General features: G+C 61.3%; 66 protein-coding genes, 4 tRNA genes and 1 pseudogene. 5 read left to right on the top strand and 66 right to left on the bottom strand.

Annotated elements, in window-relative coordinates:
• Positions 1 to 416: 416 nt before the first annotated feature.
• The 3 genes from NUW12_11895 (at position 417) to NUW12_11885 (ending at position 2049) form a co-directional block, all read left to right on the top strand.
• Positions 417 to 1328, top strand: a complete 912-nt coding sequence (locus tag NUW12_11895) for a hypothetical protein (protein MCR4403450.1) — start codon at positions 417 to 419, stop codon at positions 1326 to 1328.
• A gap of 177 nt (positions 1329 to 1505) precedes the next feature.
• Complete coding sequence (locus tag NUW12_11890; protein MCR4403449.1) at positions 1506 to 1694, top strand: ferredoxin; 189 nt, start codon at positions 1506 to 1508, stop codon at positions 1692 to 1694.
• 232 nt (positions 1695 to 1926) lie between these two features.
• The gene (locus tag NUW12_11885; protein MCR4403448.1) at positions 1927 to 2049 is read left to right on the top strand and encodes a hypothetical protein; all 123 of its coding nucleotides are present in this window, start codon (positions 1927 to 1929) and stop codon (positions 2047 to 2049) included.
• On the opposite strand, the gene amrS is transcribed toward NUW12_11885, so the two are convergent.
• The 64 genes and pseudogenes from amrS to NUW12_11565 all read right to left on the bottom strand — a co-directional run bounded on the left by amrS (position 2031) and on the right by NUW12_11565 (position 49953).
• Entirely contained in the window at positions 2031 to 3098 is a 1068-nt protein-coding gene (gene amrS / locus NUW12_11880) for an AmmeMemoRadiSam system radical SAM enzyme (protein ID MCR4403447.1), read from the bottom strand. The two genes, NUW12_11885 and amrS, sit on opposite strands and share 19 nt — an antisense overlap.
• Positions 3098 to 4519: an AmmeMemoRadiSam system protein A gene (gene amrA, locus NUW12_11875; GenBank protein ID MCR4403446.1), complete on the bottom strand. Its 1422-nt coding sequence runs from the start codon at positions 4517 to 4519 to the stop codon at positions 3098 to 3100. Before amrA ends, amrS begins: the two co-directional genes overlap by 1 nt.
• A 45-nt stretch (positions 4520 to 4564) precedes the next feature.
• The gene (locus NUW12_11870; GenBank protein ID MCR4403445.1) at positions 4565 to 5656 is read right to left on the bottom strand and encodes an alanine/ornithine racemase family PLP-dependent enzyme; all 1092 of its coding nucleotides are present in this window, start codon (positions 5654 to 5656) and stop codon (positions 4565 to 4567) included.
• 72 nt (positions 5657 to 5728) lie between these two features.
• On the bottom strand, positions 5729 to 6469 hold the full coding sequence (locus NUW12_11865) for an SIS domain-containing protein (protein MCR4403444.1): 741 nt from the start codon (positions 6467 to 6469) through the stop codon (positions 5729 to 5731).
• 243 nt (positions 6470 to 6712) lie between these two features.
• Positions 6713 to 7996: an N-acetylmuramoyl-L-alanine amidase gene (locus NUW12_11860; protein ID MCR4403443.1), complete on the bottom strand. Its 1284-nt coding sequence runs from the start codon at positions 7994 to 7996 to the stop codon at positions 6713 to 6715.
• 121 nt (positions 7997 to 8117) lie between these two features.
• Positions 8118 to 8684: a class I SAM-dependent methyltransferase gene (locus tag NUW12_11855; GenBank protein MCR4403442.1), complete on the bottom strand. Its 567-nt coding sequence runs from the start codon at positions 8682 to 8684 to the stop codon at positions 8118 to 8120.
• A 2-nt stretch (positions 8685 to 8686) separates the two neighbouring features.
• On the bottom strand, positions 8687 to 9580 hold the full coding sequence (locus tag NUW12_11850; GenBank protein ID MCR4403441.1) for an NAD+ synthase: 894 nt from the start codon (positions 9578 to 9580) through the stop codon (positions 8687 to 8689).
• Between the two features lie 210 nt (positions 9581 to 9790).
• A complete protein-coding gene (locus NUW12_11845) occupies positions 9791 to 10579 on the bottom strand; it encodes an enoyl-CoA hydratase-related protein (protein MCR4403440.1) in 789 nt (262 codons plus the stop codon).
• Positions 10580 to 10631: 52 nt separating this feature from the next.
• Positions 10632 to 11156 carry a DUF4352 domain-containing protein gene (locus NUW12_11840; GenBank protein ID MCR4403439.1) on the bottom strand — a complete coding sequence of 175 codons (525 nt, stop codon included), beginning with the start codon at positions 11154 to 11156 and terminating at the stop codon, positions 10632 to 10634.
• Positions 11157 to 11450: 294 nt separating this feature from the next.
• Positions 11451 to 11861 carry a 30S ribosomal protein S9 gene (gene rpsI, locus NUW12_11835; GenBank protein MCR4403438.1) on the bottom strand — a complete coding sequence of 137 codons (411 nt, stop codon included), beginning with the start codon at positions 11859 to 11861 and terminating at the stop codon, positions 11451 to 11453.
• Positions 11862 to 11902: 41 nt separating this feature from the next.
• Positions 11903 to 12337 (bottom strand): 50S ribosomal protein L13, encoded by a 435-nt coding sequence (rplM, locus tag NUW12_11830; GenBank protein MCR4403437.1) that lies wholly within the window; start codon positions 12335 to 12337, stop codon positions 11903 to 11905.
• 139 nt (positions 12338 to 12476) lie between these two features.
• Entirely contained in the window at positions 12477 to 13292 is an 816-nt protein-coding gene (truA, locus tag NUW12_11825) for a tRNA pseudouridine(38-40) synthase TruA (GenBank protein MCR4403436.1), read from the bottom strand.
• A 22-nt stretch (positions 13293 to 13314) separates the two neighbouring features.
• Complete coding sequence (locus tag NUW12_11820; GenBank protein ID MCR4403435.1) at positions 13315 to 14106, bottom strand: energy-coupling factor transporter transmembrane protein EcfT; 792 nt, start codon at positions 14104 to 14106, stop codon at positions 13315 to 13317.
• The gene (locus NUW12_11815; GenBank protein ID MCR4403434.1) at positions 14096 to 14962 is read right to left on the bottom strand and encodes an energy-coupling factor transporter ATPase; all 867 of its coding nucleotides are present in this window, start codon (positions 14960 to 14962) and stop codon (positions 14096 to 14098) included. The genes NUW12_11820 and NUW12_11815 overlap by 11 nt, the downstream gene beginning before the upstream one ends.
• 177 nt (positions 14963 to 15139) lie before the next feature.
• Positions 15140 to 15964, bottom strand: a pseudogene (locus NUW12_11810) (energy-coupling factor transporter ATPase).
• Positions 15965 to 16112: 148 nt separating this feature from the next.
• Positions 16113 to 16451: a 50S ribosomal protein L17 gene (rplQ, locus tag NUW12_11805; protein ID MCR4403433.1), complete on the bottom strand. Its 339-nt coding sequence runs from the start codon at positions 16449 to 16451 to the stop codon at positions 16113 to 16115.
• A 67-nt stretch (positions 16452 to 16518) separates the two neighbouring features.
• Complete coding sequence (locus NUW12_11800; protein ID MCR4403432.1) at positions 16519 to 17466, bottom strand: DNA-directed RNA polymerase subunit alpha; 948 nt, start codon at positions 17464 to 17466, stop codon at positions 16519 to 16521.
• Positions 17467 to 17562: 96 nt separating this feature from the next.
• Entirely contained in the window at positions 17563 to 18189 is a 627-nt protein-coding gene (gene rpsD / locus NUW12_11795) for a 30S ribosomal protein S4 (protein MCR4403431.1), read from the bottom strand.
• Between the two features lie 45 nt (positions 18190 to 18234).
• On the bottom strand, positions 18235 to 18624 hold the full coding sequence (gene rpsK / locus NUW12_11790; GenBank protein MCR4403430.1) for a 30S ribosomal protein S11: 390 nt from the start codon (positions 18622 to 18624) through the stop codon (positions 18235 to 18237).
• An 18-nt stretch (positions 18625 to 18642) separates the two neighbouring features.
• Entirely contained in the window at positions 18643 to 19014 is a 372-nt protein-coding gene (gene rpsM / locus NUW12_11785; GenBank protein MCR4403429.1) for a 30S ribosomal protein S13, read from the bottom strand.
• Positions 19015 to 19034: 20 nt separating this feature from the next.
• Positions 19035 to 19148, bottom strand: a complete 114-nt coding sequence (gene rpmJ / locus NUW12_11780; GenBank protein MCR4403428.1) for a 50S ribosomal protein L36 — start codon at positions 19146 to 19148, stop codon at positions 19035 to 19037.
• Positions 19149 to 19231: 83 nt separating this feature from the next.
• Complete coding sequence (infA, locus tag NUW12_11775) at positions 19232 to 19450, bottom strand: translation initiation factor IF-1 (GenBank protein ID MCR4403427.1); 219 nt, start codon at positions 19448 to 19450, stop codon at positions 19232 to 19234.
• Positions 19443 to 19733 (bottom strand): KOW domain-containing RNA-binding protein, encoded by a 291-nt coding sequence (locus tag NUW12_11770; protein ID MCR4403426.1) that lies wholly within the window; start codon positions 19731 to 19733, stop codon positions 19443 to 19445. The genes infA and NUW12_11770 overlap by 8 nt, the downstream gene beginning before the upstream one ends.
• Before the next feature lie 29 nt (positions 19734 to 19762).
• Positions 19763 to 20512, bottom strand: coding sequence for a type I methionyl aminopeptidase (gene map / locus NUW12_11765; GenBank protein MCR4403425.1), 750 nt, complete (start codon positions 20510 to 20512; stop codon positions 19763 to 19765).
• A complete protein-coding gene (locus NUW12_11760; protein MCR4403424.1) occupies positions 20499 to 21182 on the bottom strand; it encodes an adenylate kinase in 684 nt (227 codons plus the stop codon). Before NUW12_11760 ends, map begins: the two co-directional genes overlap by 14 nt.
• A gap of 29 nt (positions 21183 to 21211) precedes the next feature.
• Complete coding sequence (secY, locus tag NUW12_11755; GenBank protein MCR4403423.1) at positions 21212 to 22462, bottom strand: preprotein translocase subunit SecY; 1251 nt, start codon at positions 22460 to 22462, stop codon at positions 21212 to 21214.
• Position 22463: 1 nt separating this feature from the next.
• The gene (rplO, locus tag NUW12_11750; protein MCR4403422.1) at positions 22464 to 22904 is read right to left on the bottom strand and encodes a 50S ribosomal protein L15; all 441 of its coding nucleotides are present in this window, start codon (positions 22902 to 22904) and stop codon (positions 22464 to 22466) included.
• Between the two features lie 13 nt (positions 22905 to 22917).
• Positions 22918 to 23097 carry a 50S ribosomal protein L30 gene (rpmD, locus tag NUW12_11745; protein MCR4403421.1) on the bottom strand — a complete coding sequence of 60 codons (180 nt, stop codon included), beginning with the start codon at positions 23095 to 23097 and terminating at the stop codon, positions 22918 to 22920.
• A gap of 61 nt (positions 23098 to 23158) precedes the next feature.
• Positions 23159 to 23650, bottom strand: a complete 492-nt coding sequence (gene rpsE, locus NUW12_11740) for a 30S ribosomal protein S5 (GenBank protein MCR4403420.1) — start codon at positions 23648 to 23650, stop codon at positions 23159 to 23161.
• A gap of 25 nt (positions 23651 to 23675) precedes the next feature.
• Complete coding sequence (gene rplR / locus NUW12_11735) at positions 23676 to 24044, bottom strand: 50S ribosomal protein L18 (GenBank protein ID MCR4403419.1); 369 nt, start codon at positions 24042 to 24044, stop codon at positions 23676 to 23678.
• A gap of 29 nt (positions 24045 to 24073) precedes the next feature.
• Entirely contained in the window at positions 24074 to 24631 is a 558-nt protein-coding gene (rplF, locus tag NUW12_11730; GenBank protein MCR4403418.1) for a 50S ribosomal protein L6, read from the bottom strand.
• 100 nt (positions 24632 to 24731) lie between these two features.
• Positions 24732 to 25130: a 30S ribosomal protein S8 gene (gene rpsH, locus NUW12_11725; protein MCR4403417.1), complete on the bottom strand. Its 399-nt coding sequence runs from the start codon at positions 25128 to 25130 to the stop codon at positions 24732 to 24734.
• Positions 25131 to 25173: 43 nt separating this feature from the next.
• A complete protein-coding gene (locus NUW12_11720) occupies positions 25174 to 25359 on the bottom strand; it encodes a type Z 30S ribosomal protein S14 (protein ID MCR4403416.1) in 186 nt (61 codons plus the stop codon).
• Positions 25360 to 25494: 135 nt separating this feature from the next.
• Positions 25495 to 26037, bottom strand: a complete 543-nt coding sequence (gene rplE, locus NUW12_11715; protein MCR4403415.1) for a 50S ribosomal protein L5 — start codon at positions 26035 to 26037, stop codon at positions 25495 to 25497.
• A 20-nt stretch (positions 26038 to 26057) separates the two neighbouring features.
• Positions 26058 to 26378: a 50S ribosomal protein L24 gene (gene rplX / locus NUW12_11710; protein MCR4403414.1), complete on the bottom strand. Its 321-nt coding sequence runs from the start codon at positions 26376 to 26378 to the stop codon at positions 26058 to 26060.
• A 30-nt stretch (positions 26379 to 26408) separates the two neighbouring features.
• Positions 26409 to 26777: a 50S ribosomal protein L14 gene (gene rplN, locus NUW12_11705; GenBank protein ID MCR4403413.1), complete on the bottom strand. Its 369-nt coding sequence runs from the start codon at positions 26775 to 26777 to the stop codon at positions 26409 to 26411.
• Positions 26778 to 26844: 67 nt separating this feature from the next.
• The gene (rpsQ, locus tag NUW12_11700; GenBank protein ID MCR4403412.1) at positions 26845 to 27087 is read right to left on the bottom strand and encodes a 30S ribosomal protein S17; all 243 of its coding nucleotides are present in this window, start codon (positions 27085 to 27087) and stop codon (positions 26845 to 26847) included.
• Positions 27088 to 27115: 28 nt separating this feature from the next.
• The gene (rpmC, locus tag NUW12_11695) at positions 27116 to 27319 is read right to left on the bottom strand and encodes a 50S ribosomal protein L29 (protein ID MCR4403411.1); all 204 of its coding nucleotides are present in this window, start codon (positions 27317 to 27319) and stop codon (positions 27116 to 27118) included.
• On the bottom strand, positions 27309 to 27743 hold the full coding sequence (gene rplP, locus NUW12_11690) for a 50S ribosomal protein L16 (protein MCR4403410.1): 435 nt from the start codon (positions 27741 to 27743) through the stop codon (positions 27309 to 27311). Before rplP ends, rpmC begins: the two co-directional genes overlap by 11 nt.
• A gap of 2 nt (positions 27744 to 27745) precedes the next feature.
• The gene (gene rpsC, locus NUW12_11685) at positions 27746 to 28405 is read right to left on the bottom strand and encodes a 30S ribosomal protein S3 (protein ID MCR4403409.1); all 660 of its coding nucleotides are present in this window, start codon (positions 28403 to 28405) and stop codon (positions 27746 to 27748) included.
• Positions 28406 to 28408: 3 nt separating this feature from the next.
• Entirely contained in the window at positions 28409 to 28747 is a 339-nt protein-coding gene (gene rplV / locus NUW12_11680; protein MCR4403408.1) for a 50S ribosomal protein L22, read from the bottom strand.
• Between the two features lie 33 nt (positions 28748 to 28780).
• On the bottom strand, positions 28781 to 29065 hold the full coding sequence (rpsS, locus tag NUW12_11675) for a 30S ribosomal protein S19 (protein ID MCR4403407.1): 285 nt from the start codon (positions 29063 to 29065) through the stop codon (positions 28781 to 28783).
• A 21-nt stretch (positions 29066 to 29086) separates the two neighbouring features.
• Positions 29087 to 29911: a 50S ribosomal protein L2 gene (rplB, locus tag NUW12_11670; GenBank protein MCR4403406.1), complete on the bottom strand. Its 825-nt coding sequence runs from the start codon at positions 29909 to 29911 to the stop codon at positions 29087 to 29089.
• 71 nt (positions 29912 to 29982) lie between these two features.
• The gene (rplW, locus tag NUW12_11665; protein ID MCR4403405.1) at positions 29983 to 30270 is read right to left on the bottom strand and encodes a 50S ribosomal protein L23; all 288 of its coding nucleotides are present in this window, start codon (positions 30268 to 30270) and stop codon (positions 29983 to 29985) included.
• Entirely contained in the window at positions 30267 to 30893 is a 627-nt protein-coding gene (gene rplD, locus NUW12_11660) for a 50S ribosomal protein L4 (GenBank protein MCR4403404.1), read from the bottom strand. Before rplD ends, rplW begins: the two co-directional genes overlap by 4 nt.
• 15 nt (positions 30894 to 30908) lie before the next feature.
• Positions 30909 to 31556: a 50S ribosomal protein L3 gene (rplC, locus tag NUW12_11655; GenBank protein ID MCR4403403.1), complete on the bottom strand. Its 648-nt coding sequence runs from the start codon at positions 31554 to 31556 to the stop codon at positions 30909 to 30911.
• 81 nt (positions 31557 to 31637) lie between these two features.
• On the bottom strand, positions 31638 to 31946 hold the full coding sequence (rpsJ, locus tag NUW12_11650; protein ID MCR4403402.1) for a 30S ribosomal protein S10: 309 nt from the start codon (positions 31944 to 31946) through the stop codon (positions 31638 to 31640).
• A 201-nt stretch (positions 31947 to 32147) separates the two neighbouring features.
• The gene (gene tuf / locus NUW12_11645) at positions 32148 to 33353 is read right to left on the bottom strand and encodes an elongation factor Tu (protein ID MCR4403401.1); all 1206 of its coding nucleotides are present in this window, start codon (positions 33351 to 33353) and stop codon (positions 32148 to 32150) included.
• Positions 33354 to 33391: 38 nt separating this feature from the next.
• Complete coding sequence (fusA, locus tag NUW12_11640; protein ID MCR4403400.1) at positions 33392 to 35470, bottom strand: elongation factor G; 2079 nt, start codon at positions 35468 to 35470, stop codon at positions 33392 to 33394.
• Positions 35471 to 35554: 84 nt separating this feature from the next.
• Positions 35555 to 36025, bottom strand: a complete 471-nt coding sequence (gene rpsG / locus NUW12_11635) for a 30S ribosomal protein S7 (GenBank protein MCR4403399.1) — start codon at positions 36023 to 36025, stop codon at positions 35555 to 35557.
• 129 nt (positions 36026 to 36154) lie between these two features.
• Positions 36155 to 36574 (bottom strand): 30S ribosomal protein S12, encoded by a 420-nt coding sequence (gene rpsL / locus NUW12_11630; protein MCR4403398.1) that lies wholly within the window; start codon positions 36572 to 36574, stop codon positions 36155 to 36157.
• 109 nt (positions 36575 to 36683) lie between these two features.
• Complete coding sequence (locus NUW12_11625) at positions 36684 to 36935, bottom strand: ribosomal L7Ae/L30e/S12e/Gadd45 family protein (protein MCR4403397.1); 252 nt, start codon at positions 36933 to 36935, stop codon at positions 36684 to 36686.
• A gap of 130 nt (positions 36936 to 37065) precedes the next feature.
• On the bottom strand, positions 37066 to 40950 hold the full coding sequence (rpoC, locus tag NUW12_11620; protein ID MCR4403396.1) for a DNA-directed RNA polymerase subunit beta': 3885 nt from the start codon (positions 40948 to 40950) through the stop codon (positions 37066 to 37068).
• Between the two features lie 24 nt (positions 40951 to 40974).
• Positions 40975 to 44871, bottom strand: coding sequence for a DNA-directed RNA polymerase subunit beta (rpoB, locus tag NUW12_11615; GenBank protein ID MCR4403395.1), 3897 nt, complete (start codon positions 44869 to 44871; stop codon positions 40975 to 40977).
• A gap of 275 nt (positions 44872 to 45146) precedes the next feature.
• Entirely contained in the window at positions 45147 to 45524 is a 378-nt protein-coding gene (rplL, locus tag NUW12_11610) for a 50S ribosomal protein L7/L12 (GenBank protein MCR4403394.1), read from the bottom strand.
• 147 nt (positions 45525 to 45671) lie between these two features.
• Positions 45672 to 46208, bottom strand: coding sequence for a 50S ribosomal protein L10 (rplJ, locus tag NUW12_11605; protein MCR4403393.1), 537 nt, complete (start codon positions 46206 to 46208; stop codon positions 45672 to 45674).
• Positions 46209 to 46755: 547 nt separating this feature from the next.
• Positions 46756 to 47466 carry a 50S ribosomal protein L1 gene (gene rplA / locus NUW12_11600; protein MCR4403392.1) on the bottom strand — a complete coding sequence of 237 codons (711 nt, stop codon included), beginning with the start codon at positions 47464 to 47466 and terminating at the stop codon, positions 46756 to 46758.
• A gap of 173 nt (positions 47467 to 47639) precedes the next feature.
• Positions 47640 to 48071 carry a 50S ribosomal protein L11 gene (rplK, locus tag NUW12_11595; protein MCR4403391.1) on the bottom strand — a complete coding sequence of 144 codons (432 nt, stop codon included), beginning with the start codon at positions 48069 to 48071 and terminating at the stop codon, positions 47640 to 47642.
• A gap of 102 nt (positions 48072 to 48173) precedes the next feature.
• Positions 48174 to 48728 (bottom strand): transcription termination/antitermination protein NusG, encoded by a 555-nt coding sequence (nusG, locus tag NUW12_11590; protein ID MCR4403390.1) that lies wholly within the window; start codon positions 48726 to 48728, stop codon positions 48174 to 48176.
• 209 nt (positions 48729 to 48937) lie between these two features.
• On the bottom strand, positions 48938 to 49138 hold the full coding sequence (gene secE, locus NUW12_11585) for a preprotein translocase subunit SecE (protein ID MCR4403389.1): 201 nt from the start codon (positions 49136 to 49138) through the stop codon (positions 48938 to 48940).
• A 154-nt stretch (positions 49139 to 49292) separates the two neighbouring features.
• On the bottom strand, positions 49293 to 49442 hold the full coding sequence (gene rpmG / locus NUW12_11580; GenBank protein ID MCR4403388.1) for a 50S ribosomal protein L33: 150 nt from the start codon (positions 49440 to 49442) through the stop codon (positions 49293 to 49295).
• A 243-nt stretch (positions 49443 to 49685) separates the two neighbouring features.
• Positions 49686 to 49761 (bottom strand) — tRNA-Thr (locus NUW12_11575).
• A 14-nt stretch (positions 49762 to 49775) separates the two neighbouring features.
• Positions 49776 to 49852, bottom strand: a tRNA-Gly gene (locus tag NUW12_11570).
• A 15-nt stretch (positions 49853 to 49867) separates the two neighbouring features.
• Positions 49868 to 49953: transfer RNA gene (locus tag NUW12_11565), tRNA-Tyr, on the bottom strand.
• A 449-nt stretch (positions 49954 to 50402) separates the two neighbouring features.
• On the opposite strand from NUW12_11565, the gene NUW12_11560 reads away from it, so the two are divergent.
• Positions 50403 to 51722, top strand: coding sequence for a cysteine desulfurase-like protein (locus NUW12_11560; GenBank protein ID MCR4403387.1), 1320 nt, complete (start codon positions 50403 to 50405; stop codon positions 51720 to 51722).
• Positions 51723 to 51917: 195 nt separating this feature from the next.
• Here NUW12_11560 and NUW12_11555 read toward each other — a convergent pair whose 3' ends face one another.
• On the bottom strand, positions 51918 to 52049 hold the full coding sequence (locus tag NUW12_11555; protein MCR4403386.1) for a hypothetical protein: 132 nt from the start codon (positions 52047 to 52049) through the stop codon (positions 51918 to 51920).
• Positions 52050 to 52131: 82 nt separating this feature from the next.
• Here NUW12_11555 and NUW12_11550 point away from each other — a divergent pair, with 82 nt between their 5' ends.
• Positions 52132 to 53154, top strand: a complete 1023-nt coding sequence (locus NUW12_11550) for a hypothetical protein (GenBank protein MCR4403385.1) — start codon at positions 52132 to 52134, stop codon at positions 53152 to 53154.
• 266 nt (positions 53155 to 53420) lie between these two features.
• Here NUW12_11550 and NUW12_11545 read toward each other — a convergent pair.
• Positions 53421 to 53495 (bottom strand) — tRNA-Thr (locus tag NUW12_11545).
• Between the last annotated feature and the right edge of the window lie 146 nt (positions 53496 to 53641).

The following is a 53641-nucleotide window of genomic DNA, read 5'->3' as shown; positions in this document are numbered from 1 at the left end:
GGGTGACATTTTCTCAGACCGCTTACAGGGTGACATTATCACAGGCCGACGACACATTCTTATGCATTCGTTGACAATTGATCATCTGTGTCGTACAATATGTGCGGAAATGTGGACACTTGTCCTGCTCGTGGTCGGTTGGGACCGTAGATTCCAAAGAAGATTCCAAAGACCTTGCGCGTCATGTCGACCGACATGGCTCATTCTGCGAAGGTCTTTCGGCGGTTCCCGGGCTGACCGCGGTCCAGACGCTGAAAGGGGCCACAAACATTAGAGTCGGCAATCCCAGGCCGGCCCCGCATCGCTGACCGCTGGACAAGCAGCGGTCGTTTTCAGTCATCCGCTCTCGACACTTCCCGAATTCCGACTTGCCAGGTTTCAAGGCAAGCATGCGCAAGGCAAGAGGGGGCATCAACATGAAGTGCCGGCAGGCACTCAAGGGCATGATGGAGATACTTCAGCGGAGCCAACCTGGCTCGACGGGCAGCGGAGTTTGCTCCATTGTCAGCAAGCTCCTCAACGGGGTCCGAGTCTTATTTGTGGACACCAACGGGCGCGTCGCCGGCGATTCAGTCGTGGTCGGCCGTGAAGGATCAGGAGGGTCAGATGGACAGTCCGCTGGGGCGCATGACGATGACTGGCGCTTGGGAGACGTCCTCGCCCCCCGCACATTGGCGTCGCTCTGGGCGGCGGTCGCAGGGAAGCAAGCTGCAGCGATCACCGTGAACGGCAGAACGAACGCGGTCGCACCGATGACAGCGCTCCAGGAAACCGTCGGTTTGCTGGTCGCCCTGCCCAGTGTCGAGAGCTCTCGGGATTGCCTGGACATGCTCGGTCCGCTGGCCGTGGCCGCTGGAGCGGTACTCGCCGTCACGCACCGGCGGGAGGAGGATCAGCGCGCAAGGGACCGACGAGCCGCAAGATCGGCCGTCCAAAACCTGTCGTACTCAGAGCTGGTGGCTGTTCGCGCGATCGTCGACGCCCTCGATGGCGATCAAGGTTTCCTGGTGGCGAGCAGGATCGCAGACAGCACTAGCATGACACGTTCGGTGGTGGTCAACGCCCTTCGAAAGCTCTCTTCCGCCGACCTAGTCAAGACGAAGTCCCTGGGAATGAAGGGCACCTTCGTCAGGATCCTCAACCCAGAGCTCCGAGCGGAGCTCGATAACACAGGCCTCGGACGAGAGGCCTTGCGGGGACTCAACGCCGGCGCCTCGGCTACCACAGCTTCAGGGAAGGCGCACCATCCAGCCGAGGGCGGCAAACGGAGAGGGAGGGTCGCGAGAGGAAGGAGCTTGGTTCTTGGGCACCAGGCGGCTCGTGTATAGTAGCAAGGCGAGTGTAGGAAGATACATGACAGGCGACGACGGGCGGCTGACTCGCCTCCATGTTCATCGAGGCTGCCAGGAACATGACCGCGAAACACCGACCACGAGAGGAGGGAAGCGGCCGTCCCGACACTGATCCTGAGTCCTGGTGTAGTCCTGGGATGGCGCGCAAGTCGAGTGGCTCAAGTTACCGTGGACGAGAACCTGTGCATCGGCTGTGGACTGTGTGTGGAGATATGCCCTGACGTGTTCGAGATGGGAGACGATGGCCAGGCGCATGCGGTGCACCCCGAGAAATGCCCAGGTCTCCCTTGTTGTGCCGATGCGGCGGAATCGTGCCCCGTGGAAGCCATAAAGATCGAGTAGAGTGGCCCGATGACGCAAGTCAAGGGCGAAGGGAAGGCGGCCGTGAGCCGGCCACCGGACTCTGCGACCATACTCTTCTGAGCAACTCAATTCATGCGATTCATGCGAAGGAGGTAGGGCTTCCCTCGGACGGAGCGGCCTGGCGAGGCCCGTGGCCGTGACGCGGTGACAGGCCGAGAGAAGCGGCCACTGCCGCGCGGCAGTGGAGAGGGCGCTCCTTGGCGTGCCCGGTGTGAGGCGAGCGCAAGTGAACCTTGAGGCAGGGACGGCGAAAGTCACGTTCGACCCCGCCAGGACCAGTCGTGCAGAGATGGCGAAAGCCATTGAGGAAGAAGGTTACCGGGTTTCCTCCTGAGGCGGAAGCCATGTGTCTTCACCCCGACGCGCATCTGACGGAGGTGCGCCGACGACGTGGATCTTCGCTCCGCACGTCGGGCACTTGCCGTCCTCCAGCCTATACACGAGAACGTTGAACCCGTCACGTTTGATGAGCGTGTCACCGCACTCGTAGCATCGCGTGTCGTTTCCCTGACCTCCCGGCACATTCCCCATGTAAACGTACTTGAGCACTCTACGGGCTGTCTCGACAGCCGATTGCAGCGTGGCGACGGGAGTCGGGGGCTCCTTGAACTCGTACGCCGGAAAGTACCTGGAGAAGTGCAAGGGCGTATCGTCTCCTAGCGATGACGCCACCCAACGCGCCAGCCTCTCTATCTCGCCCGGATCGTCGTTGTGGCGCGGAATGATGAGGTTCGTGATCTCGACGTGACACCCGGCGGCTTTCGCGAGCTCCGCAGTGCGGAGGACTGGAGCCAGCTTGCCGTGGCATATCTTTGCGTAAAACGACTCGGTGAACGCCTTCACGTCAATGTTCATGGCATCGATGTGCGGTAACAGCTCTTCCAGTGGGTCTTCATTGATCTCTCCGTTCGTGACGAGGACGTTCTTGAGCCCGCGTTCGCGCACGAGCTTCGCCGCGTCAATCACGAACTCGTACCAAATCAGCGGCTCAGAGTAAGTGTACGCCACGCCCACGCATGGCCTTCGACGCGTCTGTTCCGTCGCCGCCGAAGCGAGCCCTTGGGGTGTGATGGCTTGGGTGGGAGCGTCCACCTGAGAGATATGCCAATTCTGACAGAACCCACACGCAAGGTTGCAGCCCCTCGTGCCCACAGAGAGGATCTCCCACCCGGGATAGAAGTGGTAGAGCGGCTTCTTCTCGATCGGGTCGAGCCCGAAGGACGTGATCTCGCCGTACACGAGAGAGTAGAGCCTTCCCTCTATGTTCTTGCGGGCACGGCACACTCCGACGCGGCCCGGCCTGATCCTGCAGTACTGAGGACAGAGCAGGCACTTGACCGCGCCCGTCTCTCCTTCCGCTTGCCAATATGACGCCTCTCGCATCACGTGTACCTCTTGACCCTGAACCTGAAGAGCTCAACGTCATCGTCGTCACGCGGTATACCGGCCTTCCGTTTCGCTATCTCCACCTGCTCGCGGGCGTCTTCGATCCCTTCGAGATCCGGAAGGAGAAGCCCGCTCCTCGGTCCTTTCTTGACGATGACCCCGTAGATTCGGGGATCCAGCTGGTCGATGCCAGCGATTCGCTCAGCCGGCGTAAGAACGTCCACGGAGTACACGAGATCGTCCAATTCGTCCGGCCCCACCGGCACGAACCTAGGATCGTCGGTAGCGGCCGCGATGGCGTTCCTTATTACCTCTTCAGCAATGGAGCGCGTCGTGGGGCGGATCGTCCCGATGCACCCCCGAAGCTGCCCCGCTTTCTTGATGGAGCAGAACACCCCCGCCCTTCCACGCATCTCCTCGGGCAGGTCCTTGGGCGGCTCGATCACTCGCCCGCTCCTCGTGTACTCCTCAACCGCCCTTCGCGCGAGACGAACCAGGGAGCTCTCCCCCTCTCTCGCCCTCGACATCGCCTCCCTGCGCCCTGCGATCAGCTTGTCGAGGAGTCTCCTCTGCTCCACCTCTTCGCCTGGACGCAGAACGGCGACTGCGTACCCGACACCGAACGGCCCCTCGTACGACAACACCTCCGGCTCGAAGACACGACCCTCGAGCGTTCCGAGGGCAATGATGAGTGACCTGTACCCGCACTCCCCGGCTCGGTCCACAAGCGATTCGTCGAGAGACAGTATCCCGTCAACGTCGCCTCCCCGGAGGAGGTCTACTATTCGAGCATCGAACTCCGCGCCCCGAGGATCGTACCCCGCGGGCGCACCGCGCGTAAGCCGGTGCGACAAGTCCCCGCTCGCTACGACCACCGCCCTTCGCCCCAGTGTCCTGACGGCTTGGGACACCGCCGCCCCGAACGCGTAGAGCTTCTCACGAGGCAGGAGCGCCATGCCCATGACGACGAGCGGGACACTCACCCCTGCTCCTGCGATGAAATGCATGGGAACCAAAACCCCGTGATCCAGACGGCCTTGCACACGGTAGGTTTGTCGCCCCCGCTCATCGAGCAGGAGCGCGGACACGCCCATGGCGCGGGCGCGACTTACCACCTCCCGCGCTAGCGCAAGGTCGTTTTCGAACGAGAGGCTCACCTCGCCCGCCGCGAACATGGAGAAGTCTCCCTCAAGAGGGTTCGCAGCGTGGATGGCCACCGCATCCTCGAAGAGGGGCGAGTGCGGGCTTATTACGACCACGACTTCCGGCCGAGCGTCCCTAACGATGGCTGCCAGCCTTTTCATGGCGCTCATCGTCTGCCTCACGGCGTCGAGATCGCGCCTGGAACCGATCTCCGGAATGAGAAGAGGCGGATGCGGCGCAAGCGCACACAGAACCACCTGGCCTTCCCCTGTCACTCTCAATCCCTCCTGCGAGGAGCGTAAGCCCTGCGTCAGGCCGCATCAGCTTCCAACGAAAACCTTGTGGACATAAGGCGATGTCATGGCGGCCAAGAGGCAGCCGTAGCTCAACGTGAACCTTACCTCGTCGCCGACCTTGATCTCGCGGTCCGCATCCTCAACGTCCAGGATCAGGTGGTCACTGGAGGCTCCGAGCACCTCGATGCCCGCTTCGAGCGGTGCCAGACCCTCTGGGTCGACATCCTGCCTGCCGCATGCCAGGATAGCTCTCCGCCTGATGCCTCTATCCCTGAACACGCGCACTCTACCGAAAGCGTCCTGCCCGACCTGTCCCTGGGGAACGGAAGGCTTCCTCGCCACCTCTATTGCCTCCGCGACAAACACGAACGCGTCGAGATGCATGCCCGGAAGAGGACGACGATGCGTCACGTCCCTGCCCAGAAGCATGGACTCTCCTATGCGAAGCTGGTTTACGCCTTGTGGCACCTGACCCGCGGCGACTAGAGGAAGGACGCTGGAGTTGCCGCCGGATATCACTTCGAGGTCGAGCCCGAGGTCCGCGCGGATCCGGTCCCTCAGGTGAAGGAGCACGCTCATGTTCTCGCGCGTCGGGACCACCCCGCCATAGCATGCTACATTCGTCCCGATGCCATGCAGCCCGATTCCCTCCACGCGCGACACGCGGGCCGCGGCGTCGACCGCCACGTCGGGCAACACCCCTTCGCGCAGGTCTCCCACGTCGACCATGAGTATGACCTTGTGCTCCACGCCGCGAGCGCGGGCCGCCTCGCCGAGTGCCCTTGCAGTCTCGATGGAGGATATGAGGCTCATGTCCGCCAGTTCGACAGCCTTTGTGGCTTCGCAGAGCATGGGTGCGCGCAAGAGAACGGTTTCACAGCCAACGGCGGCGTCCCTGAGACGCGCGAGGTTCGCCAGGCGCGAGTCGGCTATCCATCTCACGCCGCCCCTCAGCATGGCCTTCGCCACGTCAGGATCGCCGCAGGTCACTTTGCTGACCCCGGCCACCTCGATGCCGTGCCTGCGGCACATTTCCACGACGGTTCTGGCGTTTTCCTCCACTTTGTCCAGGGATATCTCCACCCTGGGTGCTGCCCCAGGAACAGAGACCGACACCTCCACAGCACCCCCGTCGTTCCTGCTTCTCCCGCGTTCCCCGAGTCGCCTGCGAACGCCCTACTCCTCCAATTAGAAGCTCTTCACCTGCCTTCTATAGTGCGACACCAGCCAGGCGTTCCTCTCGGCGCTGCCCGGCACGTTGGCGCTGGTGAACACGGGAGGCTCTTGGCCCCCGGCGGCCAACTTCTCCACCGCCCTCACGATGACGTTGTTCAAGATGTATGCCCCAAGTATGGTCGACACAGGCCCCGTTCTGAGTCCTGGGTAGCCGGGCACGTCGACGAGCGCGTCCCCAGGAGGCGCGTGGTTGTCCAACACTATGTCTGCAAGCTCGTAAAGCCGGTATCCCGAGGGATGCCTTGGTCTCGACGCGGCCGACGCCTGCACGGACGTGAGGGCAACGAGCACAAGGCTCCTCGCCCGCGCCTCCAAAGCCATCTCTATGGGTACGGGGTTGATTCCGGAATAGGAGACGATTATGATCGGCTCGCCCGCCGAGGTTTCGTGATCCCCCATGATTGCCACAGCGTAACCTGGGAGCCGTTCCAGTATCGTGCTCTTTGCGGCCCCGCCATGCACCATGAGCCCTGCGTCGAACATCGCGTTCACCGGCACGAGGCCACCCGCGCGGTAGAATATCTCCTCCGCGAGCATGTGGGAGTGTCCTGCACCGAAGACGTGGAGCACTCCACCCGCTGCCACCGTGGTCGCGATAGCCTCGGCAGTCTTCTCAATACCTTCCTGTTCGGCGGAGTCGATCTCGTCCATGAGGCGCCTTATCATGGTGGAATACTCGTCCCTCAGGTTCACACCGCTCTCCTCCCATTGCCCGGTCTCCTGCGAGAACCACGACCGCCGGTCGCCCCTCGCCGCGTCCACCCACGGCCACGAGCGTCGGCCCGGTTCTCTTGGGTATTCTACACAGCGCGACCATATCCTTTCACGGTCTTCGCGTTCCTCGCGAATTCGGCACGAACCCATCGGGAGAAGTCAATTGAGGTCGAAGGAGGGACCGGACCGCCAAAAAGGGGGAGCATCCTCATCACCGCTCCGCTAGTTGGTGAACCTCACGAGTCCGTAATCGGGCTCGAGCGGAGCGTCCAGGACGACGTGTCCCGCGATTGTCACGGGCCACGCGCCCTCAATCGTAATCTGGACTCGCTCCACCTCTGGCAGTTCAGCCAGGGTGTTGACGATCGAGTACACCGTGAGTTCCTCTGCCCTGCTACCCCCCCAGTGGCTTGATGCTAGTTCATGGCTGAAATCCAAGTAAGCCACTCCGTCTTCGATGCGAAGGGACCTAAGCTGCGTTCCCCTTGGGACGGTCGGGCACAGCACGCTCCCGTTGGCCGGCCCCTTGATCAGTTCCTCCACAATCATCGACGCACGTTCAGAGGGCGAGGAGTCCTTCTTGATTCCGGGAACCCTCCGTACCTCGGGCATGAGGTCGTCGTCGAAATTCGTAGGACCGGCGAAGTACAGTATGACCTCATCATCGGCGTGATTGACATGGGACGCCTTCACCTGAGTACCGGTTTCGGACACCGGCTTTGCCCCGTCGGCATGCCCGCGTTGGTCTGGCGCGCGCGCGTCGCGAGTCCTGCTCTTGAGATGGGATTCCACCAGGTAGGCCACGACTCCGCGGAAAACAGCTTCCGCGACTCGCCTCCTATAGTCCTGCTGAGCCAAGAGCGATTCCTCACGGGGGTTCGAAAGGAAGCCCACCTCTACAATGACAGCGGGCATAGTGGTCTTCCTGAGCACGAAGTAGTCGTCACCGGGCTTGGCCTTCCGCAAGTTCGGACCCAGGCGTGCCACGAGTTCCTTCTGAATGGCTTGAGCGAGCGCCTTGCTTTCGTCGGACCGGCTGTGGTAGAAGGTCTGAGCTCCCGACCACACCGGCTCCGGGAAGCTGTTGGCGTGGACGCTTATGTACAGGTCAGCCCTGCTGCGGACCGCAAGGTCCACCCTGCTTTCGAGATCCAGGGGTTCGCGCCGCCCAGAACCCGAGTTGGCCCCTCCCGCGGGGCTTTCGCCGTCGGTTCTCGTCATGACCGTGTATACCGCGGCGCGATTGAGGAGGCTGGCCAGGTGGCGCCCGATGTCAAGCACCACGTCCTTCTCGGCGAGTCCTGATCTGCCGCGCGCCCCGCAGTCGTCTCCGCCGTGCCCTGGATCGATGACCACGACCTTTCCGCACACCGCCTCTGACAGCGGGGCATTCACCCTCACAGCCGTTCGCGCGAGCACAAGCAGCACGATGACCACCGCCGCAACCGCCGCGGTGGTCACCAACCATGCCTTGGGTGTCCACATGATGACGACGGGCTTCTTCAACAGGGTTTCACCCCCCTGCTGCGCGCGTCCGGAAGCCCAGCCCGCCCGCTCGCGCCAGCTTGGCCCGCGCTCCTTGCGCGGGACGCGCGGCGACGAGCGCGGGGCCCGCTCGATACCACAGTTATGCGCGTTCGCCCGGGAAAATGCTCCTCTCAACGGCTCCTTCCATGACGCGATACCCTCCGCCTTTCTCCACCTCGCGCGCGGTCGGGAACACCTCGGCCAGCTTGCGTAGGAGGGTTTTCGCTCCTTGCCTCGTCCTTGCCACGAGGACGAGTCTTCCCCCAGGCTTGAGATGCTTTGTGGCTTCCTCGATGATCCCGAACAGCACTTGCTTCCCCGTTCTGATGGGCGGGTTGGAGAGGACGAGGTCGAACTTCATCCCCGCTACAGGCTGAAAGCCTGGCCCTCGACGGACCTGTACGTTGGGGACTCCGTTTCGTAGGGCGTTTCTATGGGCAAGTTCACACGCGCGCTCGTTCACGTCAGTCATGTACACCCGGCACGTCGGGCACATGACAGCCACGGCGATCCCGATGGGCCCGTAGCCGCAGCCCAGGTCGAGCACGTCGCTTCCCTCCGGCACGTCCACGGCATCGATGAGGAGCCGCGTGCCCCGGTCCAGCTTGCCTCTGGCGAAAACCCCGGCATCCGTCACGAAACTGAGGCGCCGCCCTCTTATCTCCACTTCTATCTCCTTCTCGGCATGGGCCGCCTTTGGCGCCTCCGTGAAGTAGTGCTCTCCCAGTATCGAAAGTCACCTCCCACTCCGTGGTGCATGACCCGAGCGAGGACGGGCATGCGCGCCTTGAAGCGCATCGCTTTGACGCGCCTTTCTACGGCATCGATGAACTCTGGGCTGAACCCCTGGGCAACAAGATCCGGCTTCTTCCGCCGTTCATCGATCATGAGGTACAGCAGCTTGTCGACATCGTCATAGGTGAAGCCGAGTTCACCCTCGTCGGTCTGTCCGACCCAGAGATCGGCGCTGGGCGGCTTGGCGATGATCCCCGCAGGCACACCGAGGTGACGCGCGAGTGCGCGCACTTGCGTCTTGTAAAGGTCGCCTATGGGGTCGAAGGCAAACGCGAGGTCGCCGTGAAGGGTGCCGTAGCCGAGAAGGAGTTCTGTCTTATTGCTCGTTCCCGCAACTATCCCACGTTTCGCCGCGGAAAGGTCGTAGATGGCGGCCATCCTCTCACGCGCTATCCTGTTGCCCCGTCTGAGCCTGTCCACGCACGGATCTGCCTCGGGTGGCAAAGCCGCGAAGTAGGCATCCACTGGCCCGGAGATGTCCATGACGCAGTAATCTATTCCCAGGATGGCTGCTACCTGCTTCGCGTCGGCCAGGCTCGCAGGGTCCGACGTACGATAAGGCAACATCGCACCGAACACGTTCTCCGGCCCGATGGCCTGAACACACAGGTACAGGACTACGGAGGAATCCAACCCCCCGGACAGGTTGATGACCACCTTCTTGTACCCTGTGAGAGCCACTTGGACCTGCACAAACTCAACTAGGGCAGCTTGGACTTCCTCGAGATCCAGTTCAAGCCCTGGGACATTGATCGACCCGTACTGCATCGCCCATCTTCTGCCTCCCTCGAGAAGGACGTTCCCTATGGTCACGTCCCACACTGAACACCCGGCGAGCCACCACCCGCGCCCCCTGCCGCCAGCTCTCGCGCGTGCGCTTGGAGCCGCCCGGGCTCGTCAGCGCTCCAGATCGGCGGATCCACTTGCCACTTGCCATTCGCCGTTAGTGTGCGCCGCTAGTGTGCCCGCCGTGCGCGCCTATCTGCCCGCGAACTTCGGCTTGCGCTTCTCGAGGAACGCTTGCACCCCCTCCCGCATGTCTTCCGTGGCGCATGCGTCCCCGAACAGCCTAGCTTCCATGTCCAGGCTGTCCTCTAAGCGGGCGTCAGCCCCTTCGTTCACCATGGTCTTCGCCAGCCTTACGGCAATCGGAGCCTTCGAAGCCATGGTGCGCGCAAGCTCGATGCAGACTTGCATGAGATCGGAGTGAGGCACTACCCTGTTGACGAGGCCGATGGCGAGCGCCCTGTGAGCGTCTATTGTCCCCCCGGTGAAGAGGAGTTCCTTCGCGGCGGCCGGCCCCACCAATCTCGGGAGGCGTATCGTGCCTCCATAACCCGGAATGAGCCCCAGGTTGACCTCAGGCTGGCCGAACGTCGCGGCATCCGACGCTATCCGCACATCGCACGCCATTGCGAGCTCGCACCCGCCGCCGAGGCACGCGCCGTTCACCGCGGCGATGACCGGACGGGGGAAGGACGAGATGCGATTCATCACTGCATGGCCTCTCCGGGACATCTCGATCGCCGCCTCACGCGTAAGCCCGGGAAACTCTCGAACGTCCGCCCCTGCGGCGAAGGCGCGGTCGCCCGCGCCCGTGACTATGACGACTTTCAAAGCTTCGTCGAGTGTGAGCCGCGAAAACATCCGGTCAAGTTCATCCACCGTCCGAAGGTCCAACGCGTTCACGGGAGGCCGGTCGATGGTAACGATCGCTATACCCTCTTCCCTGCCGGACCGGGTCAACTTGACGCACTCTCCCTCCACAGCCGCCACCTCCTGGCGCAAGCGTCTCCGCAGCCTCAGCATCGGATCTCGTTTACCCCTTCCGTCTCGCGATCTCCCGAATGGGCGCCAGCCAGACCAAGCCCACCTCGGTCTCGACGGCACACGCGAGTGCGAAGGTCCCGTCAGGCACGACGAAGGCGAATTTCCCCGACACGGTCCGGCCGGGGTTTATCTGTCGCATCCACAGGGATTCCTGCCGGTTCACATAATAAACGCTCGTGCTGCTGGGCTGGAACACCCGTCCCCATCTGTCGACGAGCCGCAGGTCCTGACAGAGGATGAAGACTCGAGAGTGGTTCACGATCTCCATGTCTACCACGAGGAGATCCGGCCCCCAGAACTCAGCGCTCCTCACGGTCACCTGCAAAGTGCGCCGAAGGCACAGGAGATCGAGGACGACCCTGGCACGCTCCAGAAGCTCGCGTGCCCCCGGAAGCAGCGCGGGGTTTCGGGCCACGACGAGCCCCGCCGCTGCGCACGCGGCGATGAGCCAAATCGCGATCGTGACGAGAGCTCTCCGTCGCTGTCTGGCCTTCCGAGGCACGTACCTTCGCAACCCGTTCCCTCCAGAGCCGTCAGCCTGCACTTTGTGTATAGTTCGGGGCATGGCCCGCATTTCCTTCATCTCACTGACATCTCGCCGACTCCGCGAGGACGTCGCCGGCTTGCCAGCAAGGTCCCGCCTCGCCAGGCGACTTTCTCCCCCAGCCCTGCCTAGCCCTGCCATCACTCGTGGCCAGCGAAACTCCATAGAGCCAGAGGACCGGTCTCCTCCCGCCGTTGGCGTGGAGGGACCGGTCCTCATCTGCAACCCAATGTCACTGAGTCTCGTCGCGGGAGCGACGGCGTCCTATCTCTTGGAGTACTGCGGTGCCTTACGCGCTTTCTTGAGGCCGTACTTGCGCCGCTCTTTCATGCGCGGGTCTCGGGTGAGAAGCCCGGCCACTTTCAGAGTCGAGCGCAGATCAGGGTTCACCGACAGGAGCGCCCTGGCGATACCGTGCGTGACTGCTCCCGCCTGTCCTGTAGGGCCTCCGCCCTCGACCTTGGCTACCACGTCGTACTTTCCGGCGGTTTCAGTAACCGCGAACGGCCGCCTCACGAGTATCTCTAGGATCTTGCGGCCAAAGTACTCGGAAACGGGTTTTCCGTTGACAACGATCTCCCCGCGGCCCGGTCTCAACTGGACCCTCGCCACGGAACACTTGCGCCTGCCGGTCGCGAGCACGGCCGATGAGTTTCCGATCTCCGCTAGTGCCATGCCTTACCCCCCTTTCGTGCCTACGCCATGGCCCCTCATCACTATTCCTCGATGTCAAGGGGTTTCGGCTTCTGCGCGGCGTGCGGGTGCTCAGCGCCGCGGTACACCTTGAGCTTCCTTCGAAGCGAACGGCCGAGCCGGTTGTGCGGAAGCATCCCCATCACGGCATGTTCTATGACGACCTCGGGTTTCTTCGAGATCATCACTTCGTACGGAACGGCCCGAAGCCCCCCAGGATAGCCGCTGTGCGTGTAGTAGATCTTGTCTTGCGCCTTGCTGCCGGTGACCTTGACCTTCTCAGCGTTGATGACGATCACGTGATCGCCTGTGTCGAGGCTCGGAGTGTATGTGGGCTTGTGTTTGCCCCGTAGGATCTCTGCAACCTGGCTCGCGAGCCTGCCGAGGGTCTTCCCCTCAGCGTCGACCACGTACCACTCTCCGCCCTGTGCGTCGGGCCTGGGCCCAGTGCCAGCCATAAGAAACCCACCTCACAACCCTTTGACCTGATACTCCTATACTACGAACGAGCCTTGTCACGCGTAGCGAAAACGGCCAGATAAGCCAAATGCGGGCCTCAAGCCCCAAAGCGTATTCTAATATAGCCTCGTCAGCGTGTCAAGAACGAACCCCCGCCGAGTCGAACCCCGCCGATCCGCCGACCGCCTGCACGCTATGCCCGCGACGCCATCCGTCGCCCCCGTAGTCCACCTGAACCAAGCACAAACCCTTTGCGGGAGCGGTAGGTCCGGCGAGGCGCCTATCACGCGCGTCCCGGATCCGCTCCACGTCGGCGGGAGACAGCTTCCCCGCGCCCACCAGCAGCAGAGTCCCCACGATTATCCGCACCATGTTGTAGAGAAACCCGTCGGCCTCGACCGTAAGCCTGACAAGGCCCCCCTCGGACTCGAGCGAGCACCGTCTTACCTCCCGCGTGAACGTCTTCGCCCCTCCGCCGGAGGCCGCGAACGATCGGAAGTCGTGCCGTCCCACTATGTGCCGGCTCGCTTCGCTCATCGCCTCGAGGTCAAGGTCAAGCGGGACGTGGTAAGCGTAGTTCCGGAGGAATACCGAAGGGACCGCCCTTGTGTCAAGGGTGTACTCATACGTTTTCCCGCGCGCGTCGTAACGCGCGTGGAACTCCCAAGGTACCTCCTCCGCGCTGAGCACCCTGATGTCGGCCGGGAGCACACTGTTGAGCGCTGGGACAAACCTCTCCACGGGCATCCTCGCGCCCGTTCTGAAGTTCACTACTTGGCCGCGAGCGTGCACCCCCGCGTCGGTTCGTCCCGCCCCAACGACGCTCACGGGCGCCTTGATGATGACGGCAGCCGCCCTTTCCAGCTCAGCCTGGATGGTCCGAAGGCCGTCCTGGCGCTGGAAGCCGCAGTACGCGGTGCCGTCATACTCGAGAATGAGCTTGACATTCCTCATGGCTGCGCTCTCCGCCTCTGTGCTAGAGGTACACCGCCACCGCAACCAGGACGGCCGACGATCCTACGGCCGCCAGCACGTCCTTCATCCCGATGTGAAGCTGCTTCATTCTCGTGCGTCCTTGGCCTCCCTTGTAGCATCTGGCTTCCATAGCCATGGCGAGCTCATCCGCCCGTCGGAACGCGCTCACGAAAAGGGGCACGAGGAGCGGCACCAGGTTCTTCGCTCTCTGCAGGACGTTGCCGGTCTCGAAGTCGGCTCCCCTCGCCATCTGGGCCTTCATGATCTTGTCCGTCTCCTCGAGAAGAGTGGGGATGAACCTCAACGCGATCGTCATCATCATAGCGAGCTCGTGCGCAGGTATTCCCAACACCCTTGCCGGCGAGAGGAGGCTCTCGATGCCGTCCGTGAGCTGAATTGGCGACGTGCTGAGAGTCAGGATGGACGTGGCTAGGACGAGCAGCACCAGTCTCATGGACATAGCGAACCCTCTGAACGCTCCCTCATACGTCGCCACGAGAGGCCCCATCCTGAAGAGAACGCGGCCTTCGTTCATGAAGAGGTGCAGACCGAACGTGAGCACGAGGATGAAGGCTAGCGGCCTCACACCCCGCAGTACGTACCTCACCGGAAGTCGGGCGAGGAGCACCGTGCCAAGAATGAGGAGGAGCATCAGACCGTAGCCCTCCATGGTCTGCACCATGAACAGGGCGGTGATGGCGACCAGTGTGATTAGTATCTTCACCCTGGGATCGACGTTGTGTACCGGCGAATCGCCAGGTATGTACTGCCCGATGGTCACGTTACCGAGCACGACCTTCACCCCTCAGCAGCCTCAGGAGCTCCTCCTTGGCCTCTCCCACCGTCAGGACGTCTGTCTTCACGTCCTTGCCGCGCCTCACGAGCTCATGCATGAGTTCCGTCACTTGCGGAACCCCGAGACCGACATCTGTCAGGAGATTCTTCATTCGGAAGACCTCTCGTACGGACCCGTCGGCCGCCACCCTCCCCTTGTGCATCACTACAAGCCTCTTGGCGAGTCTCGCAACGTCCTCCATGCTATGGGACACCAGCACGACTGTGTATTCGAATTCCTCGTGCAACCTCGCGAGTTCCCTAAGCAACTCGTCCCTGCCCCGTGGATCCAGCCCTGACACGGGCTCGTCCAGAACGAGCACGGATGGCTCCATGGCCAGTACTCCCGCTATCGCGACGCGCCTCATTTCACCGCCCGAGAGCTCGAATGGTGACCGGTCCTTGACAGCCTGGAAGTCAAGGCCCACCATCTCCAAAGCCCGTCTCACACGCTCTGCGACCTCGTCATCGCCCAGGCCCATGTTCCTGGGGCCGAAGGCGACATCGGCAAACACGCTCTCCTCGAACAGCTGGTGCTCAGGGTACTGGAACACCAAACCAACCCGCTGGCGAATGTCCCTGAGACGTACGTCCTTCCCCCATATGTCCACGCCGTCGACCAGCACGCGTCCGCGTGAGGGTCTAAGCAGCCCGTTGAAATGCTGGATCAGCGTCGACTTTCCCGAACCCGTCTCCCCAATTATGCCGATGAACTCCCCGTCGCCGATTTCCAGGTTTACGTCCTCGAGAGCCGGCCGGGCGAAAGGCGTGCCCGGATTGTACGTGAAGCAAAGGTTTTCCACTCTTATGGCCACGGCGCTACTTCACCCGCCCCCGGACCGTGTCGCGGCGACACGACCCTCGCGGCCGCTCGTGCGACCTTCTCCGGTTCGTCGGCTCGCGGTGCAACCCCCCGCACGTGCCACTCGTGTCCCAGGCGAGCACCTCTCCTCAGATTCTTGACGCGGGTCGCCCTCACCGTCAGCACCCGTGATTGCGTCGGCGAACTCCTCCACGGTGAGGATGTCAGGGGCAAGGCCCGCTCCTTCCTTGTTCAGCTCGTACGCGAGTTCCGTCACCTGCGGCACGTCCAAGTGCAACGCCCTCAGAGTCTCAACCTGGGCGAACACCCGGCGTGGGCTGCCTTCGAGGACGATCCGCCCGGCTTCCATCACTATCACGCGGTCAGCCTGAACAGCCTCGTTCATGAAGTGGGTAATGAGGACGATGGTGATACCCTCTTCCCTGTTCAGTCTGGTGATGGTTCCCAGGACCTCTCGCCTTCCCGACGGATCGAGCATGGCAGTAGGCTCGTCAAGCACGATGCACTCAGGCCTCATTGCGACCACGCCGGCGATGGCGACGCGCTGCTTCTGCCCCCCGGACAGGAGATGCGGAGGGTGCCGCGTGTAGTCAACCATGTCGACGCACTCAAGCGCCTCCCGGACGCGACGCCGGATCTCCGCTGGAGGTACACCCAGGTTCTCAGGGCCGAAAGCCACGTCTTCCTCGACAGTGGTGGCCACTATCTGGTTGTCGGGGTTCTGGAACACCATGCCCACGGTCTGACGGATCCTCCAGAGGTTACGCGGATCGCTCGTTCTCATTCCTTTGACAGTCACAACCCCTGAGGTCGGCAGAAGAAGGGCGTTGAAGTGCTTCGCAAGAGTCGACTTGCCGGACCCGTTGTGGCCGATTATGGCCACGAACTCCCCTGGCGATATGGCAAGGTTTACGCCCCCAAGCGCAGGGTTCCTCCTGTCTTCGGTAGGTCCGTATTCGTACACTAGGTTCTCAGCGGTGATCATCTCCATCAAGGAGACGCCCCCTAAAACCCACAAAAAGTGCGCAATCGCGCACTCTTGCAGGAAGAGATGGCTCGTTTGCCCCGCCCCTCAACGACAACCGCTCGGCACAGCCCGGCGCGGGTCCGCCCGCGCGCGGGGTTCGACCGCAACGGCCGGACTACACGAGCTCGACTATGACCTCCGGCGCGGCGTCTCCTCGACGCTCTCCGAGCTTCACAGTTCGAACGTAGCCACCCTGACGATCCCTGTAACGCGGCGCAATCGTATCAAACAGCTTCTTCGTCACGGTGTCGCTCCTTACGTACCCCGCCACCAGCCTTCGGGCGTGAAGATCGCCTCTCTTGGCCAGTGTGATCAGCTTCTCGGCGACGGGCTCGAGCTGCCTCGCCTTGCCCTCGGTCGTCCGAATGCGCTCATGCTCAAACAGTGATGTAATGATGCTGCGAAGCATCGCCTTCCTATGGGCGCTCGTGCGCCCAAGTTTCGCCTGGTTCATGACGAGATCCCTCCCGGACCAGAGCGCCAATACGCTCTTAGGGTCTTGTTCCGTTCGACTCTGGGTTTCAGTCCTCCTGGTCTTCCGATGGACGGAGGGAAAGACCGAGGTTCGCTAGCTTGCCCTTGACTTCCTCGAGCGACTTCTTTCCGAGGTTCCTGACCTTCATCATGTCTTCCTCGGTCTTTCTGATGAGTTCCTGCACGGTATTTATGCCGGCCCTCTTCAGGCAGTTGTATGAGCGCACCGAGAGGTCCAGCTCCTCGATTGGCATGTCCAGGATCTTGTCCTTCTCATCCTCAGCCTTCTCCACCATCATCTCTACCCGATCGGCAGTCTCCGTGAGACTCGTGAAGAGCGCCAAATGGCTCGAGATGATCCTCGCTGCGAGACTCGTGGCCTCCTTGGGCGATATGCTTCCGTCCGTCCAGACCTCGAGGATGAGCCTATCGTAGTCCGTGACCTGACCGACTCGCGTGTTCTCCACCTGGTAGTTTACCTTGCGGACAGGAGTGAAGATGGAGTCCATGGGGATAACGCCGATCACCGGCTCAGTCCTGCGCTTTTCAGCCGGGACGTATCCTCTGCCTTTCTCGATGGTTATCTCGGCGAAAAGCCGGCCGTCCTTGTCGAGCGTTGCGATGTGGAGTTCCGGGTTTAGGATCTCCACGTCAGGATCGGCAATGATGTCCGCTGCCCTGACCTCCCCTTCGCCCTGAGCTTCGATCCTCACGATCTTCGGTCCGTCTGAATGCAGCTTGACCAGAAGTCCCTTGAGATTCAGAAGTATGTCTATGGTGTCCTCCACCACCCCCGGTATCACGGAGAACTCGTGGAGGACGCCCTCTATCTTCACAGAAGTGACCGCGGCCCCCGGGAGGGACGATAGGAGAACCCTCCGAAGGGCATTCCCCAGGGTTATGCCGTAGCCCCTTTCGAGGGGCTCGACCACGAACTTGCCGTACTCTTCGGTGGCCTCCTGACACTCGATTCTGGGCTTCTCAATCTCGATCATCCGCAACTCTCCCTTCTGGCTTGTGCGGACCGCGCACCGTTTGCCACTAGCCTTCTGTCATGCGGCACACCGTCGTAGGTCGACGCACGACCACCTTCATCTGGAGTAGAGCTCGACGATCATGTGTTCCTGTACCGGAACGTCGATCTGATCTCTTGTGGGCAGGCTGAGAACGGTTGCGCTCAAGCCGTCTGCGTGGAGGGACAGCCACGCGGGCACTGTGCGCTCCCCGGCCGACTCCGCAGCCATCTTGAACCGCGTGAGCTCGCGGCTCCCTTCGCGAACGGACACGACATCGTGCGGCTTGACGAGATACGACGGAATGTTGACTTTCTCGCCGTTCACAGCCATGTGGCCGTGCCTCACCATCTGCCGCGCCTCCGCCCTTGAGGCCGCCAGCCCCATCCGGTACACGATGTTATCGAGCCGGGACTCGAGTATCTGGAGGAGCGCCTCGCCCGTGACGCCCCGTTTCCTGGAGGCCATCTCGAAGTAGCGTTCGAACTGCCTCTCGAGAACCCCGTATATGCGACGCAGTTTCTGCTTCTCGCGTAGCTGAACCGCGTACTCCGACATCTTCTTTCGGCCCTGCCCGTGCTCCCCGGGCGCGTACGGCCTCTTGTCAACTGCGCACTTATCGCTATAGCACCTGTCACCTTTCAGGTATAGCTTCAACCCTTCACGCCGGCACAGCCTGCACACGGACTCTGTGTACCTGGCCATTCAGCCCTCACCTCCTGAAATTGTCCGCCCATCCGTTCAGTCCTATCATACCCTTCTGCGCTTCGGCGGCCGGCACCCGTTGTGAGGAATCGGAGTCACGTCGCGGATCATGCTCACCTCAAGGCCGGTGGCCTGTAGCGACCTGATGGCCGCCTCCCTGCCGGATCCTGGCCCCTTCACCAGCACCTCCACCTGGCGCATGCCGTGATCCATGGCCGCCCGAGCGGCCGCCTCGGCCGCCATCTGCGCGGCGAAGGGGGTCCCTTTCCTGGAGCCTTTGAAGCCCTGCTTGCCGGCGCTCGACCATGAGATCACTCCGCCCTGCGGGTCCGTTATCGTGACGATGGTATTGTTAAACGTCGATCGGATGTGCGCAACTCCGCTTTCGACGTTCTTGCGCTCACGCCGTTTCACTCTCGTGGTTTTCCTGGGCACGCCTCATGCCCTCCTTTCTCACTTGGATCTCCTCACGCCCACGGTCTTCCTGGGACCTTTCCGTGTCCTGGCGTTGGTCCTGGTACGCTGACCTCTGACGGGTAAGCCCCTGCGGTGCCGCAGGCCTCTGTACGTGCCGATATCTATGAGCCTCTTGATGTTCCCCGCTTGCTCCGAGCGCAGCTCACCTTCGACCTTGTACTCTTTGTCTATGACCTCGCGTAGACGCGTGATCTCTTCCTCTGTGAGGTCACGGACCCTCGTATCGGGATTTACACCGGTCTTCTCCAGAATCTGCTGAGAAGTCGTAAGACCCAGCCCGTATATATAAGTCAGGGCTATCTCGATCCTCTTGTCCCGTGGAAGGTCCACACCCGCAATCCTAGCCATTCTCTCATCTCACCTCCAGCCTAGCCCTGCCGCTGCTTGTGCTTGGGATTCTCGCAAATGATCCGAAGGACGCCCTTGCGTCTCACTATCTTGCACTTGTCGCATATCTTCTTGACCGATGGCCGGACTTTCATGCAAACTCCCCCTTGACGTTCCCGGTTCGCGGCGCGCGATTTCCCGCTTCCACGCCCCGCCTCCAGGAGATGGCCCACACGCCTCATTTGAACCTGTATGTGATCCTGCCCCGGGTGAGATCGTAGGGCGACAGCTCAACGCTCACCCTGTCTCCGGGCAGGATGCGAATGAAGTTCATACGCATCTTGCCTGAGACGTGAGCAAGTACCCTGTGCCCATTCTCGAGTTCGACCCGGAACATCGCGTTGGGCAGCGCCTCGATGACGGTTCCCTCGACCTCGATGGCATCCTTCTTACTCATGAGACCAGTCCGCCTTCCCGCAGGAATCATCTTCAGCTGACCTCAAAGCTTCCCGGACCTCCTCGTCGGTGACGCGCGCGCCCACCAGGACCTTCGCCCCGACGCCACTATCCACCTTGCGGGTCCACATGAGATGGCGCACGTTCTTCTTCTTGGGATTGGACACCCTCCGATAGGTCCCGTCAACGACGGCAACGAACGTATCGTCGATGACGCGCACCACGATGTACCGTCTTCCTCTGTCCCTTCCGGCGATCGACACGACAACCTGACCCGGTCGCATCTCCACTTTCGCACCGACCTCCCACACACCTAGAGAGCGGTCAATATCTCAGGCCCGTCTGACGTCACCGCCACGGTGTGCTCGAAGTGGGCTGACAGCGATCCATCGCGCGTAACCACCGTCCAGTTGTCGTCAAGCGTCAAGACATCATGGCTTCCCGCGTTGACCATGGGCTCTATCGCAAGCGTGGCCCCGGGCCTGAGCTCAGGTCCCGGATCGTTCCGCACCACGAAATTGGGGATCCTGGGCTCCTCGTGAACGCTACGTCCGATACCGTGGCCAGCGAGCGCCCTGACGACGGAAAAGCCGTTCGCCTCCACATGCTCCTGGATCGCCCTGGATATGTCGACCACGCGTTTCCCCGGGCAGGCTTGCTGGATACCTTGGTAAAGCGACTCCTCAGTGACACGGAGGAGGCGCACAGTCTCGTCAGGAACCTCTCCCACCGCAAACGTTGCGGCACAGTCCCCGTGTAGGCCGTCCACCATGGCCCCAACGTCTACGCTGACGATATCTCCCTCGCGCAGTCGCCGGCCTCCCGGGATGCCGTGCACGACTTCGTCGTTCACTGAGACGCACGCGCTTGCAGGAAAACCATACAAGCCCTTGAAGGATGGCACCGCCCCGCAACCCCTGATGTAAGCCTCGGCAAACCTATCGATCTCGCCGGTTGTGAGGCCGGGCTTGATCAGGCCGGCCAGCTCCTTGAGGAGCCTTGCGAGCACCCGCCCTGCCTTCCTCATGCTGGCTATCTCTACGGGTGTCTTACGAATCACCATCGGAGACACTTTCTTCAACAGCATTGCCTTCTTCAATTGCCGATATGATCGACTGGGTGACCTCGTCGATGCCTCGCTCGCCATCAACCGACACGAGAACGCCCTTGTCCCGATAGAAATCCTTCACCGGCGCGGTCTCAGCTGCAAACACCTTGAGCCGTTCCCTCACCGTCTCCTCACGGTCATCATCTCGCTGGTATAGCTCCCCGCCACACTTGGGACACTTCCCCGGCTCAGATGGCGGATTGAACTGCATGTGGTACACGGCCCCACATCGCTTGCACTGCCTACGCCCGGATAGCCTGCGCACAAGCGTTTCCGTTCCAGCCTCGATGCTTACGGCGGCGTCAAGCCTCGCTCCGAGGTCCCGCAACACGCCCTCGAGCGCCCGAGCCTGCACGAGGTTCCTCGGAAACCCGTCCAGGATGAAGCCTGACGAAACGTCCGAGCGGCTGAGCCTCTCCCTCACGAGCTCGATGGTGACCTCGTCCGGGACCAGCTTGCCGGCGTCCATGTATTTCCGGGCCTCCAAGCCAAGGGGCGTCTTTTGTGAGAGCGCCTCCCGGAACATCTCGCCTGTGGAGACCTGGAGGACCCGGAATCGCGACCCGAGCCGAGCCGCCTGCGTTCCTTTGCCGACCCCAGGCGGCCCCAGTAACACAAGGCGCATAGCAAACTGCCTCCTCCAGCTCCTCCGGCCTACTTCATGAACCCCTCGTACTGTCTCATGAGCAGGTTCGCTTCGATCTGCTTCATCGTGTCGAGCGCTACGCCCACCACTATGAGCAGGGCCGTGCCCCCGAAAGAGATGGTGCTGAGACGCGTGATGCTCGTCATGACGTTCGGCAGGACGGCGATCACCGCGAGGAACAGCCCGCCGACCAAAGTTATCCTCGTCAGCACCCGGTCGAGGTACTCAGCCGTAGGCCTTCCCGGCCGAAGTCCGGGAATGAATCCTCCATACTTCTTCATGTTGTTCGCGACTTCAGTCACGTTGAAGGTTATCGCCGTGTAGAAGTAAGTGAACACCACCACTAGCACCGCATAGATCGCCATGTACGACACGCTGTCGCCTCGGAGCCAATCCACCAGGAACGCGAGCCTCGGAACGAACTGGGCAATGGTGAGAGGGAACGTCAACAGCGACGAAGCAAGGATGACCGGTATCACCCCAGCCTGGTTCACGCGCAGGGGAATGTGGGTTGTCTGCCCGCCGTAAACCCGCCTTCCGACGACCCTCTTCGCGTACTGAACGGGAATCCTCCTAGCACCCAGCGTGATCCAGATGACGCCGACAACCGAGGCGAGCCCGAGCACTAGGAACAGCACAACGTTGAGCGGGCTGATACCGCCCCTGCCGATGCTGATCGCCGTAGTATGCGCGCCGGCCGGAAGCCTCGCTATGATGCCGGTGAAGATTATGAGCGAAATCCCGTTTCCGAGGCCATGCTCGGAGATCTTCTCGCCAAGCCACATCAGGAACGAAGTGCCAGCTGTCAAAGTGACCACGATGAGAAGCACGGGGAGGATGCCGGGATCCTCAACCGCACCCCGTATTCCTACGGTGATGCCAAGTGCCTGTATGACACCCAGCACAACCGTGCCGTAGCGGGTCCACTGAGCGATCTTGCGCCTTCCCTCGACGCCTTCCTTCGACAGCTCCTCCAGACTCGGAATGACGAGCGCAAGGAGCTGCAGTATTATGGAGGCTGTGATGTACGGGTTCACGCCCATCGCGAACACCGTGAACCTCTGCAGCGCTCCACCGGAGAAGAGGTCGAGGAACTGGAAAAGACTCGTCTCGCCATATGTCTCGATCAGCCTGGCCACATTGACGCCCGGGACCGGGATGAACGAGCCGATCCTGAACACCGCAAGCAGAAGCGCGGTATAGAGGATCTTCTTTCTCAGGTCCGGAATCCTGAAGGCGCTCGCAAGTGCTCCCAGCAACCTATATCACCTCTGCTTTGCCGCCCGCTTGCTCTATCTTCTCCCGCGCCGAGCGTGTGAAGGCGTGGGCCTTCACGACGAGCGGTCGAGTTATCTCCCCGTCGCCCAGTATCTTCACGCGGGCGCCAGCTCGCTTTATTATACCAGACTTCCTCAGGTCATCGGGCGAGACTTGCGACCCTTCCTCGAATGCGCTCAGAGAGGAGAGCTTGACCTCGGTGAAGTCTTCCCTGAAACGGCTGGTAAAGCCCCTCTTCGGGACTCTCCTGACGAGCGGCATCTGGCCGCCCTCAAACATTGCGCCCTTCGCGCCTCCGGAGCGCGCCTTCTGACCCTTGTGTCCCCTTCCGGCAGTCTTGCCGTGACCGCTTCCGATCCCCCTGCCCACCCTCTTCAGGTGATGACGGGCGCCTTCGGGCGGGGCGAGTTCTTCGAGCCTCACATCTGCCACCCCCTTACCCCGTGACTTCCTCCACGTCGACCAGGTGGTCGACTCTTCGCACCATACCACGGACTTGAGGATTGTCCGGGAGGACGACGGCCTTGTTCAGCCTCGTGAGGCCGAGAGCTCGCACTGTCGCCCTCTGGACTTTCGGAACCCCAATCGTGCTGTGTATCAGCGTGATCTTCAACATCTTCGCAGCCTTGCCCACGTCGTTTGCCCCCAAGGACACCCGATCCACCCCCCAAGTTTCATCAAAGCAGATCCGACACGGACTTTCCACGCAACCGAGCCACGTCCTCGGCCTTTCTCAAAGACTTGAGGCCTTTCACGGTGGCGCCCACCATGTTGAAGGGATTGGATGATCCGAGGGACTTGGTCAGGATGTCCTTCACGCCGGCAAGCTCCAAGACCGCCCTGACGGGACCTCCGGCTATCACGCCCGTGCCGGGTGCCGCGGGCTTCAGGAGGACTCTGCCCGCGCCGAACTCACCTGTGATCTCGTGAGGAATGGTCGTCCCCACGACCGGGACGTCAAACATGTTCTTGCGCGCCTCTTCGACGCCCTTTCGGATCGCCTCCGAGACCTCCGACGCCTTTCCGATACCCGTGCCTACGTGCCCGTTCTCGTCACCCACCACGACCAGAGCGCGAAAGCTCCGGGTGCGACCGCCCTTGGTTGTCTTGGCTACCGGGTCAATGCTGACAACCTTCTCTTTGAGCTCTTGGCTCTCAAACTCCATCATCGTCTTTCACCAACTCCCCCGGACGCTAGAACTCGAGTCCGCTTTCGCGCGCGCCCTCGGCCACCGCGGCAACCCTGCCGTGAAACAGGTTGCCCCCGCGGTCGAACACCACCCTCTTGATGCCCTTGGCCTGCGCCCGTTGACCGACGATCTTTCCGACCAGCCGCGCGGCCTCCACGTTGCCCCCGTTCTTGACCTGAGCCTTCACCTCGGGGTCAAGGCTCGATGCAAACGCGAGGGTGGTGCCCGCCTCATCGTTGATGATCTGGGCGTAGACGTGCCTCAGAGTTCTCGCTACTGACAGCCTGGGCACCTCGGACGTGCCGGACACCTTCTTCCTGATCCGCAGGTGCCGCCTGGCCCGCGCGACCTTCCTATCCTTGCGTTTGAACATAGCTCATCCCCACCTCCCGTGCTCCGAGCCTACTTCTTCCCGCCTGCAGCCGCCTTGCCAGCCTTGCCCGCTTTCCTGCGGATGTGTTCGCCCTCATACATGATACCCTTTCCTTTGTACGGCTCAGGCGGTCGCACCGCACGAATATTCGCGGCGGTCTGGCCAACGAGTTCCTTGTCTATCCCCTTCACCACGATCTTCGTGGGAAGCGGGACCTCGATCTCAAGGCCTTCGACCGGTTCCACCTCGACGGGATGGGAAAACCCCATGCTCAGCACGAGTTTCCTGCCTTGTTTGGCGGCCTTGTACCCGGTTCCCGCAATGACGAGCGACTTCTCATAACCTTCCGTGACGCCCTTGACCATATTGGCCACAAGCGTCCGCGTCAGACCGTGCAGCGCCCTGTGTTGCTTATCGTCACTGGGCCGTTCGACCACGATCTTGTCGCCCTGAAGGGAAACCTTCACATCCCGGGAGACGTCCCTCTGCAGCTTCCCTTTGGGACCCTTGACAACCACGGTGTTCCCCGAGATCTCAACCTCAACGCCTTTCGGCACTGGAATCGGCATCTTCCCAATCCGGGACATCGTTTCACCCCCTCAGAACCTGCCCAGGAGCCTTCCGGCGCCACCTTGCGCAGATGTCACCCGTTGTCTGGGGCACGCACGCAGGTCCGCCGGGCTCGGCTCACCAGACATAGCAGATGACTTCGCCACCCACGCCCTCTTTGCGGGCCCTCTTATCCGCCATGATCCCCTTGGGCGTCGAGATGACGGCGATCCCCAGACCACCCAGGACCCGGGGAAGCTCATCCTTCCCCGCGTAAACCCGCAGTCCGGGCTTGCTTATCCTCTTCAGGCCCGTTATGACCTTCTGCTTGTTGGGACCGAACTTGAGGTAGATGCGAAGCATTCCTTGCTTGCCGTCGCCTATGACCTCAAAGTCCCTGATGAATCCCTCTTCCTTGAGGATCTTCGCAATTTCGCGTTTCACCCGCGAGGAGGGGACTTCAACGACGTCCCGTGCCACGGTATTGGCATTCCGGATCCTCGTCAGCATGTCAGCAATGGGGTCCGTCGTTACCATTCACATCGACCTCCTCCACTTGCAGGCCTGCCCGCCGCACCATTCACCAGCTCGCCTTCGTCACTCCAGGGATCTCTCCCCGAAGAGCGAGCCTGCGGAAACAGATCCTGCACATGTCGAACTTCCGCATGTACGCCCTCGGCCGTCCACATATGGGGCATCTGTGATACGCCCTGACGCGGAACTTCTGCGGCCGCTTTTGCTTCTCTATCAGGCTTTTCTTGGCCAAAGCCATCCCTCCACTGAAGTACTGGAGCCGGGCCCACCCGGGCTCGCCCTCGCCTTCGCGTTGTGACGGCACCGATCGGCCGCACGTCGCACCTCCCGAAGGCGCCGCAGCCAGCCCGCCCGCCACGACCCAGGCCTACTTCCTGAAAGGCATCCCCATGGCTCTCAGGAGCTCGAATGCCTCTTCGTCGGTCCTTGCCGTCGTGACGATGGTGATGTCCATGCCCCTTATCTTGTCGACCTTGTCGTAAACGATCTCCGGAAAGATCAGCTGCTCCTTGATCCCCAGGGAGTAGTTCCCCCTGCCGTCAAACCCATCGGGCGAGACCCCTCGAAAGTCGCGAATCCTGGGAAGGGCCACGTTGAACAGCTTGTCGAGGAAGTGGTACATCCTCTCCCCCCGGAGAGTTACCTTGCACCCGATGGGAACCCCCGCCCTCAGCTTGAAGGCAGCTATCGATCTCTTTGCCCGCGTCACGAGGGGCTTCTGCCCCGATATCGCCGTGAGATCGGCCACGGCTGAGTCGAGCATCTTGGGATCCGCGACAGCGTCGCTGACGCCCATGTTCACGACGACCCTGTCGATCTTGGGGATCTGCATGACGCTCTTGTACCCGAACTTCTCGCGGAGGGCAGGTGCAACTTCTTTGAGGTATTTCTCCTTGAGCCGCGCCGCCACTTGCCGTCACCCCCGATGTCCTACTTGTCTATCTCTCGCCCGCACTCCTTGCACACTCGAACGTGCTCGCCGTCCTCAGCGGTGCGCCTCGCCACCCGCGCGGGTCTGCTGCACTTGGGGCAGACCACCATGACCTTCGCCAGGGGCACCGGCTCCGCCTTCTGGATGACGCCGCCCTGAGGGACGAGGCGTGTCGGCTTGGTGTGGCGCTTCACCACGTTGACACCCTCCACCAGCACGCGTCCTTCCGCTGGAAGCACCCGCAAGACCTTGCCCTTCTTGTCCTTGTCCTTTCCTGACAGGACGATGACCATGTCGCCCTTCTTCACATGAGGTTTCATCCGGCTCAAAACGCCCGCCTCCTTGTGGCTCTACAGCACTTCAGGGGCGAGAGAGACTATCTTCATGAAGTCCCTATCCCGCAGCTCTCTCGCAACGGGACCGAAGATTCTGGTGCCCCTGGGATTGTTCTGATCGTTGATGATCACCGCGGCGTTCTCGTCGAACTTGATGTACGATCCGTCCGGGCGCGGGATCTCCTTCTTCGTCCGGACTATCACCGCCCTCACGACCTCGCCTTTCTTGACCACGCCCCCGGGCGCGGCCTCCTTGACACTCGCTATGATGACGTCGCCTATGCCGGCGAATCTCCTGTTGCCTCCGCCAAGCACCCGTATGCACATGATCTTCTTGCCGCCGGTGTTGTCCGCAACGGACAGCATAGTCTGCGGTTGAATCATCTCGCCCACCTCCTCGACAAAAGGCGCCCGAAGCGCCAAGCAGGGGTCCCCACCGCCCGCTCTGCTGCTACTTCGCCTTCTCGACGATCTCAACAACGCGCCATCTCTTGCGCTTGCTGAGAGGCCTGGTCTCCATGAGACGCACCTTGTCGCCGACTTTCGCGTTGTTCTCCTCGTCGTGGGCCATGAGTTTCGTGGTCCTCTTCAACGTCCGCTTGTAGAGCGGATGCCTGACAGTCCTCTCCACGGCGACCACAACGGTCTTATCCATTCTATCACTGACGACGGTGCCCACGCGACTCTTGCGCATACCCCGGTCAATCACAAAGCAACCCTCCTTATGCCTGGTTGATGCCAAGCTCCCGCTCGCGCAGGACCGTCTTGACCTGCGCTATCGTCCTGCGGACCTCGCGCATGCGCATGGGATTATCGAGTTGACCGGTGGCAACCTGAAACCGAAGGTTAAAAAGCTCCTCTTTCAGCGACTCGAGCTTACGCTGGAGCTCCTCGCTGGTGAGGTCACGGATGTCCTTAACCTTCACTTGCCTCACCACCTACTTCTTCTCGCTTGACGAACTTGGTCTTTATGGGAAGCTTGAACCCGGCGAGTCGCATCGCCTCACGCGCCACTTCCTCCGGGACTCCCGCGATCTCGAACATAATCCTCCCCGGCTTCACCACAGCTACCCAGTACTCAGGATTGCCCTTTCCACTCCCCATGCGCGTCTCGGCGGGTTTCTTCGTAACGGGCTTGTCGGGAAAGATCTTGATCCAGACCTTGCCGCCCCTCTTGATGTACCTGGTCATGGCGATCCTTGCAGCCTCTATCTGCCGGTCGGTGATCCAGCCGGGTTCGAGGGCTTGAAGGCCGTATTCCCCGAGGAAGAGCTCAGACCCACGCACGGCCTTTCCCGTCATCCTCCCTCGCTGAACCTTTCGGTGCTTGACTCTCTTCGGCTGAAGCATGTTCACCGACTCCCTTCGCCGGCGGCCTTCTCCTTCTCAGGAAGCACGTCGCCTTTGTATATCCACACCTTGACACCGATCCTGCCGTAAGTGGTGTGCGCCTCGGCGAATCCGTAATCTATGTCCGCCCTCAGCGTGTGAAGGGGGATCTTACCCTCGCTATAACCTTCGGTACGCGCGATCTCCGCCCCCGCCAGCCGGCCGCCGACCTTCACCTTCATGCCCTGGGCTCCCATCTTCATGGCTCTCGCCATGGCCTGCTTCATCGCCCGGCGGAAGGAGATCCTCTTCTCGATCTGGGCCGCGATGTTCTCCGCCACGAGCTGCGCGTCGATCTCCGGGTTCTTCACCTCGACGATGTTCACCGACACGTGCTTGCCAGTGATAGCCTCGAGATCGCGCCTGAGCTGCTCCACCTCCTGACCGCCCCTTCCGATGACCATGCCAGGGCGCGCAGTGTGGATGTTCACCTTCACGCGCGTGGCCGCCCGCTCTATCTCCACCCGCGAGACCCCCGCATTGAAGAACCTGGTCTTCACGAACTGCCTGATCTCGCGGTCCTCGTGAACCAGCTCACGATAGGCTTTCTTGTCGTACCATTTCGCGGGCCAGTCTTTGATTATCCCGAGACGCATGCCAAGGGGATGAACCTTGTGACCCACTAGTCATCCCTCCTTCTCTTTCAGAACTACCGTGATGTGGCTTGTGCGCTTCATGATCCGCACCGGGATCCCACGCATCCTCGGCCGCCACCGTTTCATGGTGGGCCCTTCGTCGACTCTGGCCTCCGCCACGTAGAGGTCGTCCTTGTTCATCTCAAAGTTGTGTTCCGCGTTGGCCATGGCGGATTTCAGGACCTTGGTTATGAGCCGTGCGCCCTTCTTCGGAGTGAACCTGAGAATCGCCATGGCGTCCTTGGCGCTCTTTCCCTTTATCAGGTCCATGACCTGCCTCGCCTTTCTCGGCGCTATCCTGACGTAACGTGCAACCGCGCGAGCTTCCATGCTAGCCATCCCCTCCAGACCTCGACAGGCACCCTACTTGAGCGCCGTGGACCTTTCGGTGTGGGCGCCGTGCCCGCGGAAGGTCCTCGTCGGAGCAAACTCCCCCAGCTTGTGCCCGACCATGTCCTCGGTGATGTAGATCGGCACATGCCTGCGGCCGTCGTGGACCGCGATAGTGTGGCCCACCATCTCGGGGAAGATGGTTGAGGCTCTCGACCACGTCTTTATGACTTCCTTGTGCCCCTTCTCGTTAAACGCGCGCACCTTCGCAAGCAGCTTCTCGTTTACGTAGGGGCCCTTCTTGAGCGACCGTGACATCAGCCCGCCTCCTTCCCCTCGCTACTTCCGCCTTCTGACAATGAGTCTGTCTGACGGCTTTCTCTTCCTGGTCTTGTAGCCTAGCGTCGGCTTGCCCCATGGCGTGAGAGGCGACGGATGCCCTATGGGTGCGCGGCCTTCTCCGCCGCCGTGCGGGTGGTCAACGGGGTTCATCACGACGCCGCGAACCTCCGGTCTCCATCCCATGTGGCGCTTCCTGCCCGCCTTGCCGACGCGAACGATCTCGTGCTCGACGTTGCCCACCTGACCAATGGTAGCCTTGCACTCGAGGCGCACCAGCCGGACCTCTCCAGAAGGGAGCCTCACGTGCGCGTAGTCGCCCTCTTTCGCCATGAGCTGCGCACTCATGCCTGCAGCCCTTGCGAGCTGGCCTCCTTTTCCGGGAACGAGCTCAAGGTTGTGGATGATCGTTCCCACCGGGATGTCGCGCAGCGGGAGGGCATTGCCTGGCCTTATGTCGGCGCCCGAGCCGGACATTACCTTGTTGCCCACCTCGAGCCCGAGCGGCGCCACGATGTACCTTTTCTCACCATCCGCGTAGTTCAATAAGGCGATCCTCGCGGAGCGGTTCGGATCGTATTCGATGCTCGCCACAGTCGCGGGCACCCCGTCCTTGTCGCGCCTGAAATCGATGATCCTCAGCTTCCGTTTGGCGCCACCGCCCCTGTGCCTCACCGTGATTCTGCCGTATACGTTGCGGCCGCCGGTCTTCGGGTTGCGCGCGAGAAGAGACCTCTCGGGCTCCTTCGCGGTGATCTCCTCGAACGTAGGAGCGGTCATGAACCGCCTCCCCGGAGTGACCGGCCTATACCTCTTCACTGCCACCTTTCGCCCCTCCTCAACTCACCGATACCGCCAGAGGGGGAGCCGACTGACACAGCCGGCTGCTACAGGGACTACACACCCTCAAAGAGCGGGATCTTGTTGTCCTTCTCCAGGGTCACAACAGCCTTCTTGTACTCGGGGGTCTTTCCCTCAAACCTGCCCATCCTCTTCGTCTTGCCCGGCACGCGGAGGGTGTTGACCTCCTTCACCTTGACCTTGAAGATCTCTTCGATAGCCTCTCTTATCTCGGTCTTGGTCGCCCTTACGTCGACCATGAAGGCGTACTTGTTCTCCTCAAGCTGCCTCGTGCTTTTCTCAGTGACGAGCGGCCGCTTGATCACGTCTCTGGGTGACTTCACTTGGAAAGCACCTCCCCGACCGCTTCCACCGCCTCGCGCGTAAAGACCAGCTTTTCGTGGTCCAGGATGTCGTAGACGTTAAGGGCCGATGGCACCAATGTCTTGACGCCGGGCAGGTTCCTCGCTGAAAGCTCCACGTTTCTGTCGGGCTGCCGCGTCACGACGAGCGCTGTCCCGTCCGCATCCAGTTTCTCCAGGACGGTCGCGATTGCTTTCGTCTTCGGCTCCGGAAGCATCAGGCTCTCGAGGACGACCACCTCGTTGGCTTGGGCCTTCGATGAAAGCGCTGACAGGAGAGCCAGCCTTCGAACCTTCTTCGGGAGTCGGTACGCGTAGTCCCGCGGGACAGGTCCGAACAACGTGGCTCCTCCCCGCCACAGCGGCGATCTTCGGCTCCCATGCCTGGCTCGGCCGGTCCCTTTCTGCCTCCAGGGCTTGATCCCTCCGCCTGATACCTCTCCTATGGTCTTCGTCTTTGCGGTCCCCCGCCGCCTCGACGCAAGCTGCATTACGACCGCCTCGTGGAGAACGGCCTCGTTGACCGGGACGCCGAAGACGGAGTCAGGCAGCTCGTATTCGCCTATCTTTTCACCGTTCATGTTGTACAGAGGCGCTGTTGGCACTTGCTCCCACCTGCCTCACTTCTTCTTTTTCACGGTGGTCTTGACTGCCTCTTTCACGAGGAGCAAGCCTCCGCGTCGTCCCGGGACGGATCCCTTGACCAAGAGAAGGTTTCTCTCAGGATCCACCTTCAGGATCTCCAGGTTCTGAATGGTCACGCGTCTCGCGCCCATGCGCCCCGGCAGCTTCCGCCCTTTGAACACGCGTGCCGGGTCTGTCGCCCCAAGGGAACCGACTCTTCGATGGTACATCGAACCGTGAGCCATCGGGCCCCTCTTGAAGTTCCACCGTTTGATGACGCCGGCGAAGCCCTTACCAAGCGACGTGCCGATTACGTCCACCCGGTCGCCCTTGTTGAAGATGTCGACCTTGATCTCGGCGCCAACATCGTAAGAGCCGTCGTCTTCCTTCACGCGGATCTCTCTCAGGTACCGCCTGGGCTTGACGTGCGCTCTCTTGAAGTGCCCCCGCTCCGGCTTCGTCAGGAGGCCTTCCCTGATGTCCTCGAAACCGAGTTGAATGGCTGAGTAGCCGTCGGTATCCTTCGTTTTCTTCTGGACGACAACACACGGCCCGGCCTCTATCGCGGTCACGGGGATGACCTCCCCGTCTTCGCCGAACACCTGGGTCATGCCTAGTTTTCGTCCGAGTATGCCTTTGGGCATCTGCCCCGCACCTCCCTGCTGTACATGTGGCTTGCGTCTCCCCCTGAGGGCATGTGTATCCGCCCCGCCTCGGTCACAAGGCTAGAGCTTGATCTCGATGCCCACTCCGGCAGGAAGGTCCAGCCGTATGAGGTCGTCAACGGTCTTGGGCGTGGGATCGATTATGTCAATAAGCCTCTTGTGAGTCCTCATCTCAAATTGCTCACGCGAGTCCTTGTCGACGTGAACCGACTTCAGGACGGTGAATATGCTCTTCTCAGTCGGAAGCGGTATGGGACCGGAAACCCGCGCCCCGCTGCGCCTGGCCGTTTCCACGATCTTCTCCGCCGACTGGTCCAATAGACGGTGGTCGAACGCTTTCAGCCTTATCCTGATCCTTTGCTCAGGCATGTTCAGCATACCTCCCAGTCATCGCCTGATCATGTTGACAGACGTACTCCGCCGGAATTCCCCTGCCGCGCAGGCAACCTCCGGCATCATCGCTCCGAGGGGCAGGCCGCGCCAGTGAGCCGCTCCGGCGTGCCTGCCCCGTTTCCTCCCTCGGTCGCGACGCCTCGCGAGGCGGGCGCTCCCGATGAATCGCCCACGCCCCTACGCGATTATCGACGTAACCACGCCCTTGCCGACCGTGCGGCCACCCTCGCGGATGGCGAAGCGCAGGCCTTCCTCCATGGCGATGGGCGTGATGAGTTCGATGGTCATCCTGATGTTATCCCCGGGCATGACCATCTCGACTCCCTCAGGCAGCATCGCCGTGCCCGTTACGTCGGTCGTCCTGAAGTAGAACTGCGGGCGGTAACCGGTGAAGAACGGCGTATGACGGCCGCCCTCCTCCTTGCTCAGCACGTACACCTCGGCGGTGAACTTGGTATGAGGCGTGATGGACCCGGGCTTCGCGAGCACGTGACCTCTTTCGATCTCGTCCTTGTCGATACCCCGGAGCAGCACGCCGATGTTGTCGCCCGCTTGGCCAATGTCGAGGGTCTTGCGGAACATCTCAACGCCGGTCACAACGGTCTTCCTTGCCTCATCGCTGAGGCCCACTATCTCCACTTCGTCGCCCACCTTCACGACGCCGCGCTCGACCCTGCCCGTCGCCACGGTGCCACGGCCCGTGATGGAGAACACGTCTTCCACGGACATCAGGAACGGCTTGTCGACGTCGCGCTGAGGAGTCGGCACGTATTCGTCCACCGCGTCCATGAGCTTCAGGATGCCACTGCACCACTTGCAATCGCGGCTGCCGCATCCGCATTCGAGCGCCTTGAGAGCAGAGCCCCTGACAAACGGGATCTCGTCTCCCGGAAACTCGTTCTTGGAGAGTATCTCCCGCACCTCGATCTCAACCAGGTCTATGAGCTCCTCCTCGCCCTCCATCCTGTCCACCTTGTTCAGGAAGACCACGATGTAAGGCACGCCGACCTGCCGCGCGAGCAGCACGTGCTCCCTCGTCTGCGGCATCGGCCCATCCTCCGCGCTCACCACGAGGATCGCGCCGTCCATCTGCGCCGCGCCCGTGATCATGTTCTTGATGTAGTCGGCGTGGCCAGGGCAGTCGACGTGCGCGTAGTGCCTCTTGTCGGTCTCGTACTCCACGTGGCACGTGGAAATGGTGATACCACGCTCCCTCTCCTCAGGGGCATTGTCGATCTCTTCGAACTTCTTGTAGACAGCCTTGCCGTGCTTGCTCAGGACCAGCGTGATCGCCGAGGTCAGAGTGGTCTTGCCGTGGTCGATATGCCCGATGGTCCCCACATTCACGTGTGGCTTTGTCCTCTCAAACTTCTGCTTGGCCATTCTCAAGTCATCCTCCCTTGGCATAGGTCTTGACTCTACTACGAGTACCTCCCGCGCGCGGACACGGCCTCAGCGATCTGCGCGGGAACCTCTTCATAACGATCGAAATGCATGACGTAGGTTCCTCTCCCCTGCGTGAGCGAACGCAAATCCGTGGCGTACCCGAACATCTCCGCAAGAGGAACGTGGGCCCGAATGATCTGAGTAGGACCCCTTCTTTCCATGCCCTGAACCCTGCCACGCCTGGCGCTTATGTCGGCGATGACGTCGCCGGTGAATTCCTCCGGAACGACCACTTCCACGCGCATCAGAGGCTCCAACAAGACAGGGTCGGCCCGCCTCGTCCCGTCTTTGACGGCCATGGACGCCGCTATCTTGAAGGCCATTTCAGACGAGTCCACCTCGTGATAGGTTCCGTCGAACAGTGTCACCTTGACGTCCACGATGGGGTAGCCGGCAAGCGTGCCAGACTCCATCGCTTCGCGGGCACCAGCCTCCACCGCTGGAATGAATTCCTTGGGTATGGCGCCTCCCGTCACTCTGTCTTCGAACTCGAACCCGCTCCCCGCAGGCAGCGGCGACAGCAGCAGCTTCACGTGGCCGTACTGGCCTCTGCCGCCCGTCTGTCTGATGAACCTGCCCTCGGTTTCCACTGCGGACCGTATGGTCTCCCTATAGGACACCTGGGGCTTGCCCACATTGGCCTCCACTCTGAACTCGCGGACGAGCCTGTCTATGATGATTTCCAGGTGGAGCTCGCCCATGCCCGATATCACGGTCTGCCCCGTCTCGGGGTCCTGCCTGACGCGGAAGGTCGGGTCTTCCTCAGCCAGCTTAGCCAGAGCGGCGGCCAGTTTGTCCTCGTCCGCCTTGCTCTTGGGCTCCACCGCTACCGAGATCACGGGCTCCGGGAATTCTATCGCCTCGAGAATCACGGGCTTCTCCTCGTCGCTGAGCGTATCACCGGTGCCGACCTCCCGCAGTCCCACACCAGCGACGATGTCTCCGGCACGGGCCTCGTTTATGTCTTCGCGGTGGTTCGCGTGCATCAAGAGGATCCGCGCCAATCTTTCCTTCTTGTTCCTCGTCGCGTTGTAGACATAGGACCCCGCCCGCACGACCCCCGAGTAAATCCGGAAGTACGTCAGCTTGCCGACGTACGGGTCCACCGCTATCTTGAAGGCGAGAGCGGAGAAAGGCTCATTATCATCTGGTGCCCTCGCCTCCTCCTCTCCGGTCTTGGGGCTGACCCCCATGACGGGAGGCAGATCGTTCGGAGAAGGGAGGTAATCTACCACTGCATCCAGAAGAAGCTGGACTCCCTTGTTGCGGAAGGCGGCGCCGCACAGCACAGGGACTATCTTCACGGCGAGAGTAGCTCGCCGGAGCGCCTGCTTGAGTTCGGCGGTGGTGATCTCTTCACCCTCAATGTACTTGGCCATAATGCCGTCGTCGGCGTCGGCGACAGCCTCGATGAGCTCTTCGCGGCGCTTCGAGGCTTCCTTCCGAAGTTCGGGAGGTATGTCCGTGACCTCCTGCTGAATGCCTAGGTCGTCAAGGTAGAGCACTGCCTTTTGTTCAAGGAGGTCGACGACGCCCTTGAAGCTGTCCTCGGATCCTATCGGGATCTGCAGAGGAACCCCGCGGGCGCCGAGCCTTCCACGAATCATCTCCACTGCTCGATCGAAGTCCGCTCCGACTCGGTCCATCTTGTTGACGAAGACTATCCTCGGAACGCGATACCGATCCGCTTGGCGCCACACTGTCTCCGTCTGCGGCTCCACGCCACCCACGGCGCACAGCACGGCGATCGCACCATCTAGCACGCGAAGCGACCGCTCAACTTCCATAGTGAAGTCCACGTGCCCGGGCGTATCTATGATGTTGATACGGTGCTCCTTCCAGAAGCATGTGGTGGCAGCCGCGGTTATCGTAATGCCGCGCTCTTGCTCCTGAACCATCCAGTCCATCGTCGCGGCGCCATCGTCCACCTCTCCGATTCTGTGCACCCGCCCCGTATAGAAGAGGATGCGCTCGGTGGTCGTCGTCTTCCCCGCGTCGATGTGGGCCATTATGCCGATGTTTCTAGTTCTCTCGAGGGGGAACCTCTCGTCCACCTTCCATCCCCTCCTTTCATGTCAGGCTGCGAATGCAACACTTGAAGCCGGACGCGACTTCCGTCCCCCCGCCCCGGTGGGGGCTCACCATCTGTAATGGGCGAACGCCTTGTTTGCCTCGGCCATTCTGTGGGTGTCTTCCTTCTTCTTGACGGAAGCCCCCTGGCCAGCGGACGCGTCAAGAATCTCCGCCGCGAGCTTCTCAGCCATGCCCCTCTCTGCCCTAGCTCGCGCGTTCTGCACCAGCCACCGCAGCGCAAGCGCGGTACGCCTCTCGGGACGCACCTCGACGGGAACCTGATAGGTGGAGCCGCCGACCCTCCTGGGCCTCACCTCGAGCACGGGCATGACGTTCTTGACCGCTCGCTCGAAAACCTCGACCGGCTCCTTGCCGGTCTTCTCCCGGACGATATCCATCGCCCCGTAGAAAATCGACTCCGCAACGCCTTTCTTGCCCCTCAAGAGCAGCTTGTTGATCATTTGGGCCGCTAGGACGTTTTGAAACACTGGATCTGGCACAGGCTCACGCTGTACCACTCCGCCCCTCCTGGGCATCCGCACCCCTCCCTTCAAAAGAAGCATTCTTCTTAGTATCAGTATCCGAATGGCCTAGCCGGCGCCGGCGCATGCCGGCTACGGCCAAACCAGACAAACACTTGCCGCCTCCAGAATGACTCGTGACGCTTACGACTTGGGTCGCTTGGCTCCGTACTTCGAGCGTCCCTGCTTTCGGTTGGCAACCCCGGATGCGTCGAGAGTCCCACGGACGATGTGATAACGGACCCCAGGGAGATCCTTCACCCTTCCGCCTCTGATGAGCACTACAGAGTGCTCCTGGAGGTTATGGCCGATTCCCGGGACGTACGCAGTTACCTCGAGTTGGTTGGTGAGCCGCACCCTGGCGATCTTGCGCAGCGCGGAATTCGGCTTCTTGGGCGTGGTAGTCCTCACGACGGTGCATACTCCTCTCTTCTGAGGAGATCCCTTCGCCGTGAATTCCGACCGCCTGGTGAAAGAATTGTAGTGCCACCTTAGAGCTGGAGCGGAAGACTTCTCCGCCACCTTCTCGCGGCCTCTCCGGACTAGCTGATTGATGGTTGGCATCCGACTTGGCACCTCCTTCCCTTGAGTCCTTCACACATAACATGCCCCTTCCACCTCAAGGTGCAAGGGGCATGCAGGATCGTCTCCTCCGGTCCTTTGGACTTCGGCCCTAATCCATCAGGATTGCGGCCGAAGCTGCACCTACTTCTATTCCGCATGCTTTCCCGAGTTGCGCCATGGTATCTACGTGGACGACCTTGACACCATTTGCCTTGCACAACTCTATTACGTTCCTTATGACTCGCTCCTCAGCATCCTTGGCCAGGTAGATGACTCTTGCTTCTCCCCTTTCGAGAGCCTTGATGGTTTGCTTCGTGCCCACAGCCTTACGCTTCGCCATCTTCAACTCATCGTGGGACATCTTGCGTCTTCTTTCCTCCTTGGAGCCCTTCTCCCAGACCCAAGACACCCGAGGACATGGCTTTTCACACACGTTCACATTTTAGCATCGACCCACAAGCGTGTCAATAATCCTTCGAGAGTTAGCCTTTCTAGCGCTCGCGCTCGCTCTCGCCCTCTACGTTCGCCTTGGCCTGCGAGACTTCGCCCATGGCGCGGCTCGTCGCCCCGGGAGCAGTGCCTACCGATTCCAGAGTCGGCCCGCCCGCGTCGAATACGTCTTCGAGAAGGTCCGGCCCCTCTTCAGTTCGCTCCGCCTCTTCGCCCTCTTTCACTTCGCCGTCCCTGTCTGAAGCTGCAACTTCGGATGCTTCTCCATCCGCCGCCGGTTCAAGGGCTCTCTCGTCAGGTTGCGCTTCGCCGTCTGACTCAGCGGGCTTCTCTCGCTCATCGCGGGCCTCCTCAGGCAGCACCAGCTTGACGCCGCGGTAACGCGTCATGCCTGTTCCGGCCGGGATCAGTTTCCCGATGATGACGTTCTCCTTGAGCCCGATGAGCGGGTCTGTTCGCCCCTTGATCGACGCCTCCGTAAGCACACGCGTCGTCTCCTGGAATGATGCTGCCGAAAGGAAGCTGTCGGTGGCGAGAGACGCTTTCGTTATGCCCAGGATGACCGGGCGCGCCGTCGCCGGACGCCCACCGGCTTCGACGACACGTCTGTTCTCGTCCTCGAAATCGAACATGTCGACGAGCCCGCCCATGAGCAGGTCCGTGTCACCCGGATCGTCCACCCGCACCTTGCGAAGCATCTGTCGGATGACCACTTCTATGTGTTTGTCGTTGATCTCGACGCCTTGCGACCTGTATACGTCCTGTACTTGGCGAACGAGGTAGTTCTGGACCGCCCTGACGCCCTTGACCCTCAGTATGTCGTGGGGGTTTAGCGAGCCCTCGGTGATCTGGTCGCCGGCGCTGACTCTGTCGCCCTCCTTGACCTCCAGCCTGGCGCCGTATGGCACGGTGTACACCTTCTCGTCTCCCTGTTCGGTGCGGACGATGACCTTACGCGTGCCTTTGGCCTCGGTCACGCGCACGACGCCGTCGACCTCGCTGATTATCGCCTGACCCTTGGGCTTCCGCGCCTCGAAGAGCTCTTCCACCCTCGGGAGACCGTGCGTGATGTCATCGCCAGCCACACCGCCGGTGTGGAACGTCCTCATCGTGAGCTGCGTGCCCGGCTCCCCAATGGACTGAGCGGCGATTATGCCGACTGCCTCGCCTACCTCCACCATCCTTCCGGTCGCGAGGTTGCGTCCGTAGCACTTGACGCACACGCCGTACCTCGTTCGGCAAGTGAGAGGAGAACGCACCTTGACCTCTTCGATGCCCAAGAGCTCGATCGCCTTGGCGTGCTCCTCGAGGATCTCCTCCCCGGCCCTCACGAGCACCTCGCCGGTCTCGGGATTCACTACGTCCTCGGCAGCGACGCGTCCGACCGCTCGCTCGCGCAAAGTCTCGACTATGTCATCGCCCTGCCTGATGGCCCCCACGCTCACGCCGTCATCGGTGCCGCAGTCCTCCTCGCGGACGATGACGTCCTGAGCCACGTCCACGAGACGCCTCGTGAGGTACCCCGAGTCCGCGGTCCGGAGCGCCGTGTCGGCGAGGCCCTTTCGTGTGCCGTGAGTGGAGCTGAAGTACTCGAGCACCGTAAGGCCCTCGCGGAAGTTGGCCTTGATCGGAAAGTCGATGGTCCGCCCGGACGGGTCCGCCACGAGTCCCCTCATCCCGGCCAGTTGGCTGAGCTGTGAGACGTTACCTCGCGCCCCGGAAGTCGCCATCATATACACCGGGTTGAACTTGTCGAGGTGCGCGAGCATGGCTTCCTGGACCCTCTCCCTGGCTTCGGTCCAGCGGTCTATCACCAGCTGGTAACGCTCGTCGCTCGTGATGAGCCCGCGCTTGTGCTGCTGCTCGATGGCCTCGATCTTCTTTTCGGTTTCCGCTATGATGTCCTGCTTCTCCGGGGGAATGTTGATGTCCTCGATGCCCACGGTGGTCCCGGACTGAGTCGCGTATCTGTATCCGATTCGCTTCAAGTTGTCGAGGATCTCAGCCGTCCTCGTGTTGCCGTACTTTCGCTGGCACATCGCCACTAGTTGTGCGAGGAACCCCTTGCTCGTCGGCCGAGTCGCCGGCGCCTCCCTTATCTGATCGAGAATGGGCCTCCCACCTCGCGCCTCGATGAGCGTGCCCGTGAACACCGTCTCGTCCACTGGGTTCTCCACGGCGTTGTTGATGTATGGGAAGTCGTCAGGGAATATCGTGTTGAACACGAGCTTTCCGACGGTCGTGACGAGGAGCTTTCTCTTCCTGTCTTCGGTGTTCATCCCCAGAACGTTCTTATGCGCGGGCATCCTCACGGCGATGCGCGCGTGTAGCGATACGGCGCCCTCAGTGTAGGCCATCATCGCCTCGTCGGCGCTCGCAAAGACCTTTCCCTCACCCTTGGCTCCCTGCTGTTCCAAAGTCAGGTAGTAGCAGCCGAGGACGAGGTCCTGCCCGGGGGTGGCGATAGGCTTGCCGTGCGCCGGTGAAAGGATGTTGTTCACCGAAAGCATCAGCAGCCTCGCCTCGGCTTGCGCCTCCGCGGAGAGCGGAACGTGCACAGCCATTTGGTCACCGTCGAAGTCGGCGTTGTAAGCCGCACAGACCAGTGGATGGATCTTTATGGCCTTGCCCTCTACGAGCACGGGCTCGAACGCCTGGATACCCAGTCGGTGCAGGGTCGGCGCACGGTTGAGCAGCACCGGGTGGTCCTTGATGACCTCCTCGAGCACGTCCCACACTTCGTCGCGCACCCGCTCCACCATTCTCTTGGCGCTCTTGATGTTGTGAGCGTAACCCCTGTCCACGAGCTTCTTCATGACGAAAGGCTTGAAGAGCTCGAGCGCCATTTCCTTGGGAAGGCCGCACTGGTGAAGCTTGAGCTCAGGTCCAACTACTATCACCGACCGGCCGGAGTAGTCGACACGCTTCCCCAAGAGATTCTGGCGGAAGCGTCCCTGCTTGCCCTTGAGCATGTCAGAGAGCGACTTGAGCGGACGGCTGCCCGGGCCGGTCACGGGCCGTCCGCGCCTCCCGTTGTCGATGAGCGCGTCCACTGCCTCTTGGAGCATGCGCTTCTCGTTCCTGACGATGATGTCAGGCGCCTTGAGCTCCAGAAGCCTTTTCAGACGATTGTTCCTGTTTATGACCCTACGATAGAGATCGTTGAGGTCGGACGTGGCGAACCTGCCTCCATCCAGCTGCACCATGGGACGCAGGTCGGGAGGGATGACGGGAATGACGTCCAGAATCATCCGCTCTGGTCGATTGCCCGACTTGCGGAAAGCCTCCACGACCTCGAGGCGCCTTGTGGCGCGCAGCCTTTTCTGGCCTGTGGAGTCCCTAATCTCGGCGCGAAGTTCCTCCGCTAGCTCGTCGAGGTCGATCTCCTCGAGGAGTTTCTTTATGGCCTCCGCGCCCATGCCTGCCTCGAACAGGTTCCCGAACCGCTCTCGATGCTCACGGTACTCAGCCTCCGACAGAAGCTGCTTCTTCGTTAAGGGCGTGTCGCCCGGATCGATCACGATGTAGGATGCGAAGTACACGACCTTCTCGAGAGCGCGCGGCGACATGTCGAGCAAAAGCCCCATCCGGCTCGGAATGCCTTTGAAGTACCAAATGTGCGTTACGGGCGCCGCAAGCTCGATGTGACCAAGGCGCTCGCGCCGCACCTTGGAACGGGTCACCTCCACACCGCACTTGTCGCAGACGATTCCCTTGTAGCGCACCCTCTTGTACTTTCCGCAATGGCATTCCCAGTCGCGGGTTGGCCCGAAGATCTTCTCGCAGAACAGCCCCTCGCGCTCGGGCTTGAGCGTGCGATAGTTGATCGTCTCCGGCTTCTTCACCTCGCCGCTCGACCATTGCCTGATCTGCTCAGGGGACGCGAGGCCAATACGGATCTTGTCGAAGTTGTTAACGTCTAGCACCGGCCTCTCCTCCTCTCCCGCATCCTACGCGCGATCGTCGTCATCGTCAACGTCACCCTCGTCGTCACCGTCGAAGACATCCCTCAACTCGTCGTCCTCGTCTTCTTCGAAGTAGGCGTCGTCTTCCTCGTCCTCACCGAGCTCTTCCTCGTCCAAGGGTTCATCTTCGGCCTCGAGTTCGTCGTCGCCTGCATCGCCTGCGAACTCGTCCTCAATTCGGCCGGACCTGGTCGGGCCGCGCGAGGCACGCCTTCCTTCCATCATAGCAGCCTCTTCCGCTCCCGCTATCTCCTCACTCGCTTGCTCCAATGGCTCCTCATCCCCTTCTTCCTCATCCCGCCCCGGCATGGGGCTCGGGTGAATCGCCATGGTGAGAGCGTCCTCGTTCTCCTCGGCCTCTGCGTCAGTTTCGTCGGCCCCTTCCAAGATGCCGGGCGAAGGTCGACGAGTGCCGAAGAGACGTTCCTCCGGTGATAGCTCGTCCGTCTCTCTGCCCTCGATGTCGATACCAAGATCTCTCGCGGTGTCGACGATGTCGTCGTCCGTCTCGCCTATCTCGATCTCACGCTCGTCCTCGCTGAGGACCTTGACATCCAACGCCAAGCTCTGCAGCTCTTTCATGAGGACCTTGAACGACTCCGGTACGCCGGGTTCGGGCACGTTCTCCCCTTTCACCACTGCTTCATAGGTCTTCACGCGCCCCACGACATCATCGGACTTGACCGTGAGGAGTTCCTGGAGAGTGTAGGCCGCACCGTAAGCCTCGAGCGCCCAAACCTCCATCTCTCCGAACCTCTGCCCACCGAACTGCGCCTTTCCTCCCAGAGGCTGCTGCGTAACGAGCGAGTATGGCCCCGTAGAACGCGCGTGGATCTTGTCATCCACGAGGTGGAGGAGCTTCATCAAGTAAGCGTACCCCACCGTCACCGGGCTGTCGAAAGGCTCTCCTGTGCGGCCGTCGTACAGAATGGTCTTGCCGTTGGCGGGAAGCCCCGCCTCCTTGAGTGCAGCGAGGATCTCTTCCTCCGTAGCGCCGTCGAACACCGCGCTCGCCACCGGAGTGTCTTCTACTTTCGCCGCCCACCCGAGGTGTGTCTCCAACACCTGGCCGAGGTTCATACGCGACGGCACACCTAGCGGGTTCAAGACCACTTCGATGGGGGTCCCATCGGGCATGAACGGCATATCCTCTTCGGGCAGGATCCTTGCTATCACACCCTTGTTCCCGTGACGTCCCGCCATCTTGTCGCCCTCGGATACCTTGCGCTTCTGCGCTATATACACGCGGACCAGCCGGTTCACTCCCGGTCCTAGCTCATCGCCGGCTTCGCGCGAGAACACGTACACCGCCACGACCTTGCCGGACTCGCCGTGAGGGACCCGTAGAGACGTGTCCCTCACTTCCCGGGCCTTCTCACCGAAGATCGCACGGAGCAAGCGCTCCTCCGCAGTGAGCTCCGTCTCGCCCTTGGGCGTCACCTTTCCAACGAGGATGTCACCGGGACGCACGTACGCGCCCACGCGGATGATTCCGCGTTCGTCCAGGTCCTTGAGAGCTTCCTCACCCACATTGGGTATGTCCCTCGTTATCTCCTCGGATCCCAGTTTCGTATCACGCGCCTCACACTCGTATTCCTCTATGTGGACCGACGTGAAGATGTCTTCCTTCACGAGTTTCTCGCTTATGAGGATGGCGTCCTCATAGTTGTATCCCTCCCAAGGAAGGAAAGCCACCAGCACGTTCCTACCGAGGGCCATCTCTCCGTTGTCAGTGGATGGACCGTCCGCGATCACGTCCCCGCTCTCGACCCGATCCCCTTTCTTGACGACTGGCTTCTGGTTTATGCACGTCCCCTGGTTCGACCTCATGAACTTCAGCAGCCTGTACGTATCGATCGTTCCGGCGTCGGTTTCCACGATTATCTCATCAGAGGCCACACGCGCAACGCGGCCGGGATTCTTGGCGAGGACCACGGCACCGGAGTCGATGGCAGCCTTGTACTCCATCCCCGTGCCGACGAGAGGCGCCTCCGTACGCACGAGCGGCACCGCCTGCCGCTGCATGTTCGAGCCCATGAGCGCGCGCCCCGCGTCGTCGTTCTCCAGGAACGGGATGAGCGCCGTGGCGATACTCACGATTTGCTTCGGAGAAACGTCCATGAAGTCAACCTGGTCGCCTGGCACCTCCACGATCTGATCCTTGTAGCGCGCGGCGACCTTCGGATTGGCGAACGATCCATCCTCGCCTATGGGCTCGTTGGCCTGGGCTATCACGTACTTGTCCTCTTCATCCGCGGTGAGGTAAAGGATCTCTTCGGTTACCTTGCCATCCACGACTCTACGATACGGCGTCTCTATGAACCCGTACTCGTTTATTCGGGCGTACGTGCACAAGGCCCCAATCAACCCGATATTCGGACCTTCAGGCGTCTCCACAGGGCACATGCGTCCGTAGTGCGAGTGGTGCACGTCCCTTACCTCGAACCCCGCCCGCTCGCGGCTGAGCCCGCCAGGACCGAGCGCCGACAGACGGCGCTTGTGCGTCAGCTCTGCAAGGGGGTTGGTCTGGTCCATGAACTGCGAGAGCTGGCTCGACCCGAAGAACTCCTTGATGGCCGCCACCACCGGCCTGATGTTGATCAGCGTCTGTGGGGTCACCACGTCGACGTCCTGGATGGTCATGCGCTCCCTCACAACGCGCTCCATCCGGGAGAGCCCTATCCTGAATTGATTCTGCAATAGCTCTCCCACGGACTTAAGTCGTCTGTTGCCCAGGTGGTCTATATCGTCTACGCTCCCCACGCCTCGAATGAGGCCGAGCTGATAGTTGACCACGGCAATTATGTCTTCGCGCGTGATGGTTTTCAGCTCAGGCGACGGACTGCCGTTGTCAATCACCTTGACGGGTCTGCCATCGGCATCGGCCACTACCGCCTCGAGAACCGTCCCGCGGTTGGAGTCGGCCACCTTCTGAATTCCCGTCGCGGCCTTACGGTCGACTCTCTGCCCTGCGTCAACGACGACTTCGCCTGTAGATGGGTCTACGAAGGGCTCGATCAGCGTGCATCCCACAAGCCTTTCGCTGAGGGACAGCTTCTTGTTGAGCTTGTAGCGCCCAACCGGCGCGAGGTCGTACCGCCTCGGGTCGAAGAAGAGCGTCTCGAATAGCGAGCGCGCGCTCTCCTCGGTCGGCGGCTCGCCCGGGCGTAGACGCTTGTAAATCTCTATGAGCCCATCTGCCTCGGATTCCGTGTTGTCTCGCTCGAGGGTATTGCGAATAGCTTCGCTATCACCCAAGAGATCAATGATCTGGGCCTCGGTTCCATATCCAAGAGCACGGACAAGGACTGTGACAGGAAGCTTTCGTGTGCGGTCGACACGGACCCAGATGCACTCCTGGGAGTCCATCTCGAGTTCCAGCCACGCACCTCTGTTCGGGATGACACTGGCAGAGTACAGCGCCTTCCCGTTGGGGTCGATGGTGCGGCCGTAGTACACTCCCGGCGAGCGGACGAGCTGGCTCACGATGACCCGTTCAGCACCGTTGATGATGAACGTGCCCTTGTCGGTCATGAGCGGGAACTCACCCATGAAGACCTCTTGTTCCTTGACTTCACCCGTCTCCTTGTTGATGAGCCTGACCCGCACCTTGAGGGGAGCCGAGTAGGTTACATCCCTCTGCTTGCACTCCTCCACCGAGAACTTTGGGTCTCCAAGCGAGTAGTCCACGAACTCGAGGATGAGGTTGCCGGTGAAGTCCTGGATGGGCGATATGTCCCGAAACGTCTCCAGCAGGCCTTCGGAAAGGAACCAGTCGTACGAGCGCTGCTGTATCTCGATGAGGTTCGGCACATCGAGCACTTCATCTATCTTGGAGAAACTGAGCCTCTGCCGCCTGCCGACCTGTGTCATAACAGCCATCCTGTCACGCTCCTATCTCCCACCGAATATGAGCGGATGACAACACTATAAGAAGCAGGTCACCAAGAGTTCCCTGCCGTCAGCTGTTGAGAAATTCTCTTTGGATGAAGGAAAAGAAGGGTCTCGTGTAGTATAACTAAGTCAGATAGACAGTATGCCCCTAAGTAAGGTTGCCGCATTCTTTTATGCTAGCAGACGATCTTCCCTCTGTCAAGCGTAACTGGGGCGCCCGTGTGTCGTCACGGGCGCCCCTTGTCCGTGTATGCCGGATTCCCTCACTTTATCTCCACCGTCGCCCCTGCCTCTTCGAGTTTCGCCTTTATCGCCTCAGCCTCTTCCTTCTTGATGCCTTCCTTGACGGGCTTCGGCGCGCCCTCCACTAGATCCTTGGCCTCCTTGAGCCCAAGACCAGTCAGCTCGCGGACGACCTTCAGCACGGGGATCTTCTTGTCGCCAGCGGTCACGAGGATGACGTCGAATTCGGTCTTCTCCTCAACCTCGGCAGCGGGGGCCGCAGCGACGGCAGGACCGGCCGCCACGGCCACAGGCGCCGCCGCGCTCACGCCGAACTTCTCTTCGATGGCCTTGACGAGCTCGGCGAGCTCGAGCACTGTCATGTTGGCGATGGCCTCAATGATCTCTTCTTTCGTCATTCTGTGTCTCTCCCCTTCTTGTGGTTTTCGCAGTCTTTACGCATCATCCATCGGCACCAGGCGACACGGCGTCAGCCCTCGCCGCGACCGGCCCCACGATTCAGGCCGGACCGAGCTAGGCGGCCGTGGCGCCGAAATGCCGCCGTCTCACGCAGGAGCACCTTGCTGCTCTTCCTTTTGCCTCCTGACAGCGTCCACCGCGTACGCGAAGTTCCGGATCGTGCCCGCAAGAGCGCGAGCAAGGCCAGATATTGGCGCTGCCATTGTAGCCGCCACGCGCCCCAGCATGACTTCGCGCGACGGCAGCTCGGCGAGGCTCCTCACGTCGTCTGGACCGATGACCTTGCCCTGGAGCGCACCGCCTTTGATCTCCATTTCCTTGTGTTCCCTGACGAACTCGGAGATGATCTTGGCAGGCGCCACCGGGTCGCCCGAGGTGAACGCGACGGCAGTCGGTCCTTCCAGGTACCGTTCCAGATCTCCCAAGCCAACCTGCCTTGACGCGATACGCGCAAGGGTGTTCTTCACGACTTTGAATTCGATCCCCGCTTCGCCGAGCTTCCTTCGGAGCTCGGTGATAGCAGCCACGTTGAGCCCGCGATAGTCGGCGAGCACCACGGCCTGGGACTTCGACAACTTATCCCTGATTTCTTGTACTGCAGCTTCCTTTTCCGGCTTCGGCAATTTCCACTGGCACCTCCTTTCATAAGTCTTTCGCACGTCGGATCGCCCGCCAAGCCGGGTCGGGATCGCACGGGTCGACGGATCGAGAGAGGCCCCCGCAAGACACGCGGGGGCCTCTCGACAAGCGACCACAAACAGATGTGAGCCAAAGGAGCGGCTCAAAGGCACGGCTTGGAGCAACCGCACGCGTACGCGAAACCGCTCTGCTCATGTACGCCTGTCCCCCGACCTCGGCGGGCAAGCATTGACGCCGGGCATTGTCGCCCTGGGCTGCTCATTAAGCTCAAGCGGGTCGGAGAGCTCCGACGTCGCTCGAGCACCCGCTGTCTTGGGTCATGGAAAACGCTCTTTCACTTATTCAGTTGTCAAGAGGTGCACTATACGAGCGACGAGCCCCGCCCAGGAAGGGCGCCGGTCGCGAACTGCCTCCGGGGCCCGCCCGGAGCCCGTCGCGATCCCGGAGTTCACCTTGAACATGGGCCGACAACACAACCGGACCTCAGAAGCCAGCTCCCGACCACCGGGGCTGCGCGATGACCCTTTCTCGCTACTGCTCCGCAGAGAGCGTCATGGCCTGCACCGGGCTTACTTTCACGCCAGGCCCCATGGTCGTGGATAGGACGACGCTCCTGAAGTACGTGCCGCGCGCCGCCGGCGGCTTCGCCTTGGCGAGCGCGTCCATGAGCGCCCCCAGGTTCCCGAGAAGCCTCTGAGACTCGAACGACGCCTTTCCTATAGGCACATGGACGATGCCTGCCTTGTCAGCGCGGTACTCAACCTTACCGGCCTTGATATCGTGAATCGCCTTGGTTACTTCGAATGTAACCGTGCCCGTCTTGGGGTTGGGCATCAGCCCCCTCGGGCCCAGGATGCGCCCCAGCTTGCCAACGATTCCCATCATGTCAGGAGTCGCTACCGCCACGTCGAAATCCATCCAGCCGCCCTGGATTCTCTCGGCGAGGTCCTCGGCGCCGACATAGTCGGCCCCCGCGGCCTCTGCCTCCTTGGCTTTCTCGCCCTTGGCGAAGACCGCCACTCTCACGGCCTTTCCGGTACCGAACGGGAGCACCACCGCCCCCCTCACCTGCTGGTCGGAGCGCTTCGGGTCTATGCCGAGCCTAACCGCGGCCTCAACTGTCTCGTCGAACTTCGCGGTCGCCGTCTTCTTGACGATCTCAACGGCGTCGGAAGGCGCATAGAGCTCCTGCCTATCGTACTGTTTCAGCGCCTCTTGATATCTCTTGCCATGACCAGCCATCAACCAAACCTCCTTGTGGTACTAACGGATTGCTCCTCCCACCAAAACCACGTATCAGAGAAATGTGTGCGTCGTGTCACGGGTCATGCAGGGTTCGCGCCACACGCTTACCGGCAGTCGGCCAACCGTTCAAATGCGGCGCACCTGCGGTCGTCCATTGGGTATTGGGCGATCTATTGGGCCTCTACCTCGACACCCATGCTCCTCGCCGTTCCCGCGATCATCCGCTCCGCTGCCTCGATGGTCGTCGCGTTGAGATCCTTCATCTTGAGCTCGGCTATCTCGCGCAACTGCGCACGCGATAGTCTCGCCACCTTGTCCCTGTTTGGCTTGCCAGAGCCCTTCTCGATACCAGCGGCTTTCCTGATGAGGAAAGAGGCTGGAGGGGTCTTGAGCACGTACGTGAAAGACCTGTCCTCGTAAACCGTTATTTCCACAGGGATGATGGTCCCGGCCTGCGCGGCGGTCTTCTCGTTGAACGATCGAACGAACTCCATGATGTTCACGCTGTGCTGCGCGAGAGCCGGCCCCACCGGAGGCGCCGCGGTTGCCTTGCCCGCCGGTATCTGCAACTTCACAATCGCCGCTATCTTCTTCTTGGCCATGGAATGCTTCCCTCCTGAGCTCTTGAGACCCAGTGACAGCGCCTGCCCGCCGACCCGCCAATTCAAAGCCGAAGGCGGCCCGCCAGCGGCCGACGCCCCTCTCTACAACTTCTCTATCTGACTGAAGTCCAGCTCCACGGGAGTATCCCGCCCAAACATCGACACGAGCACCCGCGCCTTCCCCTTGTCAGGCTGGATCTCCTCGATGATTCCGGAGAAGTGCTGGAACGGGCCGGAGATCACCCTCACGCCCTCCCCGACCGAGAAGTCGATCTTGGGACGAGCCTCCTCGACCCCGATGCGCCTGAGGATATCGTGCATCTCCGTTTCCTGGAGCGGGACCGGCCTGGAACCTGACCCCACAAACCCGGTCACGCCCGGGGTATTCCGGACGACATACCAGGAGTCGTCCTCCATCACCATTTCAACCAACACGTACCCCGGAAAGATCTTCTTCTTGACTACCTTCTTCTTGCCGTCCTTGAACTCGTACTCCTCTTCGGTGGGAACGAGCACCCGGAAGATCTTGTCTTCCTTCTCCATCGTCTTGACCCGCCGTTCGAGGTTCGCCTTCACCTTGTTCTCGTAACCCGAGTACGTGTGGATGACGTACCACTTCTTGTTTGGGTTCTCAGGCTCCGGGAATTCTCCTCCCAATTCCGCAGACGCCTCGCCGGGCTCCTGCTCCTGGGCAGGACCGCGGGCCGCCCGCTCCGACTGTGGCACGATCCCCGGGCCTTCTTCCATTGTGGAGGCTGCGAGTTCATCTTCAGCAGTCCGGGTTATCTCTCTTTCATCCACCTCACAAGGGGCCGCGTCGCTTTGAGACCGCAGCCCTCCACCCCCTACTGAAGTTTTCCGCCATATCACCGCACGAAGAGCTGCAAGCCCTGAGAGAACACCAGGTCGATGAGCCCAATGAACGCGCTGGCCACGACGACAACGGTGACCACGACCACCGTCGACGACACGAGCTCCTTCCGGTCAGGCCAGGAGACCTTCTTCATCTCCGCCCGAACCTCTCGAAGAAACTTGCCGGTGCGGCCAAGCCTCTCTTTGATCTGCATAACGGCTCCCTTCCTCGTCGCTTCGTCGCCTGCCGGCTCAAACGCTGGCCCTTACGACAGTCAGCCAATCTCCCGACGCGCCACGCACGTCCGCGCCACGCACGTCACGCTGACGCTCAACCCACATCTGCCTGGCGACGGCACGCGCCGCCGCTTACCGAGTCTCCTTATGGACAGTGTGGCTCCGGCAAAACTTGCAGTACTTCTTCAGCTCGATCCTGTCGGGATCGTTCCGCTTGTTCTTCTCGGTGCGGTAGTTCCGTTGTTTACACTTGGTGCACTCAAGAGTGATGCCCTCGCGCATTCTTCCACACCTCCCGGCACGTCACTCCTAGAATCTAGCATACCGCAGCAGGCATGTCAATAACGGACTGCCGCGTGCCGCGTTCCACTATGCCATCGTGACGCTTCGGACGCGCCGGTCGGCCGCATGATGTGTTAGCGCACCCCCGCATGCCGAGCCCTTGCGTCGTCGCGCCCTGACGAGATCCCACCGGTACAAAAAAAACAGCGCCACAGCTGAAGGCGCATCGATCGATTACACATCTGGAGCCCACGGCCGGAATCGAACCGGCGACCCCATCCTTACCATGGATGTGCTCTGCCTGCTGAGCTACATGGGCTCCCAAAGATAACCTGGAGCGGGAAACGGGATTCGAACCCGCGACATTCAGCTTGGAAGGCTGACGCTCTAGCCAACTGAGCTATTCCCGCTCACCGCGTAACAGATGGTGGAGAGGGGTGGATTCGAACCACCGAAGGCTGAGCCAACAGATTTACAGTCTGCCCCCTTTGACCAACTCGGGAACCTCTCCACAAACTTCGTCCAGCTGCTAGCTGCGCATCCCGTTCGACTGGTGCGTCTGGTGCGTCCGCGAACTTGCGCCCGCTGCAAAACCACGACCGACACGGGCTGGCGAGCATACCACGCACAGACGCCCGCGGCGCTCCCTGGCGCCTTTGGCTGTCGGGAAAGACCCGGTAACTCAGCCTCACAGGCCAGGCGGGCGAAGCCGAACGCCCTGCACCGCGTCTCTATATTAGCACAGACGTTGCAGCTATGCAAGAGTCTGTTGCTCGCGCCGCCGGACGGCACCCAAGCCCGTTGGCGGCACCTAGCTCGTGGTCCCGACAGAGCCCTCCGCTTGCGCATGAGCGGCGCACTGCTGTAGTGCTGGGCAGGCAAGTGCGACAGGACTTGGTCAGAGACCGTCGAAGGTATATGGCAGGGAAAAGGAAGGGAAGGAAGAGGAGGAAGCAGCGGATGCATGTCGATCTCTCTTTCTGCAGACGGGAATTCCCAGCTCTCAGCTTACACGTCAACGGGCAGACAGCCGCCTACTTCGACGGCCCCGGCGGCACACAAGTCCCAATCCGGGTGATAGAGGCGGTGGAGCGCTACTACAAGGAGGCCAATGCCAATAGCCACGGCGAGTTCGCGACGAGCCGGCGCACCGATGAGATCATCGCTGCAGCGCGTCAGGCCATGGCCAATATGCTCGGTGCGGCTTCCGCTGACGAGATCGCCTTCGGCGCCAACATGACCACGCTGAACTTCGCCCTCTCGAGAGCCTTGGGCCGCACGCTCACGTCTGGCGACGAGATCGTGATCACGGACCTGGACCACGAGGCAAACCGCAGCCCATGGCAGGCACTGGCGGAAAGAGGCGTTGTCGTGAGGTCCGTGCGCGTGAAAGTGCCTGAGTGCACCCTTGACTACGATGACTTGGAAAGAACAATAACGACTCGCACCAAGATCGTAGCTCTGGGATACGCATCGAACGCCGTCGGGACGATCAATGACGTGAAGCGTGCATCGTCCCTCGCTCACGCCGTTGGAGCCGTATGTGTCGTCGACGCGGTTCACTATGCGCCGCACGGGGCCATCGATGTGCAGGACATCGGGTGCGACTTCCTGCTGTGCTCGGCGTACAAGTTCTTCGGACCGCACATAGGCGTTCTCTACGGCCGTCGTGAGGCATTCGAGCGCCTTGCTGCGTACAAGGTGCGTCCACAGAACTCCGCGCCTCCGTACAAGATCGAGACGGGCACGCTCAATTTCGAGGGCATCGCGGGCGCGATCCAAGCAGTAGAGTTCATAGCAAGCCTGGGGACAGCACCGGGCACAGCAGTTCAGTCGTCGGGAAACGGCGGCGCTGCGACGACGCTGGGGAAAAGACATGACCTCGCCTTCGGCGGAAGCACCCACAGGTCGCGCATCCTGGACGGGATGCGTGCAATCGACCTCCATGAAAGGCAGCTGTTCTCGAGACTCATGGAAGGCCTCGCGGCAATCCCCGGGCTCACCGTTTACGGGCTCCCCGCCTGCGCCGAGCGCACGCCCACCGTTTCATTCACCGTAGAAGGCGAACGCCCCGTGGACGTCGCAAGGTTCCTCGGAGACCGGGGCATCTTCGTCTGGCACGGTGATTTCTACGCGACCACCCTCATCGAGCGGCTCGGTCTGGCTGAGAGGGGCGGTGTCGTGAGGGTGGGCCTGGCGCCGTACAACACCGATGAGGAAGTGGACCGCCTGCTGTCGACGCTGGAGGAGTGCTCGCGCAGGCGAGGCTTTGCGAGCTAGTCCGGGCGACACGATTGGTACGTCTGAGTCCGAGGCGAGACCATCTGCTGTCGAGGGGAAGCGGGGACAATGCCGGTGCGAGACCGCGCCGGCATGGCGGCCTGGCTTTCGGCTCTGCCACTTGGGACCACTCGTGCCCCTCAACGCGAAGGTATGGCCGCTGCGCGGCGGGGAAAGTCTCGCTGCGTTCTCTGCTCAGCTCTCGTGGCCGGCGACAATGACGATGAGGCTCAGTAGAGATCCTGCGAGACCACCCCTGATGGCAGTCTGTGGCTTGAAGACCAGGTCACGCAGAATTCGCGCTGGGTGTTGGATTGCGATGGACACGCGTTTGGGCCTCATTCCCCTGGAGCCCATGGATGGATGAAAACCACCGTTTGGGCTGGCGTCCAATGTGGTTTCACGGCCAATGGTGGCCCGCATCACATTCCGAGAGGTGATAAACATGGGGTTCTCCATCAGCAGTCTCGTGGATACTGTCAAGCACGGCACGCCCGAGCAAAGGCTGAACCTCACGCTGTTTCCGCTCTTCATGGAATGCAAGACTGCGGTATCCTATCTGCTCCTGGACGAAGCACTGCAGCGAAGAGTGCTTGTCGTCATGGAAGTAGGTGAAGGAGGATTGGTCAACGCCGTCATGGTCGAGAACAAGTCTGAGCAAGCAGTGCTCATCCTTGACGGCGAAGAACTGGTCGGCGCCAAGCAGAACAGGATGGTCAATGCGACTTTGCTCGTTCCTCCCAAGAGCAAGATCAGGGTTCCAGTCAGCTGTGTCGAGCGCGGACGCTGGCAATATGGCGCCCGCACGTTTGAGCAGACCGGCATCTTCGGCTACGCCACACTCCGTCGCCAGAAGGCCGCGCAGGTGGGCTCCAGCCTGAGACAGGGGATGGCCTTCACTGCGGACCAGGGGGCGATATGGGAAGAGATCGACCGCAAACAGGCTCGGATGCACGCGCATTCGGCTACTGACGCAGTCCACGACATCTACGTCGGCTTCGAGGAGAAGCTGCGAGAGTATGTTGAGGGGCTGAGTCCGACGGATGGACAGTCTGGGGTCGCGGCGTTCATCAACGGGCGGTTCAGCTGCCTTGACTTGTTCGCGCCTCCGGACACATTGGCGAAGGTGTGGCCCAAACTCATCCGCAGCTATGCAATGGAGGCGCTGGAACTTGCTCAGACCAAGGATGGCCGGCTGACCGCCAACATGGATCAGGTGCTCGACGCAATCAAGAGGATGGAGTGTCAGGAGTATCCTTCAGTTGGGAGAGGAACCGACATCCGCCTTCGCGGAAAAGGTCTCGTAGGCGCCGGGCTGGTAGACGAGGGGCAGCTGCTCCACCTATGCGTTTTCGGCGCAACCGATAGCGAACACGAGACCAACGAGACGCCCATGGCCAGACCCAGCCGCAGACGCGTCCGGGTCTGGTGACTCTTGGCTTTGACGGACGTGCTCGTCATGGCAGTTGCCGGGACCAAGTAGCACCTCACAGATAGCGGTAGCGGAGCTGCTCTGTGGTTGCCGCTACCGCTATCTTGGCACGCCGGTCCCATGAGCAATCGTGAATTCATGGCAGGCATGCAACCGGGATCCAGATAGATCGCGTCCACCATGGCACTGATGGTGGCAAGCCCGCCCCATACAGGAAAAGAAGAAGGCCTGCCGCGTCTAGTCGACCTCGCACGCCCTCGAAATCCTGGAGCCGACGGGCGGATTCGAACCCCCAACCTGCTGATTACAAATCAGCTGCTCTACCGTTGAGCTACGTCGGCACCTCTTTGCCTGACGGGAAATTCGAATTTGGAGAAACCCACATGAAATTGTACCGTCGCGGCCGGATCATGTCAAGCGCACGCCAAGATGCGGGTGCGTGTAGCGTTTGTGGCGTCTAGGGGTTACCACCACTTCCTGGGCGGCG

Source organism: Bacillota bacterium, from assembly GCA_024653485.1.
Classification (GTDB): domain Bacteria; phylum Bacillota; class SHA-98; order UBA4971; family UBA4971; genus UBA6256.
The sequence above is the reverse complement of the archived record's forward strand: the minus strand, read 5'-3'. Positions and strand labels throughout refer to the sequence as shown.

Bases quoted from the DNA above. Each gene is read 5' to 3' on its own strand.
- rplM (MCR4403437.1), bottom strand. From the start codon at position 12,337: ATGGCTGGCACTGGGCCCAGGCCCGACGCACAGGGCGGAGAGTGGTAC.
- rplC (MCR4403403.1), bottom strand. From the start codon at position 31,556: ATGCCCAAAGGCATACTCGGACGAAAACTAGGCATGACCCAGGTGTTC.
- rpmG (MCR4403388.1), bottom strand. From the start codon at position 49,442: ATGCGCGAGGGCATCACTCTTGAGTGCACCAAGTGTAAACAACGGAAC.
- rplF (MCR4403418.1), bottom strand. From the start codon at position 24,631: ATGTCCCGGATTGGGAAGATGCCGATTCCAGTGCCGAAAGGCGTTGAG.
- rplX (MCR4403414.1), bottom strand. From the start codon at position 26,378: ATGAAACCTCATGTGAAGAAGGGCGACATGGTCATCGTCCTGTCAGGA.
- rpsD (MCR4403431.1), bottom strand. From the start codon at position 18,189: ATGGCCAGGTACACAGAGTCCGTGTGCAGGCTGTGCCGGCGTGAAGGG.
- amrS (MCR4403447.1), bottom strand. From the start codon at position 3,098: ATGCGAGAGGCGTCATATTGGCAAGCGGAAGGAGAGACGGGCGCGGTC.
- rplN (MCR4403413.1), bottom strand. From the start codon at position 26,777: ATGATTCAACCGCAGACTATGCTGTCCGTTGCGGACAACACCGGCGGC.
- rpmD (MCR4403421.1), bottom strand. From the start codon at position 23,097: ATGTTGAAGATCACGCTGATACACAGCACGATTGGGGTTCCGAAAGTC.
- tuf (MCR4403401.1), bottom strand. From the start codon at position 33,353: ATGGCCAAGCAGAAGTTTGAGAGGACAAAGCCACACGTGAATGTGGGG.
- NUW12_11760 (MCR4403424.1), bottom strand. From the start codon at position 21,182: ATGCGCCTTGTGTTACTGGGGCCGCCTGGGGTCGGCAAAGGAACGCAG.
- map (MCR4403425.1), bottom strand. From the start codon at position 20,512: ATGGTGATTCGTAAGACACCCGTAGAGATAGCCAGCATGAGGAAGGCA.
- NUW12_11560 (MCR4403387.1), top strand. From the start codon at position 50,403: ATGCATGTCGATCTCTCTTTCTGCAGACGGGAATTCCCAGCTCTCAGC.
- NUW12_11550 (MCR4403385.1), top strand. From the start codon at position 52,132: ATGGTGGCCCGCATCACATTCCGAGAGGTGATAAACATGGGGTTCTCC.
- rpoB (MCR4403395.1), bottom strand. From the start codon at position 44,871: ATGGCTGTTATGACACAGGTCGGCAGGCGGCAGAGGCTCAGTTTCTCC.
- rplA (MCR4403392.1), bottom strand. From the start codon at position 47,466: ATGGCTGGTCATGGCAAGAGATATCAAGAGGCGCTGAAACAGTACGAT.
- NUW12_11800 (MCR4403432.1), bottom strand. From the start codon at position 17,466: ATGATCGAGATTGAGAAGCCCAGAATCGAGTGTCAGGAGGCCACCGAA.
- NUW12_11850 (MCR4403441.1), bottom strand. From the start codon at position 9,580: ATGCAGTACGGGTCGATCAATGTCCCAGGGCTTGAACTGGATCTCGAG.
- rplQ (MCR4403433.1), bottom strand. From the start codon at position 16,451: ATGAACCAGGCGAAACTTGGGCGCACGAGCGCCCATAGGAAGGCGATG.
- rpsL (MCR4403398.1), bottom strand. From the start codon at position 36,574: ATGCCAACCATCAATCAGCTAGTCCGGAGAGGCCGCGAGAAGGTGGCG.
- NUW12_11625 (MCR4403397.1), bottom strand. From the start codon at position 36,935: ATGTCCCACGATGAGTTGAAGATGGCGAAGCGTAAGGCTGTGGGCACG.
- rplL (MCR4403394.1), bottom strand. From the start codon at position 45,524: ATGACGAAAGAAGAGATCATTGAGGCCATCGCCAACATGACAGTGCTC.
- secE (MCR4403389.1), bottom strand. From the start codon at position 49,138: ATGCAGATCAAAGAGAGGCTTGGCCGCACCGGCAAGTTTCTTCGAGAG.
- infA (MCR4403427.1), bottom strand. From the start codon at position 19,450: ATGAGTAAGAAGGATGCCATCGAGGTCGAGGGAACCGTCATCGAGGCG.
- rpmJ (MCR4403428.1), bottom strand. From the start codon at position 19,148: ATGAAAGTCCGGCCATCGGTCAAGAAGATATGCGACAAGTGCAAGATA.
- rplV (MCR4403408.1), bottom strand. From the start codon at position 28,747: ATGGAAGCTCGCGCGGTTGCACGTTACGTCAGGATAGCGCCGAGAAAG.
- rpsS (MCR4403407.1), bottom strand. From the start codon at position 29,065: ATGTCACGGTCGCTCAAGAAGGGCCCCTACGTAAACGAGAAGCTGCTT.
- rplP (MCR4403410.1), bottom strand. From the start codon at position 27,743: ATGCTTCAGCCGAAGAGAGTCAAGCACCGAAAGGTTCAGCGAGGGAGG.
- rpsQ (MCR4403412.1), bottom strand. From the start codon at position 27,087: ATGCGCAAGAGTCGCGTGGGCACCGTCGTCAGTGATAGAATGGATAAG.
- rpsJ (MCR4403402.1), bottom strand. From the start codon at position 31,946: ATGCCTGAGCAAAGGATCAGGATAAGGCTGAAAGCGTTCGACCACCGT.
- rplK (MCR4403391.1), bottom strand. From the start codon at position 48,071: ATGGCCAAGAAGAAGATAGCGGCGATTGTGAAGTTGCAGATACCGGCG.
- NUW12_11770 (MCR4403426.1), bottom strand. From the start codon at position 19,733: ATGCGACCGGGTCAGGTTGTCGTGTCGATCGCCGGAAGGGACAGAGGA.
- rpsE (MCR4403420.1), bottom strand. From the start codon at position 23,650: ATGATGGAGTTTGAGAGCCAAGAGCTCAAAGAGAAGGTTGTCAGCATT.
- rplR (MCR4403419.1), bottom strand. From the start codon at position 24,044: ATGTTCAAACGCAAGGATAGGAAGGTCGCGCGGGCCAGGCGGCACCTG.
- rpsI (MCR4403438.1), bottom strand. From the start codon at position 11,861: ATGGCACTAGCGGAGATCGGAAACTCATCGGCCGTGCTCGCGACCGGC.
- rpsH (MCR4403417.1), bottom strand. From the start codon at position 25,130: ATGGTAACGACGGACCCCATTGCTGACATGCTGACGAGGATCCGGAAT.
- NUW12_11895 (MCR4403450.1), top strand. From the start codon at position 417: ATGAAGTGCCGGCAGGCACTCAAGGGCATGATGGAGATACTTCAGCGG.
- rpsG (MCR4403399.1), bottom strand. From the start codon at position 36,025: ATGCCCAGGAGGGGCGGAGTGGTACAGCGTGAGCCTGTGCCAGATCCA.
- truA (MCR4403436.1), bottom strand. From the start codon at position 13,292: ATGAGGAATGTCAAGCTCATTCTCGAGTATGACGGCACCGCGTACTGC.
- rpsM (MCR4403429.1), bottom strand. From the start codon at position 19,014: ATGGCTAGGATTGCGGGTGTGGACCTTCCACGGGACAAGAGGATCGAG.